Origin of the sequence: Micromonospora sp. M42, assembly GCF_000568915.1 — a bacterium.
Taxonomy (GTDB): Bacteria; Actinomycetota; Actinomycetes; order Mycobacteriales; family Micromonosporaceae; genus Micromonospora; species Micromonospora chalcea.
Window position 1 is genome coordinate 6397876 of the sequence record NZ_KK037233.1, and the last position, 56093, is coordinate 6453968.

At 72.6% G+C, this 56093-nt stretch carries 51 protein-coding genes and 3 pseudogenes (1 of these 54 running past the window's edge); 30 read left to right on the forward strand and 24 right to left on the reverse strand.

The features are described from left to right. Together MCBG_RS29640 and MCBG_RS29645 are read left to right on the forward strand one after the other, a co-directional pair. Positions 1 to 484 carry the 3' portion of an enoyl-CoA hydratase/isomerase family protein gene (locus MCBG_RS29640; protein ID WP_043329652.1) on the forward strand. It extends 284 nt beyond the left edge of the window, so the window shows 484 of its 768 coding nt (coding positions 285–768); its start codon lies beyond the left edge, outside the window; it ends in the stop codon at positions 482 to 484. A gap of 135 nt (positions 485 to 619) precedes the next feature. Next, positions 620 to 2601 (forward strand): annotated as a pseudogene (locus MCBG_RS29645) (ABC transporter ATP-binding protein). Between the two features lie 126 nt (positions 2602 to 2727). Here the strand turns inward: MCBG_RS29645 and mug are convergent. From mug to MCBG_RS29675, 6 genes and pseudogenes are all read right to left on the reverse strand, one after another. Further along, on the reverse strand, positions 2728 to 3321 hold the full coding sequence (gene mug, locus MCBG_RS29650) for a G/U mismatch-specific DNA glycosylase (RefSeq protein WP_369799341.1): 594 nt from the start codon (positions 3319 to 3321) through the stop codon (positions 2728 to 2730). A gap of 68 nt (positions 3322 to 3389) precedes the next feature. After that, positions 3390 to 4151 carry an SDR family oxidoreductase gene (locus tag MCBG_RS29655; protein ID WP_043329653.1) on the reverse strand — a complete coding sequence of 254 codons (762 nt, stop codon included), beginning with the start codon at positions 4149 to 4151 and terminating at the stop codon, positions 3390 to 3392. A gap of 32 nt (positions 4152 to 4183) precedes the next feature. Continuing rightward, positions 4184 to 4628, reverse strand: a pseudogene (locus MCBG_RS29660) (hypothetical protein). Beyond that, positions 4625 to 5443: an MbnB/TglH/ChrH family RiPP precursor modification enzyme gene (locus tag MCBG_RS29665; RefSeq protein ID WP_043331136.1), complete on the reverse strand. Its 819-nt coding sequence runs from the start codon at positions 5441 to 5443 to the stop codon at positions 4625 to 4627. Before MCBG_RS29665 ends, MCBG_RS29660 begins: the two are co-directional and overlap by 4 nt. Then, entirely contained in the window at positions 5440 to 6342 is a 903-nt protein-coding gene (locus tag MCBG_RS29670) for a TIGR04222 domain-containing membrane protein (RefSeq protein WP_043329655.1), read from the reverse strand. Before MCBG_RS29670 ends, MCBG_RS29665 begins: the two co-directional genes overlap by 4 nt. 102 nt (positions 6343 to 6444) lie before the next feature. Next, entirely contained in the window at positions 6445 to 7017 is a 573-nt protein-coding gene (locus MCBG_RS29675) for a TetR/AcrR family transcriptional regulator (RefSeq protein ID WP_030503274.1), read from the reverse strand. 104 nt (positions 7018 to 7121) lie between these two features. Here MCBG_RS29675 and MCBG_RS29680 point away from each other — a divergent pair, with 104 nt between their 5' ends. From MCBG_RS29680 to MCBG_RS29690, 3 genes are all read left to right on the forward strand, one after another. After that, a complete protein-coding gene (locus MCBG_RS29680) occupies positions 7122 to 7967 on the forward strand; it encodes a carbon-nitrogen hydrolase family protein (protein WP_043329657.1) in 846 nt (281 codons plus the stop codon). A 56-nt stretch (positions 7968 to 8023) separates the two neighbouring features. Next, positions 8024 to 8668 carry an HAD family hydrolase gene (locus MCBG_RS29685; protein ID WP_030503276.1) on the forward strand — a complete coding sequence of 215 codons (645 nt, stop codon included), beginning with the start codon at positions 8024 to 8026 and terminating at the stop codon, positions 8666 to 8668. A gap of 197 nt (positions 8669 to 8865) precedes the next feature. After that, a complete protein-coding gene (locus MCBG_RS29690) occupies positions 8866 to 9792 on the forward strand; it encodes a serine protein kinase RIO (RefSeq protein WP_043329659.1) in 927 nt (308 codons plus the stop codon). A 51-nt stretch (positions 9793 to 9843) separates the two neighbouring features. Here the strand turns inward: MCBG_RS29690 and MCBG_RS29695 are convergent, their stop codons facing one another. Continuing rightward, complete coding sequence (locus MCBG_RS29695; protein ID WP_030503278.1) at positions 9844 to 10092, reverse strand: DUF2630 family protein; 249 nt, start codon at positions 10090 to 10092, stop codon at positions 9844 to 9846. 311 nt (positions 10093 to 10403) lie between these two features. On the opposite strand from MCBG_RS29695, the gene MCBG_RS29700 reads away from it, so the two are divergent. The 8 genes from MCBG_RS29700 (at position 10404) to MCBG_RS29735 (ending at position 18677) form a co-directional block, all read left to right on the forward strand. Beyond that, positions 10404 to 11741, forward strand: a complete 1338-nt coding sequence (locus tag MCBG_RS29700) for a cytochrome P450 (RefSeq protein ID WP_176722849.1) — start codon at positions 10404 to 10406, stop codon at positions 11739 to 11741. Next, complete coding sequence (locus MCBG_RS29705) at positions 11738 to 12613, forward strand: terpene synthase family protein (RefSeq protein ID WP_043329662.1); 876 nt, start codon at positions 11738 to 11740, stop codon at positions 12611 to 12613. Before MCBG_RS29700 ends, MCBG_RS29705 begins: the two co-directional genes overlap by 4 nt. After that, on the forward strand, positions 12610 to 14157 hold the full coding sequence (locus MCBG_RS29710; protein WP_043329664.1) for a prenyltransferase/squalene oxidase repeat-containing protein: 1548 nt from the start codon (positions 12610 to 12612) through the stop codon (positions 14155 to 14157). Before MCBG_RS29705 ends, MCBG_RS29710 begins: the two co-directional genes overlap by 4 nt. Positions 14158 to 14237: 80 nt before the next feature. Further along, positions 14238 to 16604: a sensor histidine kinase gene (locus MCBG_RS29715; RefSeq protein ID WP_223201377.1), complete on the forward strand. Its 2367-nt coding sequence runs from the start codon at positions 14238 to 14240 to the stop codon at positions 16602 to 16604. Between the two features lie 178 nt (positions 16605 to 16782). After that, positions 16783 to 17208 (forward strand): roadblock/LC7 domain-containing protein, encoded by a 426-nt coding sequence (locus tag MCBG_RS29720; protein WP_030503283.1) that lies wholly within the window; start codon positions 16783 to 16785, stop codon positions 17206 to 17208. Next, positions 17205 to 17594, forward strand: coding sequence for a DUF742 domain-containing protein (locus MCBG_RS29725; RefSeq protein ID WP_030503284.1), 390 nt, complete (start codon positions 17205 to 17207; stop codon positions 17592 to 17594). Before MCBG_RS29720 ends, MCBG_RS29725 begins: the two co-directional genes overlap by 4 nt. Next, a complete protein-coding gene (locus tag MCBG_RS29730) occupies positions 17575 to 18183 on the forward strand; it encodes a GTP-binding protein (RefSeq protein WP_043329666.1) in 609 nt (202 codons plus the stop codon). Before MCBG_RS29725 ends, MCBG_RS29730 begins: the two co-directional genes overlap by 20 nt. Before the next feature lie 11 nt (positions 18184 to 18194). After that, positions 18195 to 18677: a GNAT family N-acetyltransferase gene (locus MCBG_RS29735; RefSeq protein WP_043329668.1), complete on the forward strand. Its 483-nt coding sequence runs from the start codon at positions 18195 to 18197 to the stop codon at positions 18675 to 18677. Between the two features lie 9 nt (positions 18678 to 18686). Here the strand turns inward: MCBG_RS29735 and MCBG_RS29740 are convergent, their stop codons facing one another. After that, positions 18687 to 19535, reverse strand: coding sequence for a LysR family transcriptional regulator (locus MCBG_RS29740; protein ID WP_043329670.1), 849 nt, complete (start codon positions 19533 to 19535; stop codon positions 18687 to 18689). A gap of 95 nt (positions 19536 to 19630) precedes the next feature. Here MCBG_RS29740 and MCBG_RS29745 point away from each other — a divergent pair, with 95 nt between their 5' ends. Further along, complete coding sequence (locus MCBG_RS29745) at positions 19631 to 20362, forward strand: SDR family NAD(P)-dependent oxidoreductase (protein ID WP_223201378.1); 732 nt, start codon at positions 19631 to 19633, stop codon at positions 20360 to 20362. Between the two features lie 146 nt (positions 20363 to 20508). On the opposite strand, the gene MCBG_RS29750 is transcribed toward MCBG_RS29745, so the two are convergent. Together MCBG_RS29750 and MCBG_RS29755 are read right to left on the reverse strand one after the other, a co-directional pair. Further along, a complete protein-coding gene (locus MCBG_RS29750) occupies positions 20509 to 21285 on the reverse strand; it encodes a hypothetical protein (RefSeq protein ID WP_043329672.1) in 777 nt (258 codons plus the stop codon). A gap of 82 nt (positions 21286 to 21367) precedes the next feature. Then, the gene (locus MCBG_RS29755) at positions 21368 to 21838 is read right to left on the reverse strand and encodes a YfbM family protein (protein ID WP_223201379.1); all 471 of its coding nucleotides are present in this window, start codon (positions 21836 to 21838) and stop codon (positions 21368 to 21370) included. An 84-nt stretch (positions 21839 to 21922) separates the two neighbouring features. Here MCBG_RS29755 and MCBG_RS29760 point away from each other — a divergent pair, with 84 nt between their 5' ends. Next, positions 21923 to 22327, forward strand: a complete 405-nt coding sequence (locus MCBG_RS29760; protein ID WP_043329676.1) for an SRPBCC family protein — start codon at positions 21923 to 21925, stop codon at positions 22325 to 22327. 56 nt (positions 22328 to 22383) lie between these two features. Beyond that, positions 22384 to 22614: a hypothetical protein gene (locus MCBG_RS29765; RefSeq protein WP_043329678.1), complete on the forward strand. Its 231-nt coding sequence runs from the start codon at positions 22384 to 22386 to the stop codon at positions 22612 to 22614. A 109-nt stretch (positions 22615 to 22723) separates the two neighbouring features. Here the strand turns inward: MCBG_RS29765 and MCBG_RS29770 are convergent, their stop codons facing one another. Together MCBG_RS29770 and MCBG_RS29775 are read right to left on the reverse strand one after the other, a co-directional pair. Further along, positions 22724 to 22930: a hypothetical protein gene (locus tag MCBG_RS29770; protein WP_043329680.1), complete on the reverse strand. Its 207-nt coding sequence runs from the start codon at positions 22928 to 22930 to the stop codon at positions 22724 to 22726. A gap of 73 nt (positions 22931 to 23003) precedes the next feature. Continuing rightward, positions 23004 to 23972: a trypsin-like serine peptidase gene (locus tag MCBG_RS29775; protein ID WP_043329682.1), complete on the reverse strand. Its 969-nt coding sequence runs from the start codon at positions 23970 to 23972 to the stop codon at positions 23004 to 23006. A gap of 238 nt (positions 23973 to 24210) precedes the next feature. Between MCBG_RS29775 and MCBG_RS29780 the strand changes: the two genes are divergently transcribed. Beyond that, positions 24211 to 24726, forward strand: a complete 516-nt coding sequence (locus MCBG_RS29780) for a GNAT family N-acetyltransferase (RefSeq protein WP_043329684.1) — start codon at positions 24211 to 24213, stop codon at positions 24724 to 24726. Positions 24727 to 24731: 5 nt separating this feature from the next. Here MCBG_RS29780 and MCBG_RS29785 read toward each other — a convergent pair whose 3' ends face one another. Then, positions 24732 to 24917, reverse strand: a complete 186-nt coding sequence (locus MCBG_RS29785; RefSeq protein ID WP_043329686.1) for a DUF397 domain-containing protein — start codon at positions 24915 to 24917, stop codon at positions 24732 to 24734. After that, positions 24908 to 25675, reverse strand: a complete 768-nt coding sequence (locus MCBG_RS29790) for a DUF5753 domain-containing protein (protein ID WP_043329688.1) — start codon at positions 25673 to 25675, stop codon at positions 24908 to 24910. Before MCBG_RS29790 ends, MCBG_RS29785 begins: the two co-directional genes overlap by 10 nt. Before the next feature lie 88 nt (positions 25676 to 25763). Here MCBG_RS29790 and MCBG_RS29795 point away from each other — a divergent pair, with 88 nt between their 5' ends. Then, the gene (locus tag MCBG_RS29795) at positions 25764 to 26078 is read left to right on the forward strand and encodes a hypothetical protein (RefSeq protein WP_043329691.1); all 315 of its coding nucleotides are present in this window, start codon (positions 25764 to 25766) and stop codon (positions 26076 to 26078) included. Positions 26079 to 26143: 65 nt separating this feature from the next. On the opposite strand, the gene MCBG_RS29800 is transcribed toward MCBG_RS29795, so the two are convergent. Further along, positions 26144 to 28999 (reverse strand): aconitate hydratase, encoded by a 2856-nt coding sequence (locus MCBG_RS29800; RefSeq protein WP_043329693.1) that lies wholly within the window; start codon positions 28997 to 28999, stop codon positions 26144 to 26146. A gap of 156 nt (positions 29000 to 29155) precedes the next feature. Here MCBG_RS29800 and MCBG_RS29805 point away from each other — a divergent pair, with 156 nt between their 5' ends. Next, positions 29156 to 29512, forward strand: a complete 357-nt coding sequence (locus tag MCBG_RS29805) for a VOC family protein (protein ID WP_043329695.1) — start codon at positions 29156 to 29158, stop codon at positions 29510 to 29512. A gap of 24 nt (positions 29513 to 29536) precedes the next feature. Continuing rightward, positions 29537 to 30190, forward strand: a complete 654-nt coding sequence (locus MCBG_RS29810; protein ID WP_043329697.1) for a DedA family protein — start codon at positions 29537 to 29539, stop codon at positions 30188 to 30190. Between the two features lie 392 nt (positions 30191 to 30582). Here the strand turns inward: MCBG_RS29810 and MCBG_RS29815 are convergent, their stop codons facing one another. Both MCBG_RS29815 and MCBG_RS29820 read right to left on the reverse strand, forming a co-directional pair. Further along, the gene (locus MCBG_RS29815) at positions 30583 to 31419 is read right to left on the reverse strand and encodes a dienelactone hydrolase family protein (protein WP_223201380.1); all 837 of its coding nucleotides are present in this window, start codon (positions 31417 to 31419) and stop codon (positions 30583 to 30585) included. Positions 31420 to 31471: 52 nt separating this feature from the next. After that, a complete protein-coding gene (locus MCBG_RS29820; protein ID WP_036343738.1) occupies positions 31472 to 31663 on the reverse strand; it encodes a hypothetical protein in 192 nt (63 codons plus the stop codon). Between MCBG_RS29820 and MCBG_RS29825 the strand changes: the two genes are divergently transcribed. After that, complete coding sequence (locus MCBG_RS29825; RefSeq protein ID WP_043329701.1) at positions 31662 to 32369, forward strand: hypothetical protein; 708 nt, start codon at positions 31662 to 31664, stop codon at positions 32367 to 32369. The two genes, MCBG_RS29820 and MCBG_RS29825, sit on opposite strands and share 2 nt — an antisense overlap. 41 nt (positions 32370 to 32410) lie before the next feature. Beyond that, positions 32411 to 32799 (forward strand): annotated as a pseudogene (locus MCBG_RS29830) (hypothetical protein). A gap of 305 nt (positions 32800 to 33104) precedes the next feature. Here the strand turns inward: MCBG_RS29830 and MCBG_RS29835 are convergent. Further along, a complete protein-coding gene (locus tag MCBG_RS29835; protein WP_043329703.1) occupies positions 33105 to 34616 on the reverse strand; it encodes an APC family permease in 1512 nt (503 codons plus the stop codon). A 200-nt stretch (positions 34617 to 34816) separates the two neighbouring features. On the opposite strand from MCBG_RS29835, the gene MCBG_RS29840 reads away from it, so the two are divergent. Further along, positions 34817 to 35470 (forward strand): GOLPH3/VPS74 family protein, encoded by a 654-nt coding sequence (locus tag MCBG_RS29840; protein WP_030503305.1) that lies wholly within the window; start codon positions 34817 to 34819, stop codon positions 35468 to 35470. A 39-nt stretch (positions 35471 to 35509) separates the two neighbouring features. Here MCBG_RS29840 and MCBG_RS29845 read toward each other — a convergent pair whose 3' ends face one another. Next, positions 35510 to 36109, reverse strand: coding sequence for a GNAT family N-acetyltransferase (locus MCBG_RS29845; protein ID WP_043329705.1), 600 nt, complete (start codon positions 36107 to 36109; stop codon positions 35510 to 35512). 153 nt (positions 36110 to 36262) lie between these two features. Here MCBG_RS29845 and MCBG_RS29850 point away from each other — a divergent pair, with 153 nt between their 5' ends. Both MCBG_RS29850 and pulA read left to right on the forward strand, forming a co-directional pair. Next, the gene (locus MCBG_RS29850; protein WP_043329707.1) at positions 36263 to 36955 is read left to right on the forward strand and encodes a cellulose binding domain-containing protein; all 693 of its coding nucleotides are present in this window, start codon (positions 36263 to 36265) and stop codon (positions 36953 to 36955) included. Positions 36956 to 37098: 143 nt separating this feature from the next. Then, on the forward strand, positions 37099 to 42597 hold the full coding sequence (pulA, locus tag MCBG_RS29855; RefSeq protein WP_043329709.1) for a pullulanase-type alpha-1,6-glucosidase: 5499 nt from the start codon (positions 37099 to 37101) through the stop codon (positions 42595 to 42597). A gap of 71 nt (positions 42598 to 42668) precedes the next feature. Here pulA and MCBG_RS29860 read toward each other — a convergent pair whose 3' ends face one another. The 3 genes from MCBG_RS29860 to MCBG_RS29870 all read right to left on the reverse strand — a co-directional run bounded on the left by MCBG_RS29860 (position 42669) and on the right by MCBG_RS29870 (position 48298). Continuing rightward, positions 42669 to 44519 carry a hypothetical protein gene (locus MCBG_RS29860; protein WP_043329711.1) on the reverse strand — a complete coding sequence of 617 codons (1851 nt, stop codon included), beginning with the start codon at positions 44517 to 44519 and terminating at the stop codon, positions 42669 to 42671. A gap of 291 nt (positions 44520 to 44810) precedes the next feature. Continuing rightward, positions 44811 to 46511 carry a hypothetical protein gene (locus tag MCBG_RS29865; RefSeq protein WP_223201381.1) on the reverse strand — a complete coding sequence of 567 codons (1701 nt, stop codon included), beginning with the start codon at positions 46509 to 46511 and terminating at the stop codon, positions 44811 to 44813. A 311-nt stretch (positions 46512 to 46822) separates the two neighbouring features. Next, entirely contained in the window at positions 46823 to 48298 is a 1476-nt protein-coding gene (locus tag MCBG_RS29870) for an aminopeptidase P family protein (RefSeq protein ID WP_030504250.1), read from the reverse strand. A gap of 113 nt (positions 48299 to 48411) precedes the next feature. On the opposite strand from MCBG_RS29870, the gene asnB reads away from it, so the two are divergent. Further along, positions 48412 to 50373: an asparagine synthase (glutamine-hydrolyzing) gene (gene asnB / locus MCBG_RS29875; protein WP_043329713.1), complete on the forward strand. Its 1962-nt coding sequence runs from the start codon at positions 48412 to 48414 to the stop codon at positions 50371 to 50373. Between the two features lie 60 nt (positions 50374 to 50433). Here the strand turns inward: asnB and MCBG_RS29880 are convergent, their stop codons facing one another. Then, entirely contained in the window at positions 50434 to 51570 is a 1137-nt protein-coding gene (locus MCBG_RS29880) for a lytic polysaccharide monooxygenase auxiliary activity family 9 protein (RefSeq protein ID WP_043329714.1), read from the reverse strand. A 335-nt stretch (positions 51571 to 51905) separates the two neighbouring features. On the opposite strand from MCBG_RS29880, the gene MCBG_RS29885 reads away from it, so the two are divergent. Then, on the forward strand, positions 51906 to 52835 hold the full coding sequence (locus tag MCBG_RS29885) for a carbohydrate kinase family protein (protein ID WP_043329715.1): 930 nt from the start codon (positions 51906 to 51908) through the stop codon (positions 52833 to 52835). 63 nt (positions 52836 to 52898) lie between these two features. On the opposite strand, the gene MCBG_RS29890 is transcribed toward MCBG_RS29885, so the two are convergent. Further along, on the reverse strand, positions 52899 to 54128 hold the full coding sequence (locus MCBG_RS29890; protein WP_043329716.1) for a multidrug effflux MFS transporter: 1230 nt from the start codon (positions 54126 to 54128) through the stop codon (positions 52899 to 52901). A gap of 83 nt (positions 54129 to 54211) precedes the next feature. On the opposite strand from MCBG_RS29890, the gene MCBG_RS29895 reads away from it, so the two are divergent. The 3 genes from MCBG_RS29895 to MCBG_RS32145 all read left to right on the forward strand — a co-directional run. After that, entirely contained in the window at positions 54212 to 54721 is a 510-nt protein-coding gene (locus MCBG_RS29895) for a MarR family winged helix-turn-helix transcriptional regulator (protein ID WP_043329717.1), read from the forward strand. Positions 54722 to 54731: 10 nt separating this feature from the next. Further along, complete coding sequence (locus MCBG_RS29900; protein ID WP_198033354.1) at positions 54732 to 55631, forward strand: aminoglycoside phosphotransferase family protein; 900 nt, start codon at positions 54732 to 54734, stop codon at positions 55629 to 55631. Between the two features lie 171 nt (positions 55632 to 55802). After that, a partial coding sequence (locus MCBG_RS32145; protein WP_369799371.1) for a low temperature requirement protein A occupies positions 55803 to 56093 on the forward strand: 291 nt, incomplete at its 3' end.

Below are 56093 nucleotides of genomic sequence, written 5' to 3' on the forward strand. Positions count from 1 at the left end.
GTACCAGGGCGGCTTCACCTGGCTGCACCGGCCGGACGTGGTGTCGATCGCCGCGGTGCAGGGCCACGCCATCGGCGCCGGCTTCCAGCTCGCGCTCGCCTGCGACATGCGTGTGCTCGCCGCCGACGCCAGGCTCTCGATGGCCGAGGTGACACTCGGCCTGGTGCCCGATCTGGCCGGCACGCGCCGCCTGGTCGAGCTGGTCGGCTATTCGCGCGCCCTGGAGATCTGCGCCACCGGCCGCCGGATGGACGCCACCGAGGCGGACCGGATCGGCCTGGCCACGCTCGTGGTGCCGAACGACGAGCTGGACGCCGCGGTGCGTGACCTGTCGGCCGGGCTCCTCGCCAACAACCGGGACGCGATCGTCGAGATCAAGGCGCTCCTGGCGGGCGCGGCCGACCGTACGCACGCCGAGCAGCAGCGCGCCGAGCGGGAGGCGCAGACCCGGCGTATCCGGGACCTGGCCGGCCGGGGCGAGTAACCGGCCCGGAGCGCGATTTCGTAAGGACCGTTCGGGAAGATCTGGGTTACTCGCGAGGTTGTCACAGGCGTCTGGAGAATGGACTCCGACGATTCATGCTGCCTGACGACCTGGAGGTGACGAGTGTCCCACCCGATGGCCGGCGGCGGCATGGGCGGCTGGAGCATGCTCCGGTCGCTGCGCAACCGGGACGAGGTCTCCGCCCACGAGCTCAAGCGCGGCACGGCCCGGCGGATCGTCGCGTTCGCCCGGCCCTACCGGCGTGACATCGTCGTCTTCCTGATCACCGTGATCATCGCCGCGGTGATCGGCGTGGCCACGCCGCTGCTCGCCGGCGACGTCATCGACGCGATCGCCGGCGGCGGTCCGGACGCCCGCACGACTGTGGTCCGGCTCGCCCTGATCATCGCCGCGCTCGCCGTGGCCGATGCCCTGTTCTCCCTGGTCCAGCGGTGGTATTCGGCCCGCATCGGCGAGGGCATCATCCTCGACCTGCGCACCCGGGTCTACGACCACGTCCAGCGGATGCCGCTGCAGTTCTTCACCCGCACGCAGACCGGCGCGCTGGTGAGCCGGCTCAACAACGACGTGCTCGGCGCGCAGCGGGCGTTCACCTCGACGCTGTCCGGGGTGGTCAGCAACGTCATCCAGCTCGTGCTCACCGCCGGCGCGATGCTCGTGCTGTCCTGGCAGATCACCGTACTGGCGCTGGTGCTGCTGCCGATCTTCATCATCCCGGCCCGCCGGGTGGGCCGGCGCCTGGCCGAGATCACCCGCGAGTCGTACAACCTCGACGCGAAGATGAACGCGACCATGACCGAGCGGTTCGGCGTGGCCGGAGCGCTGCTGGTCAAGCTGTTCGGCGCGCCGGAGGTCGAGGCCGACCGGTTCGCCCGCCGGGCCGAGCGGGTGCGCGACATCGGCATCCAGTCCGCGATGTACTCGCGGACGTTCTTCGTGGCGATGCTGCTCGTCGCGTCGCTGGCCCAGGCGCTCACCTACGGGGTGGGCGGCTGGCTGGCGGTCACCGGTGCGGTCAGCGCCGGCACCGTCGTCAAGCTGGCGCTGCTGCTGACCCGTCTCTACGGCCCGCTCACCGCGCTCTCCAACGTCCGGGTCGACGTGATGAGCGCGCTCGTCTCGTTCGACCGCGTCTTCGAGGTGCTCGACCTGCGTCCGGGCATCGCGGAGAAGCCCGACGCGGTGCCGGTGCCGCGCGGCAGCGGCCGGGTCGAGTTCCGCGACGTGCGCTTCCGCTACCCGAGCGCCGCCGAGGTGTCGCTCGCGTCGCTGGAAGAGGTCTCGACCCTCGACCGTACGGTGAACGAGCCGGTGCTCAAGGGCGTCTCGTTCGCCGTCGAGCCCGGGCAGATGGTGGCCCTGGTCGGCCCCTCCGGTGCCGGCAAGTCGACGCTGTCCATGCTGATCTCCCGGATCTACGACGTCAGCGAGGGCCAGGTGCTGGTCGGCGGCGTCGACGTGCGGGACGCGACGCTCGCCTCGCTGCGCGACGAGATCGGCGTGGTCACCCAGGACTCGCACCTGTTCCACGAGACCATCCGCGAGAACCTGCGGTACGCCAAGCCCGACGCCACCGACGACGAGATCTGGGCCGCCCTGGCCGGCGCGCAGGTGGCCGACCTGGTCCGGGCGCTGCCGGACGGGCTCGACACGACGGTCGGCGAGCGCGGCTACCGCTTCTCCGGCGGCGAGAAGCAGCGCATCGCCATCGCCCGGTTGCTGCTCAAGGCCCCGTCGATAGTGATCCTGGACGAGGCCACCGCCCACCTGGACTCGGAGAGCGAGGCAGCGGTGCAGCGGGCGCTGTCGGTGGCGCTGACCGGCCGTACCGCGCTGGTGATCGCGCACCGGCTCTCGACGGTGCGCGACGCGGACCAGATCCTCGTGCTCGACGAGGGGCGGATCGTGGAGCGCGGCCGGCACGACGAACTGGTGGCCGTCGGCGGCCTGTACGCCGAGCTGTACCGCACCCAGTTCGCGGTCACCGACTCGCCCGCGCCGCACGCCGAGGCGAGCAGCCGGAGCCGGTGGTGACCACTGTGCCGATGGGCACCTACGTCGCCCACGAGGCCATGCCCCCGGCGGCAGCCAACTAGCGACCCGCGAGGCCTCAATCCCGGCGCCGACGGGCGTGGATCGGCACCGACCGGGTGGACGGGCACCCAGCGGCCGGGCCGTGGCGACCCGGACGGCCGCAGCCCTAGCTCGCGGCGATCGGGGCCCTAACCCGCGGCGACCGCGGCACGCAGCTCGGCGAACGCGGCGCCGAGCGTCTCCGGGGTGAAGTGGGCGTTCAGGCCGCTCGGGTTGGGCAGCACCCACAGCCGGGCCGGCCCGAGCGTCTCGGGCTGCGGCCCGAAGCCGGCCTTCGGCCGGGTGAACCCGATCCGGTACGCGGTCACGCCGACCACCGCCACCCAGCGCGGCCGGTACCGCTCGACCTTCGCGGTGAGCGTCGCCGCGCCGTCGACCAGTTCGGCGGCGGTCAGCTCGTCGGCGCGGGCACTGGCGCGGGCCACCATGTTGGTGATCCCGAGGCCGAGTGCGGGCAGCGCGTCCTGCTCGCTGGGGTGCAGCAGACGCGGGGTGAACCCGCCCCGGTGCAGGGCGGGCCAGAACCGGTTGCCCGGACGGGCGAAGTGCCAGCCGGTCGCCGCCGACCACAGACCGGGGTTGATGCCGACGAAGAGCACGTCCAGGCCGGGCGCGATGACGTCCGGCAGCAGCCGGTCGGCGCCGCCGCGAGCTGCTCGCGGCTGGGCGTGGGTGCCGCCGGGCGGGCGTGCCCGGCCCCGGGGCCGCCTCGGGCCGCCCACCGCCCGGGCGCCGTCGGTCGCTCACCGGCCCACCGCCCCGGGCGCCCGGCCCACCACAGCGGCCACTGTCACAGCCCGCGCAGCGCGCCGCCGTCGACCGGGACGGTCACCCCGGTGACGTACCCGGCGGCGGGGGAGAGCAGGAACGCCGCCACCCGGCCGAACTCCGCCGGGTCGCCGATGCGCCCGAGCGGGATCGCCGCCTCCGCCTGGGCGCGGGCTCGCTCGGGATCGCCGGAACCGGCCAGCAGCTCCCGGTTGCGGTCGGTCATGATCCGCCCGGGTAGCAGGCTGACCACGCGGACGCCGCGCGGGCCGAACTCGTCGGCCATGTCCTTGGCCACGCCGGCCAGGCCCGGTCGCAGCCCGTTGGAGATGCCGAGGCCGGCCAGCGGTCCGCGTACCGAGGTGGACAGCACCAGCCCGATCGCGCCGCCGTCGGTGAGCGCGCCGGCCACCGTGCGGGCGAGCCGGACGCTGCCCAGGAAGACGGTCTCGAACGACTCGCGCCACTGCTCGTCGGTGACGGTGGCGGCGGTGCCGGGCGGCGGGCCGCCGACCGAGATCAGCGCGCCGTCGAGGCGGCCGAAGTGTTCGCGGGCGGCGGCGACGAGCCGCTCCGGGGTGGCGGGGTCGGCGAGGTCGGCGGTCAGCCCGATCGCCCGCTGCGGGTCGCCGAGCGCCTCGATCGCGGCGGCCACCCGTTCCGGGGTACGCGCGGAGATGACCACCCGGGCGCCGTCGGCGACGAGTTGTTCGGCGGTGGCGAAGCCGAGGCCGCCGGAGGCGCCGGTCAGCACGTACACCCGGTCGGCGAGTCCGAGATCCATACGCCCGATCCTGCCGTACCCGGGGGCGCGTGTCAGCGCGGGGCGGGCCGCAGCAGGCGTACCCGGCCGGCGAACTGGGCCGCGACGGCGCCGCCGGCCCGGGCGACGGCCGGCATCCGGCGGGGCCGGGGCGGGCGGTGGCCGTCGTAGCGGCTCGCGGCCTCGCGCGCGGCCAGCTCCTCCGCGCCCAGCGGCGGCAGCGTGCCCCGGTCGCGCAGCTCGCGGGCCAGGTCCCAGCCGTCGCGCAGGGAGCCGTTCGAGGGGGTCCGTCCGCCCACGTGGTGAACGTCGCCGGCCATTTGAGACGAGGCCGGCGGCGAGCAGCGGCCAGTGCCGGGCCACGTCCGCGGCCCGCTTGCGCAGCAGCGCCCGGCGGGCCGCCTCGACCGGGGCCGGTGCGAAGCCGGGCGGCAGCGGTCCACCGGCGACGAGCGCGGCGACCAGCTCGGCCTGCCGGGCCGCCAGGTCGCCGCTCACGTGACCGCCGGGTGGCCGGAGGCGGCGGCGAGCGCGTCGAGCTCCGCGCGCAGCTCGGCGGCGGGCGGGTAGTGCCCGTCGCGTTCCAGCAGCAACGCGGGCGGCTGGCGCCGCCGGCACAGCTCGCGGACCAGGTCCAGCACGGTGGCGGGCACCGGGTCGGTGTGCGTGTCGTGGTAGAAGCCGCCGTGTTCGGCGCCGCCCGCGACGTGCGCGTAGGCGATGCGTTCCAGTGGCAGCCGGTCCAGCAGCGCGGTCGGCTCGCCGCCCCGGTTGCGGGCGTTGGCGTGCACGTTCGCGACGTCGAGCAGCAGCAGCGCGCCGGTGGCGTCGAGGATCTCGGTGAGGAAGTCCGCCTCGTCCAGCTCGTCGTCGGGCCAGTCGAAGAGCGCGGCGATCGGCTCCAGGGCCAGCGGCACCGGCAGCTCCGCCTGCGTCCGCCGCACGTTCGCCACCACCGCGGCGACCGCCTGGCGGCTGCGCGGCAGCGGCAGCAGGTGACCGGCCTCCAGACCGCCGGCCCGCACGAACGCGATGTGCTCACTCACCAGCGGCGCGTCCAGGGCCGCGGCCACCGCGGCCAGGTGCGCCACCCGGGCCGGATCGACCGGTTCCGCGCCGCCGAGGGACAGCCGCACCCCGTGGGGTACGACATCGACGCCGCGTCCGCGCAGCTCGGCGAGCCCGTCCGGGAGCGGCCCGGCCGGTGCGACCGCCTCCGCGACCACCTCGACGAAACGCAGCCCCGGCAGCCCGGCCACGAAACCGGCGATCTCGGGACGCCAGCCGATGCCGACGCCGGACGGGCCGCTCATCCGCCGCACCCGCCTCCGCCGCAGCCACCGCCTCCGCCGCAGGAGCTGCCACCGCCGCACGTGGAGGCGCCGCCTCCACAGGAGGTGCCGGAGCTCGCGCCGCCGACGTTGCCCATCGCCTGCCGTTGGATCTCGGCCTGCTCGGCGAAGCCCGGATCCATGGTCCAGAGCGTGGCGGTGCCGAACAGCGCCACGCCCAGCGCCACGTCCGTCGCGCCGTACGTGGCGTACGCGGGGGAGGCGGCCGGTCGCAGCCAGGCGTGCCGGCGGCGCATGTCGTTCAGCGCGGCGGTGGCCGCCCGGGTACGCCAGGGCACGCGGTTGAGCAGCAGGAACGCGAGGCCGAGCGGGAACAGGCTGAGCAGCAGCCAGCCGGTGGGCCGGTCGTTGAGCAGGCCGGAGATCGCACGCACGACGCCAATTGCCAGCAGGAAGCCGATCAGCAGCGCGCCGCGCCGCAGCGTCCGGCGCCGCTCCTGGTCCAGGGCCAGGCCCCGGCGTACCAGGCCGTCGCGCAGCTCGTCGAGCGCGCGCCGCACCCACTCGTCGGCGGCCAGGTCCCGGGTCCGCAGGCCGCGGCTCGCCGCGTGGTGGACCGCCTGGTCCAGCGGGGTGGCCCCGGCCGGCAGCGGACCGCCGGTGGTGAGCCGCCGGTCGGGTCGTACGCCGACCGCGCCCGCGTGGCGCAGCGCGCCGAGCGTGGCCCAGACGGCGAGCTGGTCGCCGCCGTTGAGGTAGGCGACCTGCTGCGGACCCAGCGCGCCGTGATCGGTCACCGGCGTGCCGGCCAGCATCCGACGCCGGTACACGATCGCGCCGATGACCAGGACGACGGCGAGCAGGAGGTACCAGCGCAGGAATACGGGGCCGGGGATGCCCCAGGTGTCGGAGGGGGTCATCGTCTGCTCCTGTCGCGAGGAGGGGTCGCGGCTCATTGTGGAGCAGGCGTGCCAGAGTCGATCTCCTGGAGCGGCGCAGTTACCGGACCGAGACCGGCGGGCTCAGTGCCGGCGCACTGCCTCCTCGACCAGGTCGAGCACCCGGGCCAGGTCGCCGGCCGGGCGGCCCATCGCCAGGTGCAGCACCAAGCCGTCGTAGGCCAGCTCCAGGAACTGGGCCAGCACGTCGATCGGGACGTCGTCGCGCAGCACGCCGGCCTCGCGCTGGCGTACCAGGCGCTCCCGGGTCGCCGCGGCGATGGCTTCGGAACGCTCCGCCCAGCGCTTGGCGAAGGCCGGGTCGGTACGCAGCCGGCGCGAGACCTCCAGCTGGCTGCCGAGCCAGCCGGTCGTGTCGGGCGAGACCGCCCGGGCCAGCAGGTCGCGCATGACCTGCACCAGGCCGTTGCGGGCGACCGTCTCCACCATGGCGGCGGCGTCGTCCTCGGCGACGGCGAGGAACAGGGAGTCCTTGTCCCGGAAGTGGTGGAAGATCGCGCCCCGGGACAGGCCGGTGGCCTCCTCCAGCCGCCGCACTGTGGCGCCCTCGTAGCCGTGCCGGGCGAAACACGCCCGCGCCGCCGCGAGGATCTCCTGCCGGCGCGCGTCGAGCTGGTCCTGACTTACTCTGGGCACGAACGGATCGTCGCAGGTGGAACCGCGTGATGCAAACCGTACGTACGGCTTGAGATGCGATTTCGGAAGATCATCCGGCCGCGTCCGATGGTTAGGATCGGCGTGTGACCGCCCTTCCCGCGCGCCCGCTCACCGTCGCCGCCGTCCAGGCCCAGCCCGTCCCCGGTGACGTCGCCGGCAACGCCCGCGCCGCCGCCCGCCTCGTCGCCCGGGCCGAGGGCGCCCGGGTCGTGGTGCTGCCCGAGCTGTTCCTGCCGGCGTACCACCCGCCGACGCTGGGCGCCGACCCGGAGGGCACCGACGTGGCCGCCGACGCCGACGGCCGGGTCGCCGACCCCCGGCTGGACCCGCTGCGGACCGCCGCCGCCGACGCGGGCGCGGCAGTGGTGATCGGCGCCGCCGTCCGCCACCCCGACCGGCGGCGCACCATCTCCTCGCTCGTGGTGGACCCGGCCGGCACGGTCACCGCCGCGTACGACAAGCAGCAGCTCTGGAGCGGCGAGCGCGAGCTGTTCGACGCCGGCCGCCGGGGCGCCACGCTCGAAGTCGACACGTGGCGGCTGGGCCTGGGCGTCTGCTACGACGGCTGCTTCCCGGAGCACGCGCGGGCGGCGGCCGGGGACGGCGCGCACGGGTACCTCTGCCCGAGCGGCTACCTGGCCGGCTCGGCGCACCGCCGCGACCTCTACTACGCCGCCCGGGCGCTGGACAACACGATGTACGTCGTGTTCGCCAACGCGGTCGGCGGCGCGGACCCCTGGCGGTTCAACGGCGGCGCGGCGGTGTACGACCCGGAGGGCCGGCCGCTGGCGCGGGGCGCCGACACCGGCGAGGACGTGCTGGTGGCGACGCTGGACCCGGACGCGCTGGCGGCCACCCGCGCGGCGCACACCATGCTGCTCGACCGGCCGGTGGACGCCGGCGCGGCCCGTACGGCGCTCGTCGCCTGACCGTGGCTGGGCCCGGGGCCCTGTCGGTGCTCGGAGCGTTCCCGTAGGGTGCCCAAGTGCCGTTGCTCCTGCTCGATCTGGACAACACCCTGCTGGACCGCGACGGGCCGTTCCGTGTCTGGGGAGAACGCTTCCTGGCGGGCATCGGCGCGCCGCCCGCCGACCTCGACTGGCTGGTGTCGGTGGACGCCGACGGGCTGACCAACAGGTGGGACGTCGCGGACGCGATCCGCGACCGGTACGCGCTGCGCATCCCCTCGATCGACCTGGTGGACGAGCTGCACGACGGCGTGGTGGCGCACATGCGGCTCGATCCGCTGGTGGCCTGCGCGCTGCGGATCGCCGCCGACGCCGGCTGGGTGCCGGTGGTGGTCACCAACGGCGCGTCCCGTCAGCAGGACGCCAAGATCCGCAAGACCGGCCTGGACCGCTACGTCGCCGACTGGGTGATCTCGGAGGAGGCCGGCGTCAGCAAGCCGAATCCGAGGATCTTCGCGCTCGCCGCCCAGCGGGCCCGGATGCCGTTGCGTGGCGCGTGGGTGGTCGGCGACAGCCCGGAGGCGGACATCGGCGGCGCGACCGCGGTGGGCCTGCCCAGCGTCTGGCTGCATCGGGGACGCCGCTGGTCGGACCCCCGGTTCGCGCCGACCCGGATCGAGGACGGGCTGATCGCGGCCGTCGCCGCAGTGCTGGCCGGCTGACCGGCGGCGCGGGCTGGCAGGCAGCGCGGCGGCACCGCGCGGAAATCCGTTGACCCGCGCCGGGGCGCGTACGAGCATGGTGCCGCGCGAGTGCGCAGCCGGGGGTGCCCGGTCGAGGAGAGGAGGTCGGTCATGGCCGTTTTCGCAGGGTCGTACCACCTGCCTCCACCAGCCTCGATCGAAGGACAGATCCACCCGTGCGCGATCATGACTTCCCGGCGCCGCAGCGCCGTGGCCGCGGCAAGAGCCGCTTCGACGACGACGAAACCGACTTCCTGAAGCGGGGGCGGCCCACGCCGACCCTCGCCGACCCGGACGCCGAGCCCGACGCGGAGGACAGCTGGTCCTCCTGGGACCGGGCCGTCCATGGCCCCGAGCCGTACCCGGACTGGCTGGTCACCGAACTGGCCGCCCGGGACACCGAGCTGGGGGTGCTCAAGACCGGCAAGGAGGCGGACGTCCACCTGGTCCGCCGCGCCGTGCCGGACACCGACCGCTCGTGCCTGCTGGCGGTCAAGCGGTACCGCGACGCCCAGCACCGGCTCTTCCACCGCGACGCCGGTTACCTGGAGGGCCGCCGGGTACGCCGGTCGCGGGAGATGCGGGCGATGACCGGCCGGACCGCGTTCGGCCGGCAGATGATCGCCGGGCAGTGGGCGGCGGCCGAGTTCGCCGCGCTGTCCCAGCTCTGGGAGATCGGCGCCGCCTCCGGGCGGATCGCGGTGCCCTATCCGGTGCAGCTGCTCGGCACCGAGCTGATGCTGGAGTTCGTCGGCGACGCCGAGGCGGGGGAGGCCGCGCCACGGCTGGCGCAGGTCCGGCCCGACGCCGCCGAGCTGCGTGACCTGTGGGATCAGCTGGTCGAGGCGCTCACCGTGCTGGCCCGGGCCGGGTACGCCCACGGCGACCTGTCTCCGTACAACCTGCTGGTGCACGCGGGCCGGCTGGTGATGATCGACCTGCCGCAGGTGGTCGACGTGGTGGCCAACCCGCAGGGCGGCGAGTTCCTGGGCCGGGACGTGCGGGTGGTGGCCGCCTGGTTCGCCGCCCGCGGCATGCCGGCCACCGTCACCGATCCGGAGGCGCTCACCGAGGCGCTGCTGCGGGAGGCGGGGATCCGCTGACGGGCGGGCGTCCCGGGTGGTCGAGCCGCCCGGGACGCCCACCCGTGCGGGTCATTGCAGGTAGCGCTCGACCTCCGGCACCGGGCGCTCGCCCTGGGCGTCCGGGTCGCCGTGCGCCTGGCGCGCGGCCCGGCGACGGCGCAGCAGGTCCCAGCACTGGTCCAGGGACTCCTCCAGGGCCCGCAGCCGCTCCCGGGCCTCGTCGTCGGTGCCGGACTCGTGCTGCTGCGCGTCGGCCCGCAGCCGGTGCTCCTCGTCGACGAGTTCCGAGATCCGGCTCAGGATGGTCTTGTCGTCCATGCCCGAAGCTTGGCACAGCGGACGGGTCCGCGCCCGCGTTCTGCCGGCGTCCGCGATAGGTGAGCGCTGCTCGCGCTCCGCAACCACCACTGTGTACGGGAGTGACGCACATCCCACGGGCTCCATTCTCGACAAAGAGATTGTTGTTGCGTGAAATATCCTCCGACCTGCCTTTTGATCTGCGGCTCAGGATGGCATGCTCGCGAGCAACGTCACGGGTCGATACGAAGCCGCGACCCTGAGTCAACCGAGGGAGCGTTCAGGTGCCCGAACCAACGGACACACCGGGACCCACCGGCCGACCCCGAACCGTGCCGCTGCGGCAGATCCTGCCGGCGGTGCTCCGCGACCCCGCCCGGGCGCTCATCGACATCGGCAACCGTACCGAAGGTGAACTGGTCCGGCTGAACCTCGGCTCGTTCCGCCCCTACCTCGTCACCCACCCCAAGCACGTGCAGCACGTCCTGCGCGACCGGGCGGACAACTACGAACGAGCAGGCGACGGGCTGTTCTGGCGTCCGGTCAAGCGGCTGTTCGGCGAGGGCATCCTCGGCGAGGGGCAGATCTGGTCGGCCAGCCGGCGCATGCTCCAGCCGATGTTCACCGCCAAACGGGTCGAGGCTCTGGTCGACGGCATGGCCGACGCGATCCGCGACGCGGTCGACGAGCTGGACGAGCCGGCCCGCGCCGGCCGTCCGGTCGACATCGGCGTGGAGCAGGCGCGCATCGTCAGCCGGGCGATCATGAAGGTGCTCTTCGCCGACCGCATCTCGGTGCCGGACGCGATGCGCGTGATCGAGGCGCAGGACCGGATCGCCACCGCCGTCATTCCCCGCATCATCGTGCCGTTCGCGCCGCTGTCGCTGCCGATGCCGGGCGACCGCACGTTCGCCCGTGCCGTACGCATCGTGGACGACGTGCTGGTGCCGATCGTCCGCGAGACCCGCGAGTCCGCCGACCAGGGCGACGACGTCATCTCGACGCTCTGGCAGGCCCGCACCGACGACGGGCGGCAGCTCGACGAGCGGCAGGTCCGCAACGACACAGTGGCCATGTTCGCCGCCACCACCGAGACCACGATCAACGTGCTGACCTGGGCCTGGCCGCACCTGGACCAGCACCCCGAGGTGGCCGAGCGGCTCTACGCCGAGATCGACGAGGTGGTCGGGGGCGAGCCGGTACGTCGCGAGCATCTGAGCCGGCTCACGTACACCCGGATGGTGCTGGACGAACTGCTGCGGCTCTACCCGATCGGATGGATCATCCCGCGCCGCGCGGTCGCCGGGGACGTCATCGACGGCGTGCCGATCGAGCCCGGCGCCACGATGGCGGTCAGCCCGCTGATCACCCAGCGGATGCGGCAGTTCTGGGACCGTCCGGACGAGTTCGACCCGGAACGGTTCCGGCCCGAGCGGGTCCGGGCCCGGCACCGGTACGCCCACTTCCCGTTCGGCGGTGGGCCGCACCAGTGCCTCGGCATGTACCTGTTCTACCTGGAGGCGCAGCTCATCCTCGCCACCATGCTCAGCCGCTACCGGTTCCGGCTGCACCGCCCCGGCGTACCCGGGTTGCGGCTGGCCGCGGCGCTGCGGCCGCGCGAGCGGGTGGAGCTGACACTCGTCGCGGCCGGGCGGGCGGAGCGGGCATGACCGACGGGCCGACACCGGATTCACTCGCCGTCGCCGCGGAGCAGGGCCGGGTCTGCGCGCTCGCCGCGCAGGGCCAGCGCGGCCTGCGCAAGGCCGCCGCCGCGCACCCGGAGCTGTTCCCCGCGGACCCGTTCGACGCGACGCTGTTCAGCAGCATCGCCCAGGCGATGGCGTTCAGCGCCCCCTGGCACAGCGCCGCCGAGCTGGCCGTGACCAACCGCGCCGTGCTCTGGGGCTTCGCCGTGGACTGGCTGGTCGACCACCAGGCCACCAGCCGGGCCGAGGTCGACCGGATCACCGGCGTCTGCCTGGACGTGCTCGACGGCGCCGGCACCGACGACCCACTGGGCCGGTTCCTGGCCGAGCTGCGCGACGACGTGGCCGCCGCGCCCGGCTACCCGGCGCTGCGCGGCCACTGGCGTGCGGCGATGGAACGCACGCTCGGCGCGATGGCCCGCGAGTGGGACTGGCGGCGCACCGGCCGCCCCACGCTCGCCGACTACCTCGCAAACGCCGACAACCTCGCCGCCACAGTGGTCAACGTGGCGCACTGGATCCACACCGGATCGGTGTCCACCGCCGAGGCGATGGACCACGCGGTCGCCGTCAGCGACGAGGTGCAGCGGGCCCTGCGGCTGGTGAACGACCTCGGCACCCACCGCCGCGACGCCGAGTCCGGCGACCTCAACGCGCTGCTGCTGGTGGACGACCCGGCCGAGGTCGAGCGGCGGTTCGCCGAGCAGGTCGACCACTGCCGCGTCCGGCTGGCGAAGCTGGCCGGTGAGGCGCCCCGGGAAGCCGACTTCCTGTCCCGGCAGCTCGGCTTCACCACCGGCTTCTACCGCAACACCGACTTCTGGGGCGTGCGGTGACGCTCACCGCCGGATCGGTGCCCGCCACCCGGTCCGGGACCGCGCACGACCTGGTCGCCGCGCTCACCGGCGAGCCGGCCGGGCAGACGTCGCCGTCGGTCTACGAGACCGCCCGGCTGGTCGCGCTCGCGCCCTGGCTGGACGGCCACGACCGGCGCCTGGCCTGGCTGCTGGCCCGGCAGCGGCCGGACGGCGGCTGGGGCGGTCCCGGCGGGTACGCGCTGGTGCCGACGCTGAGCGCGGTCGAGGCGCTGCTGACCGTGCTGCGCCGCGACGGCCCGGCCGCCGTGCCGGCCGCCGCGGCCCACCGGGGCCTGACGTTCCTGTCCGGCGCGCTGCGCGGCGACGCCCCGCCCGACCTGCCGGCCACCGACCTGATCGTGCCCGCGCTGCTCACCGCCGTGGACCGGCACCTCACCGGACCGGCCGGGCCGCCACCCGGGCTGGCCGAGTGGGCCGGCCGGCCCCGCCTGCCGCTGCCGGCCGGTCTCGACCCGGCCCGCCTGACCCGGGTACGCGCGCTGCTGGCCGCCGGGCGGCCCGTGCCGGAGAAGCTGGCGCACGCGCTGGAGGTCGCCGGTGAGCTGGCGTACCGGGCGGCCGGCGTGCGTCCCTCGGCCAGCGGCGCGGTGGGCGCCTCCCCGGCCGCCACTGCCGCCTGGCTGGGCCGTCCGGAGCCCGGAGCGGCGCTGGACTACCTGCGCGCGGTGGCCCGGCCCGGCCCGGTGCCCTGCGCCAGCCCGATCACCGTCTTCGAGCGCGCCTGGGTGCTCGGCATCCTGGTCCGGGCCGGTGTGCCGGTCGGCGCGCCCGAGCCGGTGCTCACCGAGCTGCGCGCCGCCGTCGGCCCGTCCGGCGCGGCCACCGCGCCCGGCCTGCCCGCCGACGCGGACACCACAGCTGTCGCGCTCTACGCGCTGGCCCGGCTGGGCCGCGCCCCCGGCGTCAGGCCGCTGGCCGGGTTCGACACCGGGCGGCACTTCTGCACCTGGCCGGGGGAGGACGGCGCGTCGCTGACCACTAACGCGCACGTGCTCGACGCGCTCGGCGAGCAGCCGAGCGGACCCGGCGTCACCGGCGCCCGCCGCCGGGTCACCGAGTGGCTGGTGGAGCGGCAGCAGCCGGACGGGCGCTGGGAGGACCGCTGGCACGCCTCGGCCTGCTACGCCACGTACGCGGTGCTGCTGGCGCTGGCCGACCACGCGCCCGACGGCACGGCGCGTGCCGCCGTCGAGCGGGGCGTCGCCTGGCTGCTGGACACGCAGCGCCCGGACGGCTCCTGGGGACTGTGGCACGGCACCGCCGAGGAGACCGCGTACGCGGTGCTCGCCCTGGCCGGCGCGGGCCGTTCCGGGGACGCGCGGATCGCCGCGGCGCTCGCCCGCGGACGCCGTCGACTGTCCGAGCTGGACGGATGCGACGACGAACCGGCACTATGGCACGACAAGGATCTCTACCGCCCGACGCAGATCGTGCGCGCGGCGGTGCTGGCGGCCTCCGGCCGCGCCGTCGAGGCCGGACCCACCATGATCAGGATCGCTTGAATGGAGTTCACGACGGCTGCTAGCGTGCGCCGGAGTCGATCGGATTTCGGACCGACCGTAGACCGGGCCAGGACGGTGTGATGGGTTCCCGCAGTACGAATCTCCGTACGAAGATCATCGCGCTGCTGGCGTCGCTGACCGCGCTCTGGGCGTTCGCCGCGTGGGTGACCGTGCGGGACGGGTTCAACCTGCTCGGCGTGCAGACGCTCAACGCGCGCGTCTTCGAGCCGAGCGACCCGCTGCTGCAGGAGCTGCAGGCCGAGCGGCGGCTGTCGCTGCGCTATCTGGGCGAGTCCGATCCGGGCCGGCTGCGGGAGCTGGACGCCCAGCGCGCCCGTACCGACGAGACCGCCACCGCGCTGTGGCGCTCGGTGCAGGACTGGCGTACCGAGATCCCGGCCAGCGAGGAGCTGATGCAGCGGCTCGGTGAGCTGAAGACCGAGCTGGACCAGATCGGCCAGGTACGCGCCGACGTCAGCCGCAAGACCATCGACCGCACCGCCACGCTCACCGCGTACGACGAGGCGGTCGACGCGATCTTCGCCGTCTTCGACGCGCTCGGCGGCCTCGACGACGACGAGATCGCCAAGGACACCGCCGCGCTCATCGACCTCAACCGGTCCCGGGAGCTGCTGTCCCAACAGGACGCGCTGATCACCGGCGCGATCGCGGCCAACCGGATCACCGTGGCCGAGCAGACCGCGTTCGCCCGCCTGGTCGGCGCGCAGTGGTTCCTCGCCGACCGCACCGCCCGGGAGCTCGCCCCGACCGACCGCGCACGCTTCGAGCGGATGGTCGAGGGCGACGCGTTCCAGCAGTTGCAGACCCTTCAGGACCGGGTCCTCGCGGCCAAGGGCGCCGACGTGCGCCCGCCGGTGACCGCGGCGGCGTGGCAGGCCGCCGCCGAGCAGGCGATGGCCGACCTGCGCGGGGTGATCCTGGCCGGCGGCGAGGACATCGTGTCCCGGGCGATGCCGGTAGCGATCGGCGTCATCGTGCGGCTGGTGCTCGCCGCCGGTCTCGGCCTGCTCGCCGTCATCGCCTCCGTGGTCGTCTCGATCACCACGGCCCGGTCGCTGGTGCGGCAGCTCGAACGGCTGCGCGAGGCGGCCTTCAACCTGGCGCACGAGCGGCTGCCGAGCGTGGTGGAGCGGCTGGGCCGCGGCGACGAGGTGGACGTCGCCCGCGAGGCGCCGCCGTTGCAGTTCGGCGACGACGAGATCGGCCAGGTGGGCAAGGCGTTCAACGTCGTGCAGGAGACCGCCGTCCGCACCGCCGTCGAGCAGGCCGAGCTGCGCCGCAGCGTACGCGACGTCTTCCTCAGCCTGGCCCGGCGCACCCAGGCGCTCGTGCACCGGCAGCTCACGCTGCTGGACGCGATGGAACGCCGGGAACACGACGCCGAGGAGCTGGAGGACCTGTTCCGGGTCGACCACCTGGCCACCCGGATGCGGCGCAACGCGGAGAACCTGATCGTGCTCTCCGGCTCCACGCCCGGCCGGGCCTGGCGACGCAACGTGCCGATGGTCGACGTGGTCCGCGGCGCGGTAGCCGAGGTCGAGGACTACACCCGGGTCACGGTGCGCCCGCTCGGCGAGGTGTCGCTGACCGGCCGCGCCGTCGGTGACGTCATCCACCTGCTGGCCGAGCTGATCGAGAACGGGCTCTCCTTCTCGCCGCCGCAGACCACTGTCGAGGTTCGCGGTCAGCTCGTGGCGAACGGCTTCGCCATCGAGATCGAGGACCGGGGCCTCGGCATGAGCCCCGACGAGCTGGCCGCCGCCAACGCGCGCATCGTCGACCGGTCCGAGCTGAACCTGGCCGACGCCGCCCGGCTGGGCCTGTTCGTGGTCAGCCGGCTCACCGAGCGGCACGGCGTCAAGGTGCAGCTCAAGGAATCCGCGTACGGCGGGACCACCGCCGTGGTGCTGATCCCGCGTGAACTGATCACCGCTGACGGCGCCGACGCGGCCGAGGCCCTTCCCGCACCCGGGACGGCCCTGCCCGTGGCGCCCGCGCCGGATTCGGTGCGGAGCACTCCGGCCGGCGACGGGCCGGCGATCCCGTCCGGCCCGGACGGCGCCGCCGAACCGGACCAGCCGGCCGAGCCCGCCCCGCAGGTGCCGGAGCCGGTGACGCGGGCGCCCCGGCTGACCCCGTCCGGGCTGCCGGCGCGTACCCGCAAGCGGCAGCCGCGGTGGCCGGGCCCACCACGGAGCTGGCGGTGGTGGAGCGGCGGCCCGCCGCCACGACCGACGCGGCGGAGGCGTCGCCGGCGACGGAGCCGGAGACCGAGGCGGAGACGACGCCGGTCACCGACGCGGGACTACCGGTCCGGGTACGCCAGGCCAGCCTCGCGCCGGAACTGCGGCACGACCAGACCGAGGCGGACGACGACGCCGCCGACGATGACACGGCGCGTGCACCGGAGCAGGTGCGCCGGATGATGAGCTCCTACCAGAGCGGCACCCGACGCGGCCGTACCGATGCCGCGCGCCTGCTCGGCGGGGCTCAGGGGGCCGGCGGTGCGCCGGCCGACGCGGACGAGCAGGTTACCTGACCGGGACGTCGACGCGACGGAAACCGGAAGCTGACGGCACACAGCCGGAAAGAAGAGGACGACGAGTGGCGCAGAAGACGGCTTCGAGCGCGGATCTGACGTGGCTGCTGGATGACCTGGTCGGCCGGGTCAAGCAGGCGGAGCACGCCGTGGCGCTCTCCACCGACGGACTGCTGATGGCCTCGTCCCGCGGATTGAGCCGGGACGACGGCGAGCACCTGGCCGCCATGGCGGCGGGCATCCAGAGCCTGGCCCGTGGCGCGGGCAAGCGGTTCGGCGGCGGGCAGGTGCAGCAGACCATCATCGAGATGCAGTCCTCCTTCCTGTTCGTCACAGCGGCCGGGCGTAACGCCTGCCTGGCGGTGCTGGCCTCGGAGGACGCGGACGTCGGCCTGATCGCGTACGAGATGGCCATGCTCGTCACCCGGGTCGGCCGGTTCGTCGCGTCACCGACCCGGGAACAGCCCCTCGGCGAGAACGCGGCACGATGACCGGCCGGGGGGAGTCCGCGGAGCAGGAGTGGGTGGACGACCACGCCGGCCCGGTGGTGCGCCCGTACGCGGTCACCGGCGGCCGGGCCCGCCCGGTGACCGGCACGTTCGACCTGATCTCGCTGGTCACCGCGACCCGCACGGATGTCGGGTCGGAGTCCGGGCTGGGCCCGGAGCACGTGGCGATAGTCGGCCTCTGCCAGCGGATTCTCTCCGTGGCCGAGATCGCCGCCCATCTCGACCTGCCGGTGGGCACGGTCCGGGTCCTCCTCGGAGACCTGGCCGCCCGCAGTCTGGTGCAGGTACGCGAGCCGCGCGCGACCACCGCCGGCCTTCCCGACGAGCACGTTTTCGAGGCGGTTATCAATGGACTACGGGCGCTCTGAGCGGCCGGCGGGCGCCGGGCCGCTGCCCACCGCGATCAAGATCCTGATCGCGGGCGGGTTCGGCGTCGGCAAGACCACCATGGTGGGCGCGGTCAGCGAGACCAAGCCGCTGCGCACCGAGGAGGTGCTGACCGAAACCGGGATCGGCATCGACGACCTGTCCGGCGTGGAGGAGAAGTCGACCACCACCGTGGCGATGGACTTCGGCCGGATCACCATCAGCGACGACCTGGTGCTCTACCTGTTCGGCACGCCCGGGCAGGACCGGTTCTGGTTCGTCTGGGACGAGCTGGCGCTCGGCGCGCTCGGGGCGGTGGTGCTCGCCGACACGCGCCGCCTGGCGGACTGCTTCCCGTCGATCGACTACTTCGAGGGGCGCGGCACGCCGTTCGTGGTGGCGGTGAACTGCTTCGAGGGGGCCAAGAAGTTCCGGCTCGACGAGGTGCAGGCGGCGCTCGACCTGGACCCGGGCGTACCTGTGGTGCTGTGCGACGCGCGCAAGCGTGAGTCGGCCAAGGAGGTGCTGATCACGCTGCTGGAACACGCCATGAAGCTGCGCGAGGCGCGCCGCCGCGCCGCCGGCGACTGAGGCTGCGTCGCATGACCGAGCTGAGTGTCCGGGCGATGTCACCGGAGGAGTTCGACAGCTGGCAGGACGAGCTGGCCGCCGGGTACGCGCGCGAGCACGTCACGGCCGGCAACTGGGCGCCCGAGGAGGCGCTCGACCGGGCCCGGGAGGCCACCGCCGGCTTCCTGCCGCAGGGCATGGCCACGCCCGGCATGCTGTTCCTGGTCGGCGAGCTTGCCGACGGCTCACCGGTCGGCTGGCTGTGGATCGGCCTGACCCACCCGCGCGGTCTCGCCGACTGCGCGTTCCTCTACGACATCGAGGTGGCCGCCGGGCACCGGGGCCGGGGGCTCGGGCGGGCGCTGCTCGCGGCGGGAGAGCGGGCGGCCCGGGAGCACGGCGCCCAGGCGCTGGAGCTGAACGTCTTCGGTACCAACGAGACGGCGCGCAAGCTGTACGAGACGTCGGGATACCGGGTGGTCACCCAGCAGATGCGCAAGGACCTGCGGGCCTAGGCGCGGGCGTCAGAGGCGGGTGGCGGTCCGGATCAGGCCGGCCAGCGCCCGGGACCGGCTGTGCGGTGGCCACGCGATGACTGTGGTCACCGCCGGCGCGTCCGGCACCGGCACGGTGGCCAGGTCGGCGAGCAGCAGCGACCGGGCCGACTCCGGCAGCACCACCACGGTCCGGCCGAGCGCGATGAGCTGGAACAACTGGGCGTGGTCCCGGACCTCGGGGCCGGGCCCGTCCGGATACGACCCGTCGGCCCGGGGCCAGCGCGGCATGGGCAGGCCCGGCAGCGCCTCCACCTCGGCCATCAGCAGGTGCGGTCGCCGGGCCAGCGGATGCCCGGCCGGCAGGATCGCCACCTGCGGCTCGGTGATCAGCTCTTCGGTGTCCAGCCCGGTCGTCGAGTCGTACGGCAGGTGCAGCAGCGCCACGTCGGCCCGCCCGTCGCGCAGCAGCCGTTCCTGCTCGCCGATGCCGCACAGCAGAACCTCGACCGGGACCGCGTCCGGCTCGGCGGCGTACGCGCCGAGCAGTTTCGGCAGCAGCTCGCTCGACGCCCCGGTCTTGGTCGCCAGCACCAGCCCGGGGCCACCGGTAGCGGCCTGCCCGGCGCGTCGGGTGCGGCGGTCGGCGGCGGCCACGGCGTCGAGTGCGGCCCGGCCCTCCCGCAGCAGCACCGACCCGGCCGCGGTGAGCGCGACGCTGCGGCTGTCCCGCTCCAGCAGAGTCACGCCGAGACGGCGTTCGAGCTGCCGGATCGCTCGCGACAGCGGCGGCTGGGCGATGCCCAGGCGGCGCGCGGCGCGGCCGAAGTGCAGCTCCTCGGCGACCGCCACGAAGTAGCGAAGCTCCCGCGTCTCCATCCCGCCACCGTACCGCCGCATCGATGCCTTCCGGGTATCGCGCGCCACCGAAGCGGTGTTGGAGGCCCGCGCGGCCCGCGGACAGGATCGAGGGCATGAGCGAACGGACGATCGCGCTGGTGACCGGCGCGAACAAGGAATCGGGTACGAGATCGCGGCCGGCCTGGGCGCGCTCGGCTGGCGGGTGGGGCGTCGGCGCCCGGGACGAGCGGCGGCTCGCCGAGGCGGTGGCGAAGCTGCGCGCGGGCGGCGTGGACGCGTTCGGCGTACCGCTGGACGTCACCGACGACGCGAGCGTTTCCGCCGCCGCCCGGCTGCTGGAGACGGAGGCCGGCGGTCTGGACGTGCTCGTCAACAACGCGGGCGTGACAGGTGGCGTGCCGCAGCACCCGGGCGACGTCGACCTCGCGACCATCCGGACCGCCGTCGAGGTGAACGTGATCGGGGTGGTCCGGGTGACCGAGGCGATGCTGCCGCTGCTGCGCCGCTCGGCGTCGCCCCGGATCGTCAACATGTCCAGCGGTGTCGGCTCGCTGACCCGGCAGAGCGCCTCCACCGGAGAGGACCAGACCGGGCCGCTGTCGGTGGCGTACTCACCGTCGAAGAGCATGCTCAACGCGGTGACCATCCAGTACGCGCGGGCGCTGGCGGACACCGGCATCCTGATCAACGCCGCCTGCCCGGGCTTCACCGCCACCGACCTCAACAGCTTCCGCGGTGTGCGGACCCCGCAGCAGGGAGCGGCGATCGCGATCCGGCTCGCGACGCTGCCCGACGACGGGCCGACCGGCGGCTACTTCGAGGACGCGGGCACGATCCCGTGGTGACTCCGGTCAGCTTCTAGACGTGACTGAGCGTGACGCTCACGGCGGGGTATACCGCTCTCAGGTGACGTCATCTTCCCCGGACGACACGCCCAGACATGCGGTGGTCCATCAGAGCGCGGTGCGGACCGGCTGTCGAGGGTGGCCCGTCAGAACCACATGACCGGGTTGCCGGTCGCCACCGACGCCGCGCACAGCCGGCGCAGCGGCTCCACGATGTAGGCGAAGTCGCTGCCCGACCGGCTCCGGGTCCGTACCGCGAGCCGTTCGGGCGGCGGCTCGCCGTGCTCGCCCACGGGTCGCATCGCCAGCACCGTCCGTGTCCCGCCGGCGGTGAGCTCCACCCGGTCGCCGGGCAGCGGCCGCTGGCCGAACCGGACGGCCCGGAACAGCGTGGCGGGCGGGTCGGCGGTGTCGACGACGAAGAAGCCGTCCGGATCTACCCCGGCCCGGAAGTCCGGGCCGAGCATGAACACCCCGTGGTAGCTCTCGACGTACTGCATCAGCACCCGGCCGGTCGCCTCGTCGATCAGTTCGACCCCGTCGGTGATCCGATCGGTGCGCGCGAACGCGTCCAGCTCGGCGAGCGCCACCGCCGCCCGCTCGGCCGGCAGCGAGCCGCCGTTGAGGTTCGGCAGCGCGGTGGCGAGCGTCGGGAAGCGCTCCGGGCCGGCGGCGCGTAGCGCCTGCTGGAACAGGCGTACGCCGGCCCAGTTGGAAACGTGCTCGCTCGCCTGCTCCATGGCCTTGTGCGGGCACGCCTCCGCCAGCCAGGCGTCGAACGTGCGGTGCGCGGCCTCGTTGCCCTCCCACTGCCGCAACAGCGCGAGACAGCCGTCCTCGTCGATGCCGACCGGTCCGACCGGGCACGGCGTGGTGAGGCCGTCCTGCCAACACCGGCAGTACACGAACGCGTCGAGTCCCACGCCGGCACGCTACCGGCGCCCGTTCGTCGGCGCGTACCCGCTTTCCCCCGGTTCGTTTCCGGCGGCCCACTTCGGGCGCGGGTCACGTGATGGCGAGCAGCATGCCGTCCCCGTGGTCGGCCGCGGCGCGGTAGAAGTCGCGCAGCGCGGTGAAGTTCGGCAGCAGGTAGGCGTCGAACTCGTCGGCGCCGTCGTCCCAGATGTGCGGGTAGATCTCGGCCTCCGACAAGGCTGCCGGGTCGAAGCGGGCCCGCAGCGTCGCCTCGTCGATCGCGTCGAGCCCGCCGGCCACAGCGCGGACGGCGTCGGGCATCAGCAGCCGGGCCGGGCCCATCCCCAGGTCCGGCCCGATCGGGTCACCACCCAGGACGGCCGGCCCGGCGTCGCCCCGGATCTCGTACGTGTCGCCGGTCAGTAGGTAGTGCAGCCCGTGCCACGCCTTGTCGAGGTCGAGCTCGTCCGGGCCACCCTGGAACAGGGTGTCGACCTTCTCCGGGTCGGCGAGGACCGCCGCCAGCTCCTCGGCGGACAGCCGACGTGCGTTGAAGATCATGCCCACGGGGTGCCTCTCGGGGGTGCCGGTCGGAATCGGCGGCAGCGTAGCGTGCGCTTGCGACAGGCATGGCACCATCGGCGCATGGCCACTGACACCCGCCACCTCGCCGTCCACATCGACCGTCCGGTCGCGGAGGTCTACGCCTTCGCCGCCGACCCGGCGAACCTGCCCCGCTGGGCGCCGGGCCTCGGCGGTTCGGTGAACCTCATCGACGGCCAGTGGTTCGTGGACACACCCGAAGGGCGGGCGCGGCTCACGTTCGCCCCGGCCAACGAGTACGGCGTGCTCGACCACGAGGTGCGGACGCCGTCGGGCGAGACGGTGTACGTGCCGTTGCGCGCCATCGCCGACGGCAACGCCACCGAGGTGGTGTTCAGCCTGCGCCGGATGCCCGGCATGAGCGACACGGACTTCGACCGGGACACCGCGCTGGTCGAGGCGGATCTGGCCCGGCTCAAGGCCGTGCTGGAGAGCGCCGCCGGCTGAGAGGCGCGCGTGGTCAGTCGGCAGTCCGGCCCCGACAGTGGCAAGGAGGGCGCGTCATGCCCCTGCTGCGGATCCACCTCGACAGCGACCCGACCACCGCCCGCCGCGTCCTGCAGACGCATCGCGAGGGCGGCGTGCATCACGAGTCGCGGGAAGCGGCCCGGGAGCAGGTGTGGCGCCAGGGCCGCACCCCGGCCGGTGACCCGGTCTTCGTCGGCATCACCAACGGACGCCGCAACGTGCAACTGCTCTACGACGTCGAGGTCTACTCCGATACCGTCCCGTGAACGCAAGCGGCACTCACGCCCCTGAAATGGGAATTGCGCGCCGGGCTCGGCCGGTGATCGTGAGCGGGACGAAATTCGACGCACCTGGGCGCCGAATGCAATTCTTGATTCAGTCGCCGATCGCGTCCCGCATTCGTTCCCTCGTCCAGTATTCGGACGGGTCGGTGGCACCCGGGCTCGGATTGTGGGTAGCGACCACCGGGCCGGGCGGCGCCGGCCGCGCCGCGCCGCCGTCGCGCGCCGCGACGACCACGACGGCCACAGCCACGGCGAGCGCCGCGACGGCGGCCGCGCCGAGCAGTACACGATGTGACATGTCGCCTCCTCCGGACCGGTCGACCGGTGCCGGTCCGCCTGGTGCGCCGGCGGCACACCAGGCGGACCGTCGTTCACCAGGTGTCGTTCGCGTACGTGTTGTAGAGCGTCCCCACCACCGCGGCGGAGAAGTACGGCGAGCCGTTCGTGTTCGTGCCGCTCGAGTAGCTCATCACCCCGTGCACGTCACCGCGCCTGGTGGTGTTGTCGTAGCTGTAGTACCACGGGCCGCCGCTCGAACCGCCCCCGAAGCCGCAGTTCATCTCGATCCGGTTGCTGCCCGCGTCCCGCGACGTGCCCGAGCAGACCCACTGGATCTCGCCGCTGTCCTTGTTGCTCGGGTAGCCGAAGACGTCGTAGTGGTACGCGCGCCCACCGCCGGTGAGCAGGCCGTTCGCGCCGACCGCGTCCACGATCGACCGGCTGCCGTAGACGAGCGCGACCGCCACGTCGTACTGCCGCTCGCGGGTGCTGATCCAGCCGCTGGGCACCGCCAGCGTGGACCAGTCCCAGGTGCCGTACGGCTGCGCGCCGTTGCGGTAGGACGGCACGAACATCCAGTTCGCGGTGTGCCAGTCCCGGCCCGGCCCGTCGTGCACGCAGTGCGCGGCGGTGAAGACCATGTTGCGCGCCGGGCTGTTCACCACGCTCGCCGAGCAGTAATGGCCCAGGCCGTCGGTCGAGCTGGTGTAGAAGATCTTCCCCACCGTGATCGACTCGTTGAGCTGGGCGCCGAAGCCGCTGCCGTCCTTCGGCGCCACCGCCTCCGCGAAGCGCCGTACCCGCTCCGCCGTGGGGCTCTGGGTGACCGGGCCGGCGGCCTTCTCCACCTCGTCGGCGGGAGTGGCCGCCGCCATCCGCTCGGCCGTCCAGTATGCCCTGGCCTGCCCGGCCGACGACCCCACCTTGCGCTCGATCGAGGTCACCGCGGCCGGAGCAGCGGTGCCGGAGGTGGTGTCGGTGGCGGCCTGAGCCGGAGTGCCGGCGAGGATCGTCGGCAGGATCAGGGCCGGCAGGGCCAGAAGTCTGATCGTCGTCTTCATGAAATCCTTCCCAGTTTTCGATTCCCGGATCGAAACTGGAGCGCCCCGTTGTTCATCGCGATGTCGGCAACGTATCGACGGGATTCGGAGCGTGTCAATGAATCATGGACGTCGATTGTTTGCGGTGTCGGATGTGCGATCGGGGAGGGCGGGGACATCATCGAATTGCAATTCCGGGTCCGTGAGCGGCGCTCGACCTCGGTAGCCTCGAAGCCGTGACGAAGCGACCGGGGCCACGATGACTGCTGATCCGCCGCCTGCCGCCGAACGACTGATCTTTGCCGAGATGACCGTCGACGACCTCGACGACATGGCCGCCATGCTCGGCGACCCGCTCGTGATGCGCTACTACCCGCGGCCGAAGACCCGGGCGGAGGCACTGGACTGGATCCGCTGGAGCGAGGGCCTCTACCGCAGCCACGGCTTCGGACTGTGGGTGCTCAGGTCACGGGCGACAGGCGAGTTCGTCGGCGACTGCGGTCTCACTCCGCAGCCGGTGGACGGGGTGATGGAGGTCGAAGTCGGTTACCACCTGCTGACCGCAACGCAGGGTTACGGGTACGCCACGGAGGCGGCGGCTGCGTGTCGCGACCACGCGCGCGACCGGCTGGGCGTCGACCGCCTCGTCGCGATCATCCACCCGGACAACACGCCCTCGCAGCGGGTCGCGGAGCGGATCGGGCTGAGCTTCGAGCGTGCGACGACGTCCGGATCGGGGGATCCGGTGCACGTCTACGCTGCGCGGCTGGCCTGACCGGCTCAGCGGCGGGTCGACGTCAGGAACCGGGTCCACGCGGCCGGGGTGAAGGTGAGCACCGGCCCGGCCGGGTCCTTCGAGTCGCGGACGCCGACCACACCGGGCAGGTTGCCGGCGACCTCGACGCAGTTGCCACCGTTGCCGCCGCTGCGGGTGCTCTTGCGCCACCGGGCGCCGCTCAGGTCCATGCCGCCGCCACTTCCCTCAGCAGTTCCAGGGTCCGCGCGCGGGGCAGCGCTTCGCCCCGGATGCGTTCCCACCGACGCTCCAGGGTAGCAATCTCCGAGGGCTGCTCGATGATCTGCGCGCGGGCCTGGCTGTCCACATGCGCCACCCGGTTGCCGTCGCGCAGCTCCGCGATGACGAACGGCCCGTCCAGCCCGGGATAGGTCGGCGTGTCGGCCGGCACCACGTGGAGCTGCACGTTCGGCAGCTCGGCGCAGGCGAGCAGGTGGGTCACCTGCGCGGCCATCAGCGCCCGGTCGCCGGCGGCGGCGCGGCGCAGCACCTGCTCGTCGAGCACCACGACGTACAGCGGCCCGCGCGGCCGGGTGAGGATGCCCTGCCGGTCCAGCCGGGCGGTGACCAGGTCGGTGATCTCGTCGGCGGTCAGCGGCTGGCCGATGAACGTGGCCCGGGCGTACGCCTCGGTCTGCAACAGACCCGGCACCCACGCCAGCTCGAACGTGCGTAGCGCGACCGCCTCGCGTTCGATGTCCACCCACGGGCGGAACCAGACGGGCTCGCGGCGGCGGACCGCGTCCGGCCAGAGCGCCTCGATCGGCTGGCCCAGCAGGTTCGCCACAGTCGCGCGGTGCCGGCTCTGCGGGATGTGCCCGGGGTTCGCCCACCGGGCCACCGTCTTCGGGTGCAGGCCGAGCCGCTCCGCCAGGCTCTCGGCGGTGTGGCCGGCGCCGGCCAGCGCGGTGACGAAGGCATGGTTCATGCCCATTCCTCCCCGGAGCAAAAGAACCGTCCGGAGGAGATTACACAACGCTGTGTGATTGTTCGGGCACCCTCGGCACGGTGGAGGCATGACCGAACCGACACCCACATCGGCGTACCCCCGGGTGGTGCTGCCGCTCACCGGCCACCGCGCGTGCGGTCCGGCCTGGCGCTGCGACCGCTGCGGCGAGCCCTGGCCGTGCCCGACCCTGCGGGCCGCGCCCACCGACGCGGCCCGCCGCGCCACGATGATCCCCGAGTTCTCCCGGCTCACCCGGCAGGCCATCCGCGACCTGCGCGGCCACCCCGACGGCCCGGACCCGATCGCGATCGTGCGGCGCTTCCTGTGGTTCCTGCCGCTCACCGACGCCGAGGCACGCGCCGTCGCGCTCCGCCTCCGCTGAGATGTAAGGAAGGGCCCCTTCTTAACAGACGTCTGTTAAGAAGGGGCCCTTCCTTACATCCAAGATCAGCTGGCGATCATGCGGCGCAGCACGTACTGCAGGATGCCGCCGTGCCGGTAGTAGTCCGCCTCACCCGGGGTGTCGATGCGGACCACGGCGTCGAACTCCACGCCGGTGTCGGTGGTGACCTTCACCGTGCGCGGGGTGTCGCCGTCGTTCAGCGCGGTCACGCCGCTGATCGAGAACGTCTCCGTGCCGGTCAGGCCCAGCGACTCGGCGGTCTCGCCGCCCGGGAACTGCAGCGGCAGCACGCCCATGCCGATCAGGTTCGAGCGGTGGATCCGCTCGTACGACTCGGCGATGACCGCCTTCACGCCCAGCAGCATGGTGCCCTTCGCCGCCCAGTCCCGCGACGAGCCGGAGCCGTACTCCTTGCCGGCCAGGATGACCAGCGGGACGCCCGCCTCCTGGTACGCCATCGAGGCGTCGTAGATCGAGGTCTGCTCACCGGTCAGGTGGTTGACGGTGAAGCCGCCCTCGACACCCGGGACGAGCTGGTTACGCAGCCGGATGTTGGCGAACGTGCCCCGGATCATCACCTCGTGGTTGCCCCGGCGGGAGCCGTACGAGTTGAACTCGTGCCGGGCCACGCCGTGCTCGGCCAGGTACTTGCCGGCGGGGGAGTCCGCCTTGATCGAGCCGGCCGGGGAGATGTGGTCGGTGGTCACCGAGTCGCCCAGCTTCGCCAGCACGCGCGCGTCGGCGATGTCCTGCACCGGGGCCGGCTCCTGCTGCATGCCCTCGAAGTACGGGGGCTTGCGCACGTACGTCGACTCGCCGTCCCAGGAGAACGTGTCACCGGTCGGCGTCGGCAGCGACTGCCAGCGCTCGTCACCGGCGAACACGTCGGCGTACGCGGCGCTGAAGCCGGTCGCGCCGATCGCGGAGGCGATGACGTCCTGGATCTCGGCGCTGTTCGGCCAGATCTCCCGCAGGTACACCGGGTTGCCCTGGGCGTCCTCGCCGATCGGCTCGTTGGCCAGGTCGATGTCCATGGTGCCGGCGAGCGCGTACGCGACCACCAGCGGCGGGGACGCCAGGTAGTTCATCTTGACGTCCGGGTTGATCCGGCCCTCGAAGTTGCGGTTGCCGGACAGCACCGACACGACGGCGAGGTCGCCCTCGTTGACGGCGGCGGAGACCTCCTCCGGCAGCGGGCCGGAGTTGCCGATGCAGGTGGTGCAGCCGTAGCCGACCAGGTTGAAGCCGAGCTTCTCCAGGTACGGGGTGAGGCCGGCGCGGTCGTAGTAGTCCATGACGACCTTCGATCCCGGCGCGAGGGTGGTCTTCACCCACGGCTTGCGGGCCAGGCCCTTCTCCACCGCGTTGCGGGCCAGCAGCGCGGCGCCGATCATGACCTGCGGGTTTGAGGTGTTGGTGCAGGAGGTGATCGCGGCGATCACCACGGCGCCGTGGTCCAGCTCGTACTCGACGCCGTCGGCGCCGGTCACGCGTACCGGATTGCTGGCCCGGCCGCCCGCGCCCACGGCGGCGGTCTCCAGGTCGCGCGGTGCGTCCGCCGGGTCGTTCACGCCGTTGGCGGGGGAGTCGCTGGCCGGGAAGGACTCGGCGGACGCCTCGTCGGCCGGGCCGTCGGCGCCGAACGGCTTCTCCTGCTGCGGCACGCCCGGCTTGCGGCCCGGGTCGCCACCGGTCTCGTCGGCGGCCACGTAGTCGCTGAGCGCGGAGCGGAACAGCGTCTTGGCGCTGCCCAGCGGCACCCGGTCCTGCGGGCGCTTCGGGCCGGCCAGCGACGGCTCGATGGTGCTCAGGTCCAGCTCGAGGCGCTCGGAGTACTCCGGCTCGCGCTCCGGGTCGTGCCAGAGGCCCTGCTCCTTGGCGTACGCCTCGACCAGCGCCACCTGCTGTGCGTCGCGGCCGGTCAGCTCCAGGTAGCGGACGGTCTCGGCGTCGATCGGGAAGATCGCCACGGTCGAGCCGTACTCCGGCGACATGTTGCCGATGGTGGCGCGGTTGGCCAGCGGCACGGCGCTGACGCCGGGGCCGTAGAACTCGACGAACTTGCCGACCACGCCGTGCTTGCGCAGCATCTCGGTGATGGTCAGCACCAGGTCGGTGGCGGTGGTGCCGGCCGGCATCTCGCCGGAGAGCTTGAAGCCGACGACGCGGGGGATCAGCATGCTGACCGGCTGGCCGAGCATCGCGGCCTCGGCCTCGATGCCGCCGACGCCCCAGCCCAGCACGCCCAGGCCGTTGACCATGGTGGTGTGCGAGTCGGTGCCGACGACCGTGTCCGGGTACGCCTGGCCGTTGCGCTCCATGATCGTACGAGCCAGGTACTCGATGTTGACCTGGTGCACGATGCCGGTGCCCGGCGGGACGACCTTGAACTCGTTGAACGCGGTCTGACCCCAGCGCAGGAACTGGTAGCGCTCCTTGTTGCGCTCGTACTCCAGCTCGACGTTGCGCTCGAAGGCGTCCTCGCGGCCGAACAGGTCGGCGATGACCGAGTGGTCGATGACCAGCTCGGCCGGAGCGAGGGGGTTGACCTTCGTGGCGTCGCCGCCGAGGTCGCGTACCGCCTCGCGCATGGTGGCCAGGTCGACCACGCAGGGCACGCCGGTGAAGTCCTGCATCAGCACCCGCGCCGGGGTGAACTGGATCTCCACGCTCGGGTCGGCGGTGGCGTCCCACGCGCCGAGCTGCTGGATGTGGTCGGCGGTGATGTTCGCGCCGTCCTCGGTCCGCAGCAGGTTCTCCAGCAGGATCTTCAAGCTGTAGGGCAGTCGCTCGTGGCCCTCCACCTTGTCGATCTTGAAAATCTCGTAGCTCGCGTCTCCGACGCGTAGCTGGGTCTTCGCACCGAAGGTGTCGAGGCTCGCCACGTCGTACTCCTTCACACCAGCGACCGTGAGTAGTCCTGAGCAGTTTGTCGCACCGACCGGAGCGCCGCCGTGCTTAGGCAACACTTACCTGCGTCGGTCTCTACAAAACCGTACGTCCGTCTTGCTATTCACGCAACCTCGTGCCACGCTGCGGGACGAGGAGGTGCCACCATGATCCATCACGTCCTGCTCGCCTGCCCCCGCGGCTCCGAGGATCTGTCCCGCTCCTTCTACACCGGCCTGCTCGGCCTCACCGAGAAGCCCAAACCCCCGGCCCTCGCCGCCCGCGGTGGTTGCTGGTTCACCGGGTACGACGCCGAACTGCACCTGGGCGTCGAGGACGACTTCCGTCCCGCCCGCAAGGCCCACCCGGCCCTGGTGCGCCCCGACCTCGACGAGCTGGCCGCCCGCCTGGACGCCGCCGGCCACGCCGTGACCTGGGGCGACGAGGAGATTCCCGGCATGCGGCGGTTCCACACGCACGACCCGCACGGCAACCGGCTGGAGTTCTTGGCCCCCGCCGGATGACCGGGCGCGGGTAGGGTCGGCGGGGTGGTCGACGTACAGCACTGGCTCGCCGCCCTCCCACCGGGCCTGATCTGCCTGCTCGTGGGCGTGGTGATCGGCGTCGAGAGCATGGGCATCCCGCTGCCCGGCGAGATCGTGCTGGTCAGCGCCGCCCTGCTCGCCGCCACCGGCGCCGTCGGGCCCGAGTGGGTGGCCGCCGCCGCAGCCACCGGCGCGATCCTCGGCGACTCCGTCGGGTACGCCGTCGGCCGCCGCGGTGGCCGTCCCCTCTTGGAGCGGCTCGGTCGGCGCTTCCCGAAACACCTCGGCCCCGCGCACCTGGCCCGCGCCGAGTTGAGCTTCGCCCGGCACGGTGTCTGGGCGGTGTTCTTCGGGCGGTTCGTCGCGCTGCTGCGCATCCTCGCCGGGCCGCTCGCCGGGGCGCTGCGCGTGCCGTACCGCCGGTTCCTGATCGCCAACGCCGCGGGCGGGCTGGTCTGGGCGTTCGGCACCACCTACCTGTTGTTCTATCTGGGGCAGGCCGCCGAGCACTGGCTCAAGGACATCTCCTGGGCCGGGCTGGTGCTGGCCGTGCTGGCCGGCGTGGTGAGCACCGCGTGGCTGCGCCGCCGAGCCAAGCGCCTGCAGCCCCTGGACAGCCCCGACACCCCCGACCCGGTCCCCGCAGCCGACCGCTGACCCACCCCGCCCGCACTCCGGTCCCCGCCCTGGGCCATGGCCCCTGCTCCGTTCCCCGGCCCTGCTCCGGTCTCCGCCTCGCCTAGCTGCCTCCCCCGGGCGCCGCCGCCGAGGTGATCAAGGAGTTTGTGTACGGAATCGGCCCGCCAGAGGACCAAAACTCCTTGATCGTCCGGCGTGGGCGCTGGCTGGTGGGCTGTAGGCCGGGAAAGCGAGAACGGGCGGGGCGAGCGGGAACGGGTGCTCAAGCGCGGGTGCGGGATTCCGGTGCGCCGCCCGCCCCGTTGATCATGAGGTTGGCGGCAGTTTGTGTCTGTTTTGTCCCGGCCAACCTCATGATCAACGAGACGGGGTGAGGGCGTGGGGAGATCTGGTGGTGCGATGGCCGGTGGTCAGGGGGCGGTCAGCAGGTCGAGCAGGGTGTCGCGGGCGGTGCGTACGGCGGCCCGGGACTCCTCGGTGTGGTCCAGCGCGTCGAATCCGTGCTGACCGTTCGGCACGTCCACCACGTGCAGCGGGATGCCGCGCCGCCGGGCGACCACCGTGAACGCCTCGATGGTGGGTGCGACCTCGGGCCGTTCCCGGCCCGCCCTGGTCAGCACCAGCGTCGGCCGAGCCGGCTCGGCCGGCCGCGCGGCGTCGATGCCCGTGCCGCCGGAGTCCACGCTGCCCGGCGTCGTGGTGTCGTCCGGCAGCGCCGGGGTGGCGGTGGCGTCGCCGGTGGGGGCGGGCAGGTCGAGCGCGTCGATCGGGCGGAAGCGCGGATCCACCGGGGGCCACCCGGGCAGCGGGGCCAGCAGCGGATAGGTCGCGGCCAGGCCGCGCAGCCAGCGGGGCGGGTCGCGGAGCCAGTCGCCGAGCAGCAGGCCGGCGCCGGAGAAGAACCAGAGGCCGAGCCGGTCGGCGTCGACGCGAGAATCGGCGCGGAGCAGTTCGGCGGCGGCGGCGACCCGCGCGGCGACGGCGTACAGGTCGTCGGGGCCGGCCACGGTGAGCTGGGGAATCGCGGCCAGCACGCCCCGCTCGGCGAGCAGCGCGCCGTAACCGCGGTAGAGCGGCCAGTCGCGCGCGTCCGGCGCGTCGGGCGGGCCCGGCACGCCGTGCACGATCACGACTGCGGGGTGCCGGCCGTCGCCGGTGGGGACGTGCAGGTCGACGTCGCCGTGCCGCTCCACCGCGGCGGGCCGGGGGTCGAGGACGAACGGGCTTTCCCAGAAACTGGTTCCCATCACGCCGATGCTAGGAGAACCCGCCCGGTCGCGCCGCCCCGTGACTGTCCGCTCAGGAGGACGACGACGCCTTCGCGTGCCGTTCGCGCAGCCGGTCCCGGATCTCCTCCGGTGTGTACGCGCGGCGCCGCCGTTCCGCGCGCGCCACGACCACTCCGGTCGCCGCGACGCCGGCGAGACCCGCGAGTCCGAGTACCTTCCACCACCGCATCCGTTGCCGCATCCGCTTAGGGTAGTCCTCCATGAGCATCAGCCTGGACGAGGCCGTGGAGCTGACCCGCACCGGCGATCTGTGGGTGTTCCGCGGGCGCAGCGTGCCGGACCGCGCCATTCAGCTCACCACCAACAGCCCGGTCAACCATGTGGGCATGGCGGTGGTGCTCGACGACATGCCGCCGCTGATGTGGCACGCCGAGCTGGGCCGTTCGCTGCCGGACATGTGGACCGGCACCCACCAGCGTGGCGTGCAGTTGCACGACCTGCGCGACGCGGTCTGCGTCTGGGCCAACCGGTACGGCCAGCGGGGCTGGCTGCGTCAGCTCGAACCGCCGGCCGACCCGGCGATGGAGGAGGCGGTGCTGCGTACCGTGGCTCGTCTCGACGGCACGCCGTTCCCGTCCACCGCGCAACTCGCCTGGCGGTGGGCCCGGGGCCGGGTGCCGCACCCGCGCCGCCTGAGCCTCGGCGGCATCAAGGGCCGGATCGGCGGCCGGGGCCGGACCAGGAGCGGAGACGAAAGCACGGACGGCGGGCAGAGCAGCGACAACGCGTTGGAGACGGCGTACTGCGCCGAGGTGGTGGCGGTGACGTACGAGGCGATGGGTCTGCTGCCCGCCGGGCGGCGGCCCAACTGGTACGACCCGGGACGGTTCTGGAGCGGCGACGACCTGGCCCTCAGCGGCGGCGCGCGCCTCGGCGCCGAGATCGAGGTGCGGATCCCGCCGCGCTGAGGAAGGTTTGCCGCCGCGCCGGGCCGGTAATGAGGAGCGTCGTGACGGCTTCCACCGACCTCGACACGCTCACCGACTTCTTCGACCGGTACGGCGTGGCGCTGACCACCGCCGACGTGCCGGCCATCGCCGGCTGCTACGCCCTGCCCGGGCTGGTGGTCGCCGACACCTACAGCTTCTCGTTCACCTCGCCGGCGGCGGTGGCGCTCAGCTTCGTCGGCGCCGCCCCCGACTACCAGGAGCGGGAACTGGTGGCCGCGAACGCGCAGATCGAGGACGTGCAACAGGTCTCGGCGCTGCTCACCGAGGTGGCGGTGCGCTGGGAGTTCCTGGACAGCCAGGGCGGCGCGGTGCCCGGCGAGCGTTACCGCTACCTGCTGCGTACCACCGAGGACGGTCCGGTCATCTGCCTGTCATCCGTACCGCCTGATCGTGGTGGTGCGGGTCCTTTCAATTTATAAGGTCTAAAGGGTAACACGTCGACGTACTTGACATGATTAGCGCCGGCTCAATACCACGTCATGCGCCGACACTCGCTAAAACTCGACATACTATAGACAAGACCCAGCATCAACCGCGGATTATTACTGGAAGCGACACCTGGTTTGCGACCACATGCGATGAGAGGCTTTGCCGCAAGGATTACTTTCGTAATGAGAGCTCTCGCGGCACGTAGAAGTCAGCAGACAATCAAACGCGGCCGGCCACGCGGGCCGGCCGCCGCACCGACGGACGTCAGCGGTGGTGGGCGCCGGCCCAGCGGTCGGCCTCGGGGGCCGGGTGCAGGCCGGGCTCGTGCAGGCCCTCCTCGGTGACCTGGCCGATCCGGCGGTACGTCTCGGGCCGGCTGGTGCGCAGCACCGCGCCCCAGATCAGGCCGAGCACGCCCGCCGCCACCGGAATCGCCGGCAGCAGCCACTTCAGGTAGCTCGCGGTGTCGGGCGCGAGCAGCGCGTCGAAGTTGAACAGCAGCACCAGCAGCACGGCGGTGAGCAGGATCGTGCCGAGCCCCGGGGCGATCGCCCGCTGCCACGCGCTCTCCGGGCCGGGACGGCCCCGGAAGAAGCCCACGACGGAGGCCGAGGTGAGCGTCATCAGCAGCACGACGCCGACCGCCGCCGCGCCGGACAGCCAGGTGAACAGGTCGATGACCGGGTCACGGCCGGTCATCGCGAACGCCAGGAACACCACCACGGCGAGGATGCTCTGCACCAGCGAGCCCGCCACCGGGGCGCCGCTGCGGCTGGAGGTCGCGCCGAGGAAGCCCGGCAGGACCCGCTCGCGGCCCAGCGCGAACAGGTACCGCGCCACGCCGTTGTGGAACGACAGCAGGGCGGCGAGCACGCTGGTGATGAACAGGACGTTGGCGATGTCCGCGACGACCGCGCCGGTGTACTGGTCGAGCGCGCCGAAGATGACGCCGGGCCCCGCCTCGGCGCTGGCCGCCGGCGCGTTCTCCGGGCCGGTCAGCACGGTCAGCGCCCACGCGGAGAAGGCGTAGAACAGGCCGGTGAACGCGACGGCGATGTAGGTGGCCCGGGCCACCGTGCGCCGCGGGTCCTTGACCTCCTCGCTGTAGATGGCGCCGCTCTCGAAGCCGGTGAAGGAGGCGATGGTGAATGCGAGCACCGCGCCGAAGCCGGCGCCGAACAGGTGGCCGGGGCTGATGCCGGCGGTGGTGACGGCGCCGCCGGCCGGGTTCGCGAAGGCGACCAGGTCGAAGATCAGCACGGCGATGCACTCGAGGATGAGCAGCACCGCCAGCACGGTGGCGTTCAGGTCGATGCGCAGGACGCCGAGCGCGCCGATGAAGACCCAGGCCAGCAGCGCCCAGACCCACCAGTCGAGGCTGATGCCGGTCTTGGCGTCCATGAAGTCGCCGAGGATCGCGCCGAGCAGGCCGTAGAGACCGATCTGAATCGCGTTGTACGCGGCCAGCGCGACGGCCGAGCCGGCCACCCCGCCGGCTCGACCGAGGCCGTTGGCGATGTACGCGTAGAACGCGCCCGCGTTGGCGACGTACCGGCTCATCGCGGCGTAGCCGGTGGCGAAAACGGCGAGCACTGCCGCGAGCAGCACGTATCCGAGCGCGGCGCCGATGTTGCCGCTGACCGCGTACATGGTGGTGACGCCACCGCCGAGAACGGTCAGCGGGGCCGACGCGGCGACGGTGAAGAAGACGAGGTGAGCGGTGCCGAGACGACCGCGGCGCAGCCCACCGTCAGAGAAAAACGGATCGGAGGACAAGGCTTCTCCAGGGGAGGGGAGTGAGGGGGTTCAGCTGTCTACTTCGGAACAACCTGAAGCAGGGTATTGGTGATCACTGATCGTCACAACCCCGTCTCGATATCGATTTGGGGGGCTCCTGATCGACCGGAATTGAGCTGTGCGTGGTCATGCCGTACCGTCCCGTGTCGACGTTCACGGCCACCGTTCGAGGATGGACCATGACCTACCCCGGGGCGCAGGCCACCTACCGGCTTGCGGATGCGCTGTTCCTTATCGGACACGACGAGTTCACCGGCAAGCCGCATGTCGCCGTCGACCGGCTTGAGTGCGGGCTGGCCGGCGCCGCGCTCGCCGAATTGATGTTCGAGGGCCGGATCGCCCTCGACGGCGGCGGAATCGCCGCTGTCGATCCGCGACTGTGGCAGGAGCCGCTCACCGATCTGCTCATTACCGAGATTCTGCGTCGGGAGGGCGCGCACCCGGCCCGGCTGTGGATCCGTTATCTGCGGACCCAGCTCAACATCAACGAGCGTGTCGGCACCCGGCTGGTCACCGCCGGCGTGCTCCGCCGGGAGCAGGGCAAGCTGATCGGCCGGACGGTGCGCTGGCCGGCCAACGACCCGAACCAGGCGGCCTCGCCGCGGGTACGGCTGACCGCCATGCTGATGCACTCGTCCCCGGCCGAACTGGACCCGGGCACGCTGCTGCTGGCCAGCCTCGCCGAGGCGGTCGGGCTGGCCGCGAACATCTTCGACCCGCAGGTCGGCGTCCGGATGCGGGACTGCCGGCGGTTCCTGCCGGGGCAGCTCGACGGACTGCTCGCCGCCGTCGTGGGCGCGCTCGACGTGAGCACCACGACGGTACGGCGATGACGTCCCGCCCCGGGTGAGGCCGGGGCGGGACGATCCCGGTCAGGCCGGGTCGCGCCACATCGGGTAGAGGCTGGGCCCGTCCGGCAGGTCGAGCGTGACCGGGCGGCGCCGGAACCCGAGCCGCTCGTAGAGCGCGGCGTTGCGCGGCGAGCTGGCTTCCAGGTACGCGGCGGAGCCGGCCTGATCCAGCTCGGCCAGCTTGTTACGCAGCAGCGCCGACCCGACGCCCTTGCCATGATGGTCCGGGTGTACCGCGATGAAGGGCAGGTACCAGTGCGGCTCGCTCGGGTGGCGGGCGCCCATCATCTCGTCGAGCATGCCGAACCGCTTCATGGCCTCGGCGCCGATCGCGGCCTCCATCCCGGCGAACTCGTCGCCCTCCTCGGCCTCGTGGCCGTCGCCGGTGGGCAGCCAGAGCGTGGCGCCCAGGCCGTCGCCCGCGAGGTGGACCTCGCCGGTGCGCAGCGCCAGCGCGACGAACGGCCCGAAGAAGGCGGGATGGACCCGCGCGCGGTGGTCGTCGGCCGGGAAGACCCAGCCGCTCACCGGATCCTGCATGAACGCCTCGGCGAGAATCGCGGTCACGACGGCGGCGTCCGCCGTGGACGCCCGCCGGATGTTGCCCTGCCACTCAGTCACTGGCCATCCGTCCTACCGGCTCGACGAGCCATTGTGGTCATTGATCGGCGTGCAAGGTATCAGGAGTCCGCGCCGTGCGGCAGGCCCGATTCCGGCCGCTCGCCGCGGCCCGGTCCCGGTGGCTACGCTGGCCCGGACCCCGACAGGAGGACCATGTCCCACACGCGTCGCTCCGGCCCGCAGCCCGGGGCCGCCATGACCTCGTCCCCCTGGATCCTCGTCGCCGCCGGCGTGGTCGTGATGGTGGTCCTGTTGGCGGTGGCGCTCGGTTCGGTGCGGGGACGGAGCACGTTCCCGGCGGCCGGTCCGCCCGATCCGCTGATGCCGCTGCCGCACGTGCCGCCGACCCCCACGGCGGTCAGCGCCAGCGGTCCGTCGCCGGTCTCCGCCACCGCTCCGGTGTTGCCGGGCCTGTCGCCCCGCTCCACGGAGCTGCCCGCCCGGCCGACGCCGGCCGCGTCGACGCCCAGCCCCCGGGGCGTCGCCCGGCCGGTGCCGCCCCCGTCGTCTCCGCCGCCGGTGGCGCCGCCGTCCGCGGTGACCGGCAGGTACAGCGTGCAGAGCGCCTTCGACGGCGGCTTCATCGGCGAGGTGCTGCTCGTCAACACCGCGCGTTCGCACCGGGGCTGGACGGTGCGCGCGGTCTTCCCCGGCGGAAGGCTGGTCACCGCCTGGGTCGAGGGCGCCGAGCAGGGCGTGTTCCGTTTCGACGACGGCGTCTTCACCTACCGCAGCGGATTCGACCTGGCCCCCGGGCAGTCCCTGGCGGTGCGGTTCCACATCGAGCGGGCGGGCACCCGGCCGGCGAGCTGCACCGTCGACGGCACGCCCTGCGTCGCTCGGTAGAACCCGCGCCCCGGGATCGGGGCGACACGCGTGCACTCTCTTGCAAGGTAACTGCTTTGTTGCAGCATGGTTTGCAAGGTATTGCAGAATGTTTCGGCAAGGGCTAGCGTGCGGGCGAATCAGCGACCAGAGAAAGGCCGTCGATGAAACCGCCGCCGATATCCCCCAAGGCGCTGCTCGCCCTGGTCACCTCCCTCGTGCTCGCCGTCGTCGGCGTTCCGGTGGCCCTCCATCAGCTCGGCGACGACGCTCCCGAGCGCGCCGCCACCCCCGACGTCCTCGCCGCCGGCAACGCTCCCCAGTGGAACCACGAGCCCTCGCCCGACGCGCTGCTCGCGGCGAGCCGCAACACCGCCAAGGCCGAGCAGTTCTACTTCGTCCTGCCGGACCGCTTCGCCAACGGCGACAAGCGCAACGACAACGGCGGCCTCACCGGCGGCCGGCTCACCACCGGCCACGACCCGACCGACAAGGGCTTCTACCACGGCGGCGACCTCAAGGGCCTGATCGACCGGATGGACTACATCCAAGGGCTCGGCACCACCGCCATCTGGCTCGCCCCGATCTTCAAGAACCGGCCCGTGCAGGGCACCGGCGCCGACGTCTCGGCCGGCTACCACGGCTACTGGATCACCGACTTCACCCAGGTCGACCCGCACTTCGGCACGAACGCGGAGCTGAAGAAGCTGGTCGACCTCGCCCACCGGCGGGGCATCAAGGTCTACCTCGACATCATCGTGAACCACACCGCCGACGTCATCCGGTACGCCGAGGACAAGTACGGCTACGTGGACAAGAAGACCGCGCCCTACCGCGACGCGCAGGGACGACCCTTCGAGGACCGGAACTACGCCGACGGCACCCGTAAGTTCCCCGCCGTCAACGAGAAGTCGTTCCCGTACACCCCGGTGTTCGCCACCCCCGCCGACGCGAAGGTCAAGGTACCGGCGTGGCTGAACGACCCGACCATGTACCACAACCGCGGTGACTCCACCTTCGCCGGGGAGAACAGCGAGTACGGCGACTTCTCCCGCCTGGACGACCTGTGGACCGAGCGGCCCGAAGTGGTGCGCGGCATGACCGACATCTACGCCGAGTGGATCGGCAAGGCCGGCGTGGACGGGTTCCGCCTCGACACCGTCAAGCACTCGAACCTCGAGTTCTGGCCGCAGTTCGCCCGCGGCATCGACGCCGCCGCGGCGAAGGCCGGCAAGAAGGACTTCTTCATGTTCGGCGAGGTCTACAGCGCCGAACAGGAGATCCAGTCCACCTACGTGCGGCGCGGCGGCCTCCCCGCCACGCTCGACTTCTCGTTCCAGGAGGCGGCACGTGGCTACGCCGCCGCCGACGGCTCGGCCAAGGCCCTCGCCGACGTGTACGCCAAGGACGACCTCTACACCGCGCGGGACACGAACGCCAACCGGCTCACCACGTTCCTCGGCAACCACGACATGGGCCGGATCGGCTCGTTCGTCGCCGCCGGCGGCGGGGACGACGCCGCCCAGCTGACGCGCAGCCGGCTCGCCCACCAGCTCATGTTCCTCACCCGTGGCCAGCCGGTCGTCTACTCCGGCGACGAGCAGGGCTTCACCGGCCCGGGCGGGGACAAGGACGCCCGGCAGGACATGTTCGCCTCCCGGACCGCCGACTACCTCGACGACGACCTGATCGGCACCACCCGCACCCACGCCGTCGACCAGTACGACACCCGCCATCCGCTCTACCGGACCATCGCCGAGCTGGGCGGCCTGCGGGCCGCGCACCCGGCGCTGCGCGACGGCGTCCAGGTCACCCGGCACGCCGCCGACGGTCCCGGCGTCTTCGCGTTCTCCCGCGTCCTGCCCGCCGACCGGATCGAGTACGTGGCGGCGGTGAACAACGCCGCCACCCCGCAGACTGTCACGGTGGACACCTGGTCGGCCGGCGCCCGCTTCACCGGCGTGTACGGCGGCGCCGCAGACGTGACGGCCGCTGCCGACGGCAAGCTGAGCCTCACCGTGCCGGCGATGTCGGCGGTGGTGCTCAAGGCCGACCGGGTCATCCCGCACCCCGGGGCCGCTCCGAAGATCACGATCACCGAGCCGGGTGACGAGCCCGCCCCCGGCAAGGCCACCGTCACCGCCCAGGTCACCGGCGACCCGCTCGCCACCGTCACGTTCGCCGCCCGGGTCGACGGCGGGAAGTGGACGCTGCTGGGCAGCGCGCACCGCGCCCCGTACACCGTGCACCACGACCTCACCGGCCTGCCCGGCGGCACCACTGTCGAGTACAAGGCAGTGGTCCGCGACGGCAAGGGCCGCACCGCCACCGCCCGCGCCACCGGCACCGTCGGCACCCCGGACCGGGGCGAGTCGCGGGACTGGGCGATCGTGCACTACAAGCGCCCGGCCGGCGGGTACGACGACTGGCGGCTCTACGCCTGGGGTGACATCGACCCGGCGTACGTCACCGAGTGGCCCGCCGGGCAGCCGTTCGCCGGCGAGGACTCGTACGGCCGGTTCGCCTGGGTGAAGCTCAAGCCGGGCGCGAAGTCGGTCGGCTTCGTCGTGGTCGACTCCGGCGGCAACAAGGACGTCGCGGCCGACCGCTTCATCGACGTGACCCGGACCGGGGAGGTCTGGGTCAAGCAGGGCGACGCCGAGGTGTACCCGACGCGGCAGGCCGCCACCGGCGAGCCCGACCCGCCGGTGGCGCCGGACACGGCGCTGATCCACTGGCGCAAGGCCGACGGCAACTACGACGGCTGGGGCCTGCACCTGTGGGACGGCGCCGCCAGCCCGACCGACTGGGCCACGCCGCTCAAGCCGGAGAAGATCGACGCCTACGGCGCGGTGTTCCGCGTGCCGCTGAGCGCCGGCGCGACCGGGCTGAGCTACATCGTGCACTCCGGCGACCAGAAGGACCACCCCGAGGACCAGCGGCTCGACTTCGCCACCGCCGGGCGCGAGGTGTGGCTGCTCGCCGGCGTCAAGGGCCGGCTGCTGCCGACCACCACGTCCGGCGCCGCGACCGACATCGACATCACCAGGCAGAAGGCGAACTGGATCGACAGGTCCACAGTCGCCTGGGCCACCGGCCCGACCGACGGCAGGCGGTACGCGCTCGCGGTCGCCCCGGCCGGTGGAATCGGCGTCGCCGACGGCGAGCTGACCGGCACGTACACCGAGTTGCCGCTGCGGGCGCAGCGCAACGGGCTGGCCGAGGCGCAACGACAGGCGTACCCCCATCTCTGGGACCGTCGCGCCTTCACGCTCGCGCGCGGCGACCTGGCCAAGGTGCCGGCGGCGCTGCGCGGGCAGCTCGTGGTGACCGAGCGGGACGCCGAGGGCGCCCTGCTCGCCGCCACCGGCGTGCAGATCCCCGGTGTGCTCGACGACGTCTACGCGGCCGCGACCGGCGCGAAACTCGGCCCGACGTTCGCCGGGCGGGTACCCACGCTGGCCGTGTGGGCGCCCACCGCGCAGAAGGTGGCGCTGGAGCTGTTCGACTCGCCCACGGCCGAGCCGACCACTGTGGCGATGCGACGCGACGACCGCACCGGTGTCTGGTCGGTGCGCGGGACGAAGGCGTGGACCGGCCGCTACTACCGCTACCAGGTGCAGGCGTGGCAGCCGGCGACACAGAAGGTGGTCACCGCGTCGGTGACCGACCCGTACTCGGTGGCGCTCGCGCCGAACTCCACGCACAGCCAGATCGTCGACCTGACCGACCCGGCGCTCGCGCCGGCCGGCTGGGCGAACCTGCGCAAGCCGGCCGCCCCGCCGGCGTCGAAGGCCCAGATCACCGAGCTGTCGGTGCGGGACTTCTCCATCGCCGACAACACGGTTCCGGCCGAGCGGCGCGGCACCTACCTGGCGTTCACCGACCCGCAGACGGCGGGCATGAAGCACCTGCGGGCGCTCGGCGACGCCGGGGTCAACTACCTGCACCTGCTGCCCGCGTTCGACTTCGCCACCATCCCGGAGAAGCGGGCCGACCAGGCCCAGCCGGCCTGCGACCTGGCCGCGCTGCCGCCGGACTCCGACCAGCAGCAGAAGTGCGTCGCGGCGGTCGCCGACACCGACGGCTACAACTGGGGGTACGACCCGCTGCACTACACGGTGCCGGAGGGCGGGTACGCCACCGACCCGAACGGCGCCAAGCGCACCACCGAGTTCCGGCAGATGGTCGCCGGGGTGAACAAGGCCGGCCTGCGGGTGGTCATGGACGTGGTCTACAACCACACCTCGGCCGCCGGCGCCGACCCGAAGTCGGTGCTCGACCAGGTGGTGCCGGGCTACTACCACCGGCTGCTCGACGACGGGTCGGTGGCCAACTCGACCTGCTGCGCCAACACCGCCCCGGAGCACGCCATGATGGGCAAGCTCGTGGTGGAGTCGATCGTCACCTGGGCCAAGGCGTACAAGGTCGACGGCTTCCGGTTCGACCTGATGGGCCACCACCCGAAGGCGAACATCCTGGCCGTACGGGCCGCGCTGGACAAGCTCACGCTCGCCCGCGACGGCGTCGACGGCCGGAAGATCCTGCTCTACGGCGAGGGCTGGAACTTCGGCGAGGTCGCCGACGACGCCCGGTTCACCCAGGCCACCCAGATCAACATGGCCGGCACCGGCATCGGCACGTTCAACGACCGGTTCCGCGACGCGGTGCGCGGCGGCGGCCCGTTCGACGCGAACCCCCGCGCGCAGGGCTTCGCCTCCGGCCTCTACACCGACCCGAACGGCGACGAGGTCAACGGCACGGCGGCCGAGCAGCGGGCCCGGCTGCTGCACCAGCACGACCTGATCAAGGTGGGCCTGACCGGTAACCTGCGCGACTACCGGTTCACCGACTCCTCCGGGAAGCGGGTCACCGGCGCGCAGGTCGACTACAAGGGCGCGCCGGCCGGATACACGGCCGCGCCGGGCGAGGCGGTCACCTACGTCGACGCGCACGACAACGAGATCCTGTACGACGCGCTGGCGTACAAGCTGCCGCAGGGGACCTCGGCGCAGGACCGGGCCCGGATGCAGGTGCTCGCGCTGGCGACCACAGCGCTCGGGCAGGGCGCCGGGTTCGTCACCACCGGCTCGGAGCGGCTGCGCTCGAAGTCGCTGGACCGCAACTCGTACAACTCGGGGGACTGGTTCAACCAGATCCGCTGGGACTGCGCCCAGGGCAACGGGTTCGGCGCCGGCCTGCCGCCGGAGGCCGACAACCGCGACAAGTGGTCGTACGCGAAGCCGCTGCTGGCCGACCCGTTGCTGGTGCCGGACTGCGCGGCGGTCGAACTGGCCGACGCCCGGTACGCGGAGCTGCTGCGCGTCCGCCGATCCTCGCCGGTGTTCGGGCTCAGCAGCGCCGAGCAGGTGCAGAAGCGGGTGGCGTTCCCGCTGTCCGGACCGAAGGAGACGCCGGGCGTGCTCACCATGACCCTCGACGCGCGCGGGCTGGACGGGACGTGGAAGTCGGTGACCGTCGTCTTCAACGCCACGCCGGAGACGGCGAAGCAGACGGTCACCGGGCTGCGCGGGGCGAACGTGACGCTGCATCCGGTGCTGCGGAACTCGGCCGACCCGGCGCTGCGTACCGCCTCGTTCGACCGGGCCGCCGGCACGTTCACCGTGCCCGCGCGCAGCGTGGCGGTGTTCGTCCAGAGCTGACCGGCACGGCCGACCGGCCCCCTGCCACGTCACGTGGCAGGGGGCCGGTCGCGTACCCCGGGACCGTCAGGTCAGTTGAAGCAGTCCTCGACGGTGTTGGCGCAGTTGGTGGGGTCGTTGTTGCTGATGAGGGACTTGTCGTCGAGCTTGACGCGTCCTTCGTTGTTGAGGACGCCGCCGGCGACGCGGTGGAGCTTGCTGGAGTCGGTGGCGGTGTTCTTGGTGACGTGGGTCTTGGTGAGGGTGATCTTGGCCTTGTTGTTGAAGATGCCGCCGCCGTTGAGGGCGGTGTTGGCCTTGATCTCGGTGTCGCGGATGGTGAGGGTGGCGTTGTCGTCCTTGTCGTGCTCGCGGGTGAGGAAGCCGTCCTCGATCTTGATGAGCCACTCACCGTTGTAGATGCCGCCGCCGAAGCGGTTGGCGGTGTTGTCGACGATCTTGCTGTCGGCGATCGTGGCGCTGGCGTGCTCCTTGTCGTTCGGGTAGCCCCAGTGCTTGCCGCCGGTGACCACCACGCCGCCGCCGTTGCCGTCGGCGTGGTTCTTGGCCACGTGCACCTTGTCCAGGTCCAGGTCCGTGTTCTCGGCGTAGACGCCGCCACCGTTCTCGCAGGCGGTGTTGCCCGTGATCGCGGTGAAGGAGACCGTGACGGTGCCGCCGCTGCTGAACAGACCGCCGCCGTTCTTGCCGGCGCGGTTGTCCGACAGGCTGGACTTGATGCCGTCCTTGCCGTGGTCGGAACCGAAGATCTCGACGATCCCGGCCTCGTGGTGCTTCTCCTTCTTGTCGTAGCCCTTCGGCGCGGCCGAGGCCGCCGGGCCGTGCTCGCCGGAGAAGCCGCCGCCGTTGGCGATGCCGCCGCCGTTGCCGCCGGCGGTGTTGTCGTCGACGTGGGTTTCCTCGACCTTGAGGATGCCCTCGTTGAAGATGCCGCCGCCGTCGCCCTGGGCGTGGTTGTTGACGACCTTGCTCTCCTTGAGCCAGGTGCGGCCGTAGTTGGCGACGGCGCCGCCGTCGCCCTCGGCGTTGTTGTCGACGAGCTTCACATTGTCCAGGTAGGCGCTGCCGCCGCGCTCGACCAGCAGCGCGCCGCCGTCACCCTCGACCCGCTTGTCGTCGTCCTTGCCGCCGTTCATGCCGTCGGCGACGGGCGTGACAGCGGCGGCCGTGGTCGCCGCGGCCGGAGCCGCGACAGCCGGAGCGGCCGGGGCCGCCACCGCCGGGGCGGCCGCCGGAGCAGCGGCCGGCGGCTGGCCGCCGCCACCCGGGTACTTGAACTCGTTGGCGTTGCCGCCCTTGATTGTGAGGTCCTTGAGGGTGAGGTCGCCGCCGTCGCGGACGCGGAAGATGCGGAAGGTGTCTTCGGCGTCGCGCTTGATGGTGGAGCCGTTGCCCTTGATGGTGACGTCCTGCTTGATCTCGGGCAGGGCGGAGCCGAACTTGCGGTCCTTGACGCCGAGTTCGTAGGTGCAGTTCTCGGCGAGCTTGAGGGTGCCGCCGTGGTCGCGGTTGGCCAGTTCGAGGGCGTCGATCAGGGCGTCGTCGTCGCAGGCGACCTCGCGGGTCTTGCCGTGGTCGTCCTTGCCGTCCTTGCCCCAGTCGCCCTTGTCCGGGCCCCACTCGCCGCGGTCACGGCCTTCCTGGCCACGGTCCTTGCCGTCCTTGCCGTCCTTGTCGTACCCGTCCCGGCCGTACTCGCCCTTGTCGCCGTGGTCGTCGTCGCTGAGCTGCTGCGTGGTCGACCACTTGACGTCGGCGAGCCGGTGCGGGCCGGTGGCCCCGGTGGTCGCGTAGGCCACGCCGGCGAGGCTGACCGCTCCGGTCAGGCCCACGACGCCCGTGGCGAGCCACATCCGGCGACGCCGGAGCGGGGAGATGGTCTTGCTGGTGGCGTCATTGTTATTGCGAAGGTAGTTGGACATCGGAGCTCTCTGCCCTCTCCTTGTACCTGACAAGGTCGCTTCGCCCTGGCGAGGCGGCCTTCGCTACAAATCGGTTGTAGCTGCTGAGAACGACCGTATGAGAACCTTCTTCGCCTCGTGGCCATATACGAAAAAAACCCGCATAAGGGTGCGGGTGGGATGGGCGGGCGCAGTGCGGTCCGGACGCCCCGGTGGGGGACACCACGGCCAGCCGGGCCGCTCCGAGGTCGGGTGCCCTCCTCTCGCCGTCGCGGCGGAAGGAGGGCACCCCGGGTTATGTGGTGGAGCGAATCAGTTGAAGCAGTCCTCGACGGTGTTGGCGCAGTTGGTGGGGTCGTTGTTGCTGATGAGGGACTTGTCGTCGAGCTTGACGCGTCCTTCGTTGTTGAGGACGCCGCCGGCGACGCGGTGGAGCTTGCTGGAGTCGGTGGCGGTGTTCTTGGTGACGTGGGTCTTGGTGAGGGTGATCTTGGCCTTGTTGTTGAAGATGCCGCCGCCGTTGAGGGCGGTGTTGGCCTTGATCTCGGTGTCGCGGATGGTGAGGGTGGCGTTGTCGTCCTTGTCGTGCTCGCGGGTGAGGAAGCCGTCCTCGATCTTGATGAGCCACTCACCGTTGTAGATGCCGCCACCGAAGCGGCCGGCCGTGTTGTCCACGACCGCGCTGTCGGCGATCGTGGCGCTGCCCGCGAGGCCGTCCTTCTCGGCGCCGTTGCCGGCCCAGTCGCGCCCGCCGGTCGTCACCACGCCGCCGCCGTTGCCGTCGGCGTGGTTACCCGCCACGTGGACCTTCTCCAGGAGCAGGTCGGTGTTCTCGGCGTAGACGCCGCCACCGTTGTCGCAGGCGACGTTGCCGCCGATCGCGGTGAACGAGACGGTGACCCAGCCGCCGCTGCTGAACAGGCCGCCACCGTTGTGGCCCGCCCGGTTGCGGCTCAGGGTGCTCAACGAGGCGTCCTTGCCCTCGTACGCCCCGGTGATCTCGACCGTGCCGGCGCGGTGCTTGCCGTGCTCACCCTTGTCGGCCTTCGCCGCCGAGGCCAGGTCGACCGGCCCGTCGTGGTGCTCACCGCTGCCGTTGGCGATGCCGCCGCCGTTGCCGCCGGCGGTGTTGTCGTCGACGTGGGTTTCCTCGACCTTGAGGATGCCCTCGTTGAAGATGCCGCCGCCGTCGCCCTGGGCGTGGTTGTTGACGACCTTGCTCTCCTTGAGCCAGGTGCGGCCGTAGTTGGCGACGGCGCCGCCGTCGCCCTCGGCGTTGTTGTCGGTCAGCTTCACATTGTCCAGGTAGGCGCTGCCGCCGCGCTCGACCAGCAGCGCGCCGCCGTCACCCTCGACCCGCTTGGCATCCAGCTCGGCCGGGTCGGCCGCCTTCGGCACGGACGGCCCGGGGTACTTGAACTCGTTGGCGTTGCCGCCGGAGACGGTGAGGTCCTTGAGGGTGAGGTCGCCGCCGTCGCGGACGCGGAAGATGCGGAAGGTGTCTTCGGCGTCGCGCTTGATGGTGGAGCCGTTGCCCTTGATGGTGACGTCCTGCTTGATCTCGGGCAGGGCGGAGCCGAACTTGCGGTCCTTGACGCCGAGTTCGTAGGTGCAGTTCTCGGCGAGCTTGAGGGTGCCGCCGTGGTCGCGGTTGGCCAGTTCGAGGGCGTCGATCAGGGCGTCGTCGTCGCAGGCGACCTCGCGGGTCTTGCCGTGGTCGTCCTTGCCGTCCTTGCCCCAGTCGCCCTTGTCCGGGCCCCACTCGCCGCGGTCACGGCCTTCCTGGCCACGGTCCTTGCCGTCCTTGCCGTCCTTGTCGTACCCGCCGTCGGAGTCGTTGCCGGCGTTCTGGGGAGCGGCGGCGTGGTTGTCCGCCACCGGCTCGGTGCCGGACTTGTCGTCGCGGGCGGCGAGACCGCCCAGCGCCGCCAGCCCGACGACGCCGGTCAGCCCGGCCACGCCGGTGGCGACCCAGAGCGCCCGCCGCTTGCTCGTCCGCGGGGCAGGCGCCATCGGCGCTCCACCGTCGGGTGTCGTTACATCGTTCGACATGAGATGAGAGCCCTTTCGGTTCTTCCCAAACGGGTCGCACCGCCCCAGGCCGGGCGACCAGCTACAAACCGGTTGTAGCCTCTGATCAGCACCGTATGAGAAGGTTCCTCGCGAGGAAGACGTATCCGAAAAAAGCCCGCATTCCTCCCACGATCGGCGGTCGGTGACCAACCACGTGAGCGGACCGCAACTCCCCCAGACGGCGGCGGGCCCCACCACCTGCCGTGAAGGCGCGGTGGTGGGGCCCGCCGGAAGATCGCGGCCCGCAGGACTCAGCCGGGCAGGCGGGGGCCCGCCTCACGCTGCTCGGCCAGCCAGGTCTCCACCTCGTCGGAGCGCCGCGGCAGACCGGCCGACAGGTTCACCGGACCGTCCGCGGTGACCAGGATGTCGTCCTCGATCCGCACGCCGATGCCCCGCAGCTCCTCGGGGACCATCTCGTCCTCCGGCTGGAAGTAGAGCCCCGGCTCGACGGTCAGCACGTACCCCTCGCCGAGCGGACCCTCCCGGTAGTTCTCCTTGCGCGCGTTGGCGCAGTCGTGCACGTCGATGCCGAGCATGTGGCTGGTGCCGTGCAGCGTCCACCGCCGGTAGACCGTGGAGGCCGGGTCCATCGCCTCGTCCACGCTCACCGGCAGCAGCCCGAGATCCTTCAGCGCCTCGGCCAGCACCCGCATCGAGGCCAGGTGCACGTCCCGGAACGCCACGCCCGGCCGGCACATCTCGATGCCGGCCTGCTGGGCGGCGTACACGGCGTCGTAGACCTGGCGCTGCAACGGCGTGAACCGGCCGTCGACCGGCAGCACCCGGGTGACGTCGGCGGTGTAGAGGTTGCGGTTCTCCACGCCCATGTCCATCAGCAGCAGGTCACCCGGACGGGTGGCGCCGTGGTTGTGCACCCAGTGCAGGACAGTGGCGTGCTCGCCGGCCCCGACGATCGAGCCGTACCCGACGTCGTTGCCGTCGTGCCGGGCACGCAGCGCGAAGACGCCCTCCAGCAGCCGCTCGGAGACGCCGCGGTCGGCCGGCAGCGCCCGTGCCACGTCCTCGAAGCCGCGCACCGTGGCGTCGCACGCCTCCTGGAGCTGCGCGATCTCCCACTCGTCCTTGACCAGCTTCAGCTCGGCGATCGCGATGGCCAGCTCCCGGTCGCGGCCGGGCTGACCGTCGGCGCGCGCGCCGTCGTACTGACGCACCGCCGCGTCCACCCGGGCGTCGAAACCGCGCAGCACCCGGGTACGCCCCGGCGCCAGCTCGGCCAGCGTCGCGTCCAGCTCGCTCAGGTCGGCCGTCGGCAGGCCCAGCTCGGTGGACTTCTCCCGCAGCGTCGGCCGGCGGCCCACCCACAGCTCACCGTGCCGGCTGCGGAAGAACTCGTCGGTCACCCGCGACGACCGGGGCCGCATGAACAGCGTGGACTCGCCACCCGGGCGCAGCACGAGGACGCTGTCCGGCTCCAGGTCGCCGGTCAGGTACGCGAAGTCGCTGCCCGGACGGAACCGGTGCTCGGTGTCGTTGGCGCGTACCTTCTCGTTGCCCGTGGGGATGACCAGCGTCTCGCCCGGGAAGGCCTCGGCCAGCGCGGCCCGCCGCTTGGCGTGGTTGGGCGCCTCCGGGCGCGGGGCGACCGGCAGTTCGGTGTCCCGCCAGCCCTGGCGCATGAACGACAGGAACGCCTCCGGGAAGTCCGGGTCGTGCGACTCCGTACCGTCCGCCGGTTTGCCCTGTCGCGTCCGCTCCTCGGCCATGATCCGTCCCTCCCTGAGCCTCGTCGCTGGTCCAGACGGTACCGCGCGCACGACAGCGGGAGGTGCCTGCGGTGCCGCGACGGAGGCTTCCGGCGCGTGGAAAGATGGCGGCCATGTGCGGACTCCTGGCCTTCTTCAGCGCGCGCGGCGACGCCGCCGCCCACCGCGACAACATCGCCGGCGCACTGGAGTGCCTGCACCACCGTGGCCCGGACGAGACCGGGGTCGAGGTGGTCGGCGACGCCTCCGGCCGGTACGCGGACGGTGTGTTCGCGCACAAGCGCCTGGCGATCATCGACGTGGCGCTGAGCCACGAGCCCCTGCCGTACGCGGGCGGGCGGTACCTGCTCACCTTCAACGGCGAGATCTACAACTACATCGAGCTGCGCGAGGAGCTGATCCGCGACTACGGCGCCCAGTTCGCCACCAACGGCGACGGCGAGGTGATCGTCGCCGGCTACCACTACTGGGGTGAGCAGGTGCTCACCAAGCTGCGCGGCATGTTCGCGTTCGTCATCTGGGACCGGCAGGAGCGGCGGGCCTTCGGCGCCCGGGACTACTTCGGCATCAAGCCGCTGCACTACCTGGAGACCCAGGACGGCCTCTACCTCGCGTCGGAGAAGAAGGCGCTGCTGCCGTTCGCGCACTCGGCGTACCAGGGCGACGCGGGCATCGACACCGCCAACCTGAGCCACTACCTGACGCTGCAGTACGTGCCGGAGCCGGGCACGCTGCACAAGGGGATCAGCCGGATCGGCTCGGGGGAGTACCTGAACTGGACCCCGGGCGGCCGGATCGAGGTGCGCCGCTGGTACCGCCCGGTGTTCCGGCCGGCCCCGGTCTCCGACGAGCAGCGGCTCTACCACGACATCCGGGAGACGCTGCGGGAGAGCGTCCGGATGCACATGCGCTCGGACGTGCCGGTCGGCTCGTTCCTGTCCAGCGGCATCGACTCCACCGCCGTGGTGGCGCTGGCCCGCGAGTTCAACCCGAACATCCTCACCTTCACCGTCGGCTACGACGTGCCCGGCTACTCCGAGATCGACGTGGCCCAGGACTCGGCCCGGCACCTCGACGTGACCACCATCCCGACCAAGATCGGGCCGCAGGACATGATCGACGCGCTGCCGAAGATCGTCTGGCACCTGGACGACCCGGTCGCCGACCCGGCGCTGGTGCCGCTGTACTTCGTGGCGAAGAAGGCCGCCGAGCACGTCACGGTGGTGCTCTCCGGCGAGGGCGCGGACGAGTTCTTCGGCGGCTACACGATCTACCGGGAGCCGCTGTCGCTCAACTCGGTGAACAGCCTGCCCGACGGCGTGCAGAAGGGCCTGCGCGCGGTGTCCAAGGCGATCCCGCAGGGGGTCAAGGGCAAGAGCTTCCTGGAGCGCGGCACCACCCCGATCGAGCAGCGCTACTACGGCAACGCCCGGATGTTCACCGAGGAGGAGAAGCAGCACCTGCTGCGCCGCTACGACCCCTCGGTGCGCTACACCGACGTGACCGCCCCGATCTACGCCGAGTGCACCGAGCTGGACGACGTCACCAAGATGCAGTACGTCGACCTCTACACCTGGCTGCGCGGCGACATCCTGGTCAAGGCCGACCGGATCTCGATGGCGCACTCGCTGGAGGTGCGGGTGCCGTTCCTGGACCGGGAGGTGTTCAACGTCGCCGCCGGCATCCCGGTCGACCTGAAGCTGCCGCCCCGCTCCGAGGCCACCAAGTACGCGATGCGCCAGGCGCTGCAGGGCGTCGTGCCGCCGGCCATCGTCAACCGCAAGAAGCTGGGCTTCCCGACCCCGACCCGGGTCTGGCTGCGCGGCGAGATGTACGAGTGGGCGCGGCACGTGCTGTCCACCTCGGGCGCGGGCGACCTGATCGACCTGTCGTACGCGATGCGCCTGCTGGAGGAGCACAAGCGGGAGGAGGCGGACCATTCCCGCAAGGTGTGGACCGTGCTGATCTTCTGCATCTGGCACGCCATCTTCGTCGCCAAGACGCTCGACCCGGGCATCCAGCGCAACCAGTCCGCGCTGCTCACCAAGCCGGTCGTCGGCAGCATGGTCCGCTGACCCGAGCGTGACGAGGAAGGGCCCCCGGGGTGTTCCCCGGGGGCCCTTCCCGTTACGGGGTCACCTGCCGGTGCAGGTGACCGTCGGCAGGGTGTTGGTGCCGGAGAAGTTCGCGGTGAAGCCGAACGTGGTGGTGCCCTCCGGCGGGACGCTGCCGTTGTAGGCGGCGTTGGAGACGCTCACCGACGCCCCGCTGCCGCTCAACGTGCCGTTCCACACCTGGTTGATGGTCTGGCCGCTGGGCCAGGTCCAGTTCGCGGTCCACCCGGAGTACGTCCGGGTGCTGTGGTTCATGATCGTCACTTCGCCCTGGAAGCCGCCACCCCAGGCGGTGACCACCTTGTACACCGCCATGCAGGAGCCGGCCGGCATGGTCGGGCTGGTCGTCACCGGCGGAGGCGAGGTCGGGGGCGCGGTGGTCGGGGGCGCGGTGGTCGGGGGCGCGGTGGTCGGCGGCGCGGTAGTCGGGGGGTTGCTGCCGCCCGAGCCGATCCCGGTCACCTCGCCGTTACCGCCGTCGAACGTCACGTCCGAGCAGCCGAAGAAGTTCTCCTGGCTGTCCGAGCGGACCCAGCGCGAGTAGATGATGTGCCGGCCGCTCTTGTTCGACGGCAGGTTGCCGGTGAAGTAGTAGTGACCGTCGTTGGTGCCGACCGCGCCGCGCTGCGGCGGGTTGGTCACCTGCAGGAACGGCTGCTCCTCCAGGTCGCTCCAGGCCAGCGGCCGGTTCGGGCTCCAGCTGTCCTTGGTCACGTAGAAGTAGAACGTGCCCGGGTGGTGGGCCCAGTTGCTGTACCGGAACTCCATCGACCGGCCCGCCGTCAGGTGGGTGATCGGCCAGTCGTTGCGCGCCGCGTCGTACCCGCTGAAGCCGGGGTTGCCGCCGCTGCACAGCTTGCCGTCGGGGATGAACCCGACGGTCCGCCCGCCGGCGTCGGAGCGCAGCACGCTGAACCAGTTGTACAGCGAGTTCGCGCCGCTCTCGGCCACCGCCGACGAGCAGGCGGGGTTGTTCGGCCGGATCTCACCGGTCCCGGTGAGGCCGTCCTTCCAGCACAGGTAGGTGCGGGCGCCCGGCGTCATGGCCGCGCCGTGCGCGGCCGCCGGTCCGGAGTTGGTGACCAGGGCGAACGCGCCCAGGGTCAGGGTGGCGGCCGCGGTGAGCAACGCGGCCGTACGGGATCGGGATCGGTGCACGGGGATCTCCTGACTCGCGGAGCGTGGCCCGGTTCGGCCCGCCCCGCTGCGACGAGCGGATGCGACGATCGCGGTGCCCGCGCCCGGTCGGAGTGCGGCCGTGGCCGTCGACGGGCGCGCACCGTCTGCGGTCCGTTGCCCAACGGACCGTGGATGCCCTCGCGTCGGATCGACCCGGCGGCCGGTGACGCGGCAGCCCCCGCGTCGTCACCCGGCACCGCCATCCCACCACGTCCGGGCGCGGCCCGCAATAGGCGCCGTTCGATGCCAGGGTCCCGGCGCGCGGTGGCGCCGGTATGCGCCAGGATCGGGGTAGGACGACGAGGGGAGCCAGGATGGGGTACGCGGTGGTGCTCGGCGAGGCGCTGGTGGACCTGCTCGACGCCGAGCGCGACGGAGAGCCCGTCTACCGGCAGGCGATCGGCGGGGGACCGCTCAACGTGGCGGTGGCGACCGCTCGGCTCGGCGGGGACGCGCGGTTCGTCGGGTCGCTCGGCGACGACGCGCTGGCCGGACGGATCCGCGCCTTCCTCACCGACGCCGGTGTGGACGTGAGCGGGACGGTGACCGTGCCGGCCCCGACCGCGCTCGCGGTGGCCACCTTCGCCGGCCCCGAGCCGGACTTCCGCTTCTACGGCGAGCCCCGCTCGTACGCGCTGCTCGGCCCGGACGACCTGGACGTGGCGCTGGTCGAGGGCGCGGACGTGCTCTACTGCGGCTCGATCGTGCTGCTTGCCCCGCCGGTGCTCGCCGCCGCCCGGCGCGCCTGGTCGATCGCGGGCGCGCTGCGGGTGTTCGACCCGAACGTGCGGCCCCGGCTGCTCACCGCCCCGGACGCGCTGGACGGGCTGCGCGCGGTGGTCGCCGAGTTCGCCGCCGCCGCGCACCTGGTCAAGCTCAGCAGCGCCGACGCGCGGGTGCTCTACCCGCACGAGCCGGTCGAGGGCGTGGCCGCGTACCTGCGGGAACTGGGCGCGAGCACGGTCGTGGTCACGCTCGGCGCGGACGGCGCGCTGGTCGCCGCCGGCGACGACGTGGTGCGCGTGCCCGCGCCGAAGGTGGACGCGGTGGACGCGACCGGCGCGGGGGACTCGGTGATGGGCGCGCTGGTGGCCGAGCTGCTGGCCGCCGGTGAGCCGGCCGACCCGGCCGGGTGGCGGGAGCGGGTGGCGTTCGCGCTGCGGGTGGCCGCAGTGGTCTGCGAGTCCCCGGGTGGCGCCACCGCCATGCCCACCCGCGAGGAGGTGACCGCCCGCTTCGCGTGAAAGGAAGGGCCCCTTGTTAACGCCTCAGGTAGAGAAGGGGCCCCTTCTTAACGCGCTCAGCGCTCACCCCGCGCGCGTGCGGGTCATCGTCAGGACGGTGACCAGGGTGAGGACGGCGGCGCCGGCCAGGACCGTGGCCATCGGCAGCGCGCTGCCCTCGCCGCCGAGCCCGACCAGGGGCGCGGCCAGCGCGCCGACGACCGACTGGATGCCGCCCATCAGCGCGGCGGCGGTGCCGGCGTGCCGGGCGTGCGCGTCCAGCGCCAGCGCCGTGCTGTTCGGCGTCACCATGCCCAGCGCGCCGACGTACCCGAACAGCGCCACCGCGGTCAGCGCGAGGCCGTCGGTCAGCGCGCCGCTCAGCACGCCGGCCGCGGCGACCAGGCCGACCGCCAGCGCGGTGACCAGCAGCCGGCGTGGCGGGAACCGGTCGAGCAGCCGGGCGTTCAGCTGCCCGACGGCCACCAGGCCGAGCGCGTTGACGCCGAAGATGACGCTGAACACCGCCGCGGAGACGCCGAAGACGTCCTGGAACACGAACGACGACCCCGAGATGTACGCGAACAGCCCGGCGAAGGCGAAGCCCTGGGTCAGCGCGTACCCGAGGTAGACCCGGTCGGCGAGCAGCGACCGCATGGTCCGGGCGGTGGCCCCCAGCCCGCCGGTGCTGCGGCGCTCGGCCGGCAGCGTCTCCGGCAGGCGCAGCGCGACCGCGACGGCCAGCACCGCGCCGATGGCGGCCAGCACCAGGAAGACGGATCGCCAGGAGCCGAACCGGAGCACCAGGCTGCCCACGCCCGGCGCCGCGATCGGCGCGACCCCGAAGACCAGGGTGAGCCGGGAGAAGTACTTCGCGGCGTCCCGGCCCGAGTAGAGGTCGCGGACCACGGCGCGGGCGACCACCACGCCCATGCCGCCGGCCAGGCCCTGGGCGAACCGGACGGCGGCCAGCAGCGGGGCGTTCGGCGCCGCCGCGCACGCCAGCGCCAGCACGGTGTACGCGACCACGCCCACCAGCACCGGGCGGCGGCGCCCCCAGCGGTCGCTGAGCGGCCCGGTGACGAGCTGGCCGAACGCCAGGCCGATCAGGCAGGTGGTCAGCGAGAGCTGGATGCCGGCCTGGTCGGCGCCGAGGTCGCGGGTCATGGCCGGGAACGCGGGCAGGTACATGTCCAGCGAGAGCGGGCCGATCGCGGTGAGCGTGCCGAGCAGCACCAGCAGGCCCGCGCCCCCGGTGGACGCGGTGGCGCCGGCGCCGGACGGGCGGGCGGCGGGCGGCGCGGCTTGACTCACGAGCGGGTACCCCCTGAAATCCGATGTGCTCGGGTACCTTACCTCTGTAGTCAGAACTATTGCGATGTGAGGCGGGTGACCCCGTGTCGACGAACGAGCAGGTCGCGCGGTTCGGCGCGGTCCTCGGGGAGCTGCACCGGCTCGTGCGCCGCCGGTCCACGGCGCGCGCCGGGCGGGACCCGCTGCCCGAAGCTCAGGTGGAACTGCTCCTGCTCGTCCGGGACACGCCGGGCATCAGCGGCAAGGACGTGGCCCGGCGCCTCGGCACGGCGCCCAACACCGTGAGCACGCTGGTCCGCGACCTCACCGACGCCGGGCTGCTGGCCCGCGACCGCGACCCCGCCGACCGCCGCGTGGTCCGGCTGCGCGTCACCGAGGCCGCCCACCGGCGGATGGCCGACCACCAACGGCACCGCACCGCGCTGCTCACCGAGGCGCTGGCCGACCTCGACCCGGCAGCGCGTGACGCGATCCTGGCCGCCGCCCCGCACCTCGACACGCTGCTCACCACGCTGCGGGCACACACCCGCCCGGAACGGGACCCCCGTACGTCCGGAAACCCGGTGGCCGCCGCGCCGCCCGGCACCGGATGATCGCCGGGTGATGCTGCACCAGGACGAGACACCTGTGGACGAGGGGATCGTCCGGGCGCTGCTGACCGACCAGCGCCCCGAGTGGGCCGCGCTGCCGTTGACCCCGGCCGGCGCCGGGACCGACAACACCATGTACCGGCTCGGCGACGACCTGCTCGTCCGGCTGCCCCGCACCGCGGAGAAAGCCGGCGCGCTGCGCAAGGAACAGCTGTGGCTGCCCCGGCTCGCGCCACTGCTGCCGTACCCGGTGCCGGAACCGCTCCACGCCGGGACGCCGACCACCGCCTTCCCGCTGCCGTGGTCGGTGCAGCGGTGGATCCACGGCGACGAGGTCGGACCCGGCACGGTCCGGGACTGGGCCGCCCTCGGCGCCGACCTGGCGGTGTTCGTACGTCACCTGCACGCGGCCGACCTGCTCGGCGTGACCCGCGCGGACGCGCTGAGCGGATACCGCGGCGGCAGCCTGCACCCCTGTGACACCTGGGTCAGCGCGGCGCTCGACGACTGCCGGCGCAGGATCGGCGACGAGACCGACGTCGACACCCTGCACCGGCTCTGGCGCGACGCCCTCACCCTGCCCGAACCCGCCGGCCGGCACGTCTGGCTGCACACCGACCTCAAGCCCACCAATGTGCTGGCACGCGACGGCCGGCTGTGCGCGGTGATCGACTTCGGCGGGCTGACCGTCGGGTTCCCGGACGCGGAACACGCGCCGATCTGGGACCTGCCGCCGCAGGCCCGGCACGCCTACCGGGAGGCGCTCGGTGTCGACGACGTGACCTGGGTACGGGCCCGCGCCTGGGCGCTCGGGGTGGCGGCCAGCGGCGTCTCCTACTACTGGCACACGTTCCCGGCGTTCGTCGCCGAGTGCCGCAACCGTCTCCGCGAGATCCTCGCCGACGCCGGCTGAGCCCAGGCCGCCGCTCAGGCGGTGCCGTCGAGTTCGGCGTAGCCGCGGCGGGCGGCGATCAGGCCCGGCCGGGCGCCGAACGGCGACTCGGCCGCCACCCGCTCCGGCGGCGCGTTGATCCTCGCCACCAAGGCACTGCCCGAGTCACCCCAGCAGCCATGGGCGAGGTGGCTGCCGCTGGCGCTGTGGCTGGCCGCGGTCTGCGTCGAGTACACCTCCGGGGGCCTCGCCCCCAGCGCCGGGCTGACAGTCGTGTCCGCCGCCCACTGGGCCGAGCGATACGCGCTGATCCTGCTCATCGCGCTCGGCGAGTCGATCATTTCGCTCGGGCTGGGGACCGAAGCTGAGCGCCGGCTTGCCGGCCACGTGGCCGGTGATCGTGGCGTCGGTGCTCGGCGTCACCATCATCGCGTCCCTGTGGTGGCTGTACTTCGACACTCTGGCACCCGCGCTGGAGCAGCG

What these genes read in the sequence shown, in the direction of transcription:
- MCBG_RS29775 (WP_043329682.1), bottom strand. Translation starts at nt 23,972, where the DNA reads ATGAAGACGACGATCAGACTTCTGGCCCTGCCGGCCCTGATCCTGCCG.
- MCBG_RS29765 (WP_043329678.1), top strand. Translation starts at nt 22,384, where the DNA reads ATGCCCCTGCTGCGGATCCACCTCGACAGCGACCCGACCACCGCCCGC.
- MCBG_RS29760 (WP_043329676.1), top strand. Translation starts at nt 21,923, where the DNA reads ATGGCCACTGACACCCGCCACCTCGCCGTCCACATCGACCGTCCGGTC.
- MCBG_RS29780 (WP_043329684.1), top strand. Translation starts at nt 24,211, where the DNA reads ATGACTGCTGATCCGCCGCCTGCCGCCGAACGACTGATCTTTGCCGAG.
- MCBG_RS29885 (WP_043329715.1), top strand. Translation starts at nt 51,906, where the DNA reads ATGGGGTACGCGGTGGTGCTCGGCGAGGCGCTGGTGGACCTGCTCGAC.
- MCBG_RS29825 (WP_043329701.1), top strand. Translation starts at nt 31,662, where the DNA reads ATGAGCATCAGCCTGGACGAGGCCGTGGAGCTGACCCGCACCGGCGAT.
- MCBG_RS29715 (WP_223201377.1), top strand. Translation starts at nt 14,238, where the DNA reads ATGGGTTCCCGCAGTACGAATCTCCGTACGAAGATCATCGCGCTGCTG.
- MCBG_RS29705 (WP_043329662.1), top strand. Translation starts at nt 11,738, where the DNA reads ATGACCGACGGGCCGACACCGGATTCACTCGCCGTCGCCGCGGAGCAG.
- MCBG_RS29665 (WP_043331136.1), bottom strand. Translation starts at nt 5,443, where the DNA reads ATGAGCGGCCCGTCCGGCGTCGGCATCGGCTGGCGTCCCGAGATCGCC.
- MCBG_RS29870 (WP_030504250.1), bottom strand. Translation starts at nt 48,298, where the DNA reads ATGGCCGAGGAGCGGACGCGACAGGGCAAACCGGCGGACGGTACGGAG.
- MCBG_RS29770 (WP_043329680.1), bottom strand. Translation starts at nt 22,930, where the DNA reads ATGTCACATCGTGTACTGCTCGGCGCGGCCGCCGTCGCGGCGCTCGCC.
- MCBG_RS29740 (WP_043329670.1), bottom strand. Translation starts at nt 19,535, where the DNA reads ATGGAGACGCGGGAGCTTCGCTACTTCGTGGCGGTCGCCGAGGAGCTG.
- MCBG_RS29795 (WP_043329691.1), top strand. Translation starts at nt 25,764, where the DNA reads ATGACCGAACCGACACCCACATCGGCGTACCCCCGGGTGGTGCTGCCG.
- MCBG_RS29670 (WP_043329655.1), bottom strand. Translation starts at nt 6,342, where the DNA reads ATGACCCCCTCCGACACCTGGGGCATCCCCGGCCCCGTATTCCTGCGC.
- MCBG_RS29725 (WP_030503284.1), top strand. Translation starts at nt 17,205, where the DNA reads ATGACCGGCCGGGGGGAGTCCGCGGAGCAGGAGTGGGTGGACGACCAC.
- MCBG_RS29755 (WP_223201379.1), bottom strand. Translation starts at nt 21,838, where the DNA reads ATGATCTTCAACGCACGTCGGCTGTCCGCCGAGGAGCTGGCGGCGGTC.
- MCBG_RS29730 (WP_043329666.1), top strand. Translation starts at nt 17,575, where the DNA reads ATGGACTACGGGCGCTCTGAGCGGCCGGCGGGCGCCGGGCCGCTGCCC.
- MCBG_RS29805 (WP_043329695.1), top strand. Translation starts at nt 29,156, where the DNA reads ATGATCCATCACGTCCTGCTCGCCTGCCCCCGCGGCTCCGAGGATCTG.
- MCBG_RS29785 (WP_043329686.1), bottom strand. Translation starts at nt 24,917, where the DNA reads ATGGACCTGAGCGGCGCCCGGTGGCGCAAGAGCACCCGCAGCGGCGGC.
- MCBG_RS29695 (WP_030503278.1), bottom strand. Translation starts at nt 10,092, where the DNA reads ATGGACGACAAGACCATCCTGAGCCGGATCTCGGAACTCGTCGACGAG.
- MCBG_RS29900 (WP_198033354.1), top strand. Translation starts at nt 54,732, where the DNA reads ATGCTGCACCAGGACGAGACACCTGTGGACGAGGGGATCGTCCGGGCG.
- MCBG_RS29820 (WP_036343738.1), bottom strand. Translation starts at nt 31,663, where the DNA reads ATGGAGGACTACCCTAAGCGGATGCGGCAACGGATGCGGTGGTGGAAG.
- MCBG_RS29865 (WP_223201381.1), bottom strand. Translation starts at nt 46,511, where the DNA reads ATGGCGCCTGCCCCGCGGACGAGCAAGCGGCGGGCGCTCTGGGTCGCC.
- MCBG_RS29735 (WP_043329668.1), top strand. Translation starts at nt 18,195, where the DNA reads ATGACCGAGCTGAGTGTCCGGGCGATGTCACCGGAGGAGTTCGACAGC.
- MCBG_RS29745 (WP_223201378.1), top strand. Translation starts at nt 19,631, where the DNA reads ATGAGCGAACGGACGATCGCGCTGGTGACCGGCGCGAACAAGGAATCG.
- MCBG_RS29815 (WP_223201380.1), bottom strand. Translation starts at nt 31,419, where the DNA reads ATGGGAACCAGTTTCTGGGAAAGCCCGTTCGTCCTCGACCCCCGGCCC.
- MCBG_RS29655 (WP_043329653.1), bottom strand. Translation starts at nt 4,151, where the DNA reads ATGGATCTCGGACTCGCCGACCGGGTGTACGTGCTGACCGGCGCCTCC.
- MCBG_RS29840 (WP_030503305.1), top strand. Translation starts at nt 34,817, where the DNA reads ATGACCTACCCCGGGGCGCAGGCCACCTACCGGCTTGCGGATGCGCTG.
- MCBG_RS29850 (WP_043329707.1), top strand. Translation starts at nt 36,263, where the DNA reads ATGTCCCACACGCGTCGCTCCGGCCCGCAGCCCGGGGCCGCCATGACC.
- pulA (WP_043329709.1), top strand. Translation starts at nt 37,099, where the DNA reads ATGAAACCGCCGCCGATATCCCCCAAGGCGCTGCTCGCCCTGGTCACC.
- MCBG_RS29860 (WP_043329711.1), bottom strand. Translation starts at nt 44,519, where the DNA reads ATGTCCAACTACCTTCGCAATAACAATGACGCCACCAGCAAGACCATC.
- MCBG_RS29790 (WP_043329688.1), bottom strand. Translation starts at nt 25,675, where the DNA reads ATGAACCATGCCTTCGTCACCGCGCTGGCCGGCGCCGGCCACACCGCC.
- asnB (WP_043329713.1), top strand. Translation starts at nt 48,412, where the DNA reads ATGTGCGGACTCCTGGCCTTCTTCAGCGCGCGCGGCGACGCCGCCGCC.